General features: G+C 70.7%; 55 protein-coding genes (2 of these 55 only partly in view). 26 read left to right on the top strand and 29 right to left on the bottom strand.

The features are described from left to right. The 4 genes from ACE3Q8_RS05895 to ACE3Q8_RS05880 form a co-directional block, all read left to right on the top strand. Window positions 1-2,182: the 3' portion of a YdbH domain-containing protein gene (locus tag ACE3Q8_RS05895; RefSeq protein WP_374469320.1), read on the top strand. The gene continues 815 nt to the left of window position 1, outside the view; 2,182 of the gene's 2,997 nt are visible here — the last part of the coding sequence; its start codon lies off the left edge, out of view; the stop codon is at window positions 2,180-2,182. Between the two features lie 37 nt (window positions 2,183-2,219). Then, window positions 2,220-2,417: a YnbE family lipoprotein gene (locus ACE3Q8_RS05890; protein ID WP_374469319.1), complete on the top strand. Its 198-nt coding sequence runs from the start codon at window positions 2,220-2,222 to the stop codon at window positions 2,415-2,417. Between the two features lie 20 nt (window positions 2,418-2,437). Continuing rightward, window positions 2,438-2,800, top strand: coding sequence for a DUF1318 domain-containing protein (locus tag ACE3Q8_RS05885; RefSeq protein WP_374469329.1), 363 nt, complete (start codon window positions 2,438-2,440; stop codon window positions 2,798-2,800). Between the two features lie 156 nt (window positions 2,801-2,956). Further along, a complete protein-coding gene (locus ACE3Q8_RS05880) occupies window positions 2,957-4,951 on the top strand; it encodes a methyl-accepting chemotaxis protein (protein ID WP_374469318.1) in 1,995 nt (664 codons plus the stop codon). A 97-nt stretch (window positions 4,952-5,048) separates the two neighbouring features. On the opposite strand, the gene aceB is transcribed toward ACE3Q8_RS05880, so the two are convergent. Then, complete coding sequence (gene aceB / locus ACE3Q8_RS05875; protein WP_374469317.1) at window positions 5,049-6,647, bottom strand: malate synthase A; 1,599 nt, start codon at window positions 6,645-6,647, stop codon at window positions 5,049-5,051. A 160-nt stretch (window positions 6,648-6,807) separates the two neighbouring features. Continuing rightward, window positions 6,808-8,406 (bottom strand): isocitrate lyase, encoded by a 1,599-nt coding sequence (locus tag ACE3Q8_RS05870; RefSeq protein WP_374469316.1) that lies wholly within the window; start codon window positions 8,404-8,406, stop codon window positions 6,808-6,810. 155 nt (window positions 8,407-8,561) lie between these two features. Here ACE3Q8_RS05870 and ACE3Q8_RS05865 point away from each other — a divergent pair, with 155 nt between their 5' ends. Both ACE3Q8_RS05865 and ACE3Q8_RS05860 read left to right on the top strand, forming a co-directional pair. Continuing rightward, complete coding sequence (locus ACE3Q8_RS05865) at window positions 8,562-10,001, top strand: short-chain fatty acyl-CoA regulator family protein (RefSeq protein WP_374469315.1); 1,440 nt, start codon at window positions 8,562-8,564, stop codon at window positions 9,999-10,001. 67 nt (window positions 10,002-10,068) lie between these two features. Further along, the gene (locus ACE3Q8_RS05860) at window positions 10,069-11,298 is read left to right on the top strand and encodes a TetR/AcrR family transcriptional regulator (RefSeq protein WP_374469314.1); all 1,230 of its coding nucleotides are present in this window, start codon (window positions 10,069-10,071) and stop codon (window positions 11,296-11,298) included. Between the two features lie 3 nt (window positions 11,299-11,301). Here ACE3Q8_RS05860 and ACE3Q8_RS05855 read toward each other — a convergent pair whose 3' ends face one another. The 5 genes from ACE3Q8_RS05855 to ACE3Q8_RS05835 all read right to left on the bottom strand — a co-directional run bounded on the left by ACE3Q8_RS05855 (window position 11,302) and on the right by ACE3Q8_RS05835 (window position 18,605). Then, window positions 11,302-11,631, bottom strand: coding sequence for a low affinity iron permease family protein (locus ACE3Q8_RS05855; RefSeq protein ID WP_374469313.1), 330 nt, complete (start codon window positions 11,629-11,631; stop codon window positions 11,302-11,304). 33 nt (window positions 11,632-11,664) lie between these two features. Continuing rightward, window positions 11,665-13,143, bottom strand: coding sequence for an MFS transporter (locus ACE3Q8_RS05850; protein ID WP_374469312.1), 1,479 nt, complete (start codon window positions 13,141-13,143; stop codon window positions 11,665-11,667). 68 nt (window positions 13,144-13,211) lie between these two features. Next, the gene (locus ACE3Q8_RS05845; protein WP_374469311.1) at window positions 13,212-14,723 is read right to left on the bottom strand and encodes an MFS transporter; all 1,512 of its coding nucleotides are present in this window, start codon (window positions 14,721-14,723) and stop codon (window positions 13,212-13,214) included. A gap of 185 nt (window positions 14,724-14,908) precedes the next feature. Then, window positions 14,909-17,440, bottom strand: coding sequence for a TonB-dependent receptor (locus ACE3Q8_RS05840; RefSeq protein WP_374469310.1), 2,532 nt, complete (start codon window positions 17,438-17,440; stop codon window positions 14,909-14,911). A gap of 178 nt (window positions 17,441-17,618) precedes the next feature. Then, on the bottom strand, window positions 17,619-18,605 hold the full coding sequence (locus tag ACE3Q8_RS05835; RefSeq protein WP_374469309.1) for an NAD(P)H-quinone oxidoreductase: 987 nt from the start codon (window positions 18,603-18,605) through the stop codon (window positions 17,619-17,621). A 90-nt stretch (window positions 18,606-18,695) separates the two neighbouring features. Between ACE3Q8_RS05835 and ACE3Q8_RS05830 the strand changes: the two genes are divergently transcribed. Both ACE3Q8_RS05830 and ACE3Q8_RS05825 read left to right on the top strand, forming a co-directional pair. After that, window positions 18,696-18,902: a DUF1192 family protein gene (locus ACE3Q8_RS05830; RefSeq protein WP_374469308.1), complete on the top strand. Its 207-nt coding sequence runs from the start codon at window positions 18,696-18,698 to the stop codon at window positions 18,900-18,902. A 100-nt stretch (window positions 18,903-19,002) separates the two neighbouring features. Then, on the top strand, window positions 19,003-19,512 hold the full coding sequence (locus tag ACE3Q8_RS05825) for a DUF1465 family protein (RefSeq protein WP_374469307.1): 510 nt from the start codon (window positions 19,003-19,005) through the stop codon (window positions 19,510-19,512). A gap of 112 nt (window positions 19,513-19,624) precedes the next feature. Here the strand turns inward: ACE3Q8_RS05825 and rpmE are convergent, their stop codons facing one another. Next, window positions 19,625-19,849: a 50S ribosomal protein L31 gene (rpmE, locus tag ACE3Q8_RS05820; RefSeq protein WP_374469306.1), complete on the bottom strand. Its 225-nt coding sequence runs from the start codon at window positions 19,847-19,849 to the stop codon at window positions 19,625-19,627. Window positions 19,850-19,970: 121 nt separating this feature from the next. Between rpmE and ACE3Q8_RS05815 the strand changes: the two genes are divergently transcribed. Next, window positions 19,971-21,815 (top strand): ABC transporter transmembrane domain-containing protein, encoded by a 1,845-nt coding sequence (locus ACE3Q8_RS05815; protein WP_374469305.1) that lies wholly within the window; start codon window positions 19,971-19,973, stop codon window positions 21,813-21,815. Here ACE3Q8_RS05815 and ACE3Q8_RS05810 read toward each other — a convergent pair. The 6 genes from ACE3Q8_RS05810 to ACE3Q8_RS05785 form a co-directional block, all read right to left on the bottom strand. Continuing rightward, window positions 21,812-22,834 (bottom strand): glycerophosphodiester phosphodiesterase, encoded by a 1,023-nt coding sequence (locus ACE3Q8_RS05810; RefSeq protein WP_374469304.1) that lies wholly within the window; start codon window positions 22,832-22,834, stop codon window positions 21,812-21,814. The two genes, ACE3Q8_RS05815 and ACE3Q8_RS05810, sit on opposite strands and share 4 nt — an antisense overlap. Window positions 22,835-22,868: 34 nt before the next feature. After that, window positions 22,869-23,666: an inositol monophosphatase family protein gene (locus ACE3Q8_RS05805; protein ID WP_374469303.1), complete on the bottom strand. Its 798-nt coding sequence runs from the start codon at window positions 23,664-23,666 to the stop codon at window positions 22,869-22,871. Between the two features lie 56 nt (window positions 23,667-23,722). Continuing rightward, window positions 23,723-24,379, bottom strand: a complete 657-nt coding sequence (thiE, locus tag ACE3Q8_RS05800) for a thiamine phosphate synthase (protein WP_374469302.1) — start codon at window positions 24,377-24,379, stop codon at window positions 23,723-23,725. An 81-nt stretch (window positions 24,380-24,460) separates the two neighbouring features. Next, window positions 24,461-24,607 carry a hypothetical protein gene (locus ACE3Q8_RS05795; RefSeq protein ID WP_374469301.1) on the bottom strand — a complete coding sequence of 49 codons (147 nt, stop codon included), beginning with the start codon at window positions 24,605-24,607 and terminating at the stop codon, window positions 24,461-24,463. Further along, window positions 24,591-25,616, bottom strand: coding sequence for a cytochrome d ubiquinol oxidase subunit II (gene cydB / locus ACE3Q8_RS05790; protein ID WP_374469300.1), 1,026 nt, complete (start codon window positions 25,614-25,616; stop codon window positions 24,591-24,593). Before cydB ends, ACE3Q8_RS05795 begins: the two co-directional genes overlap by 17 nt. Beyond that, entirely contained in the window at window positions 25,613-27,022 is a 1,410-nt protein-coding gene (locus ACE3Q8_RS05785) for a cytochrome ubiquinol oxidase subunit I (protein ID WP_374469299.1), read from the bottom strand. Before ACE3Q8_RS05785 ends, cydB begins: the two co-directional genes overlap by 4 nt. A 190-nt stretch (window positions 27,023-27,212) precedes the next feature. On the opposite strand from ACE3Q8_RS05785, the gene ACE3Q8_RS05780 reads away from it, so the two are divergent. The 3 genes from ACE3Q8_RS05780 to ACE3Q8_RS05770 all read left to right on the top strand — a co-directional run bounded on the left by ACE3Q8_RS05780 (window position 27,213) and on the right by ACE3Q8_RS05770 (window position 28,526). Next, window positions 27,213-27,398, top strand: a complete 186-nt coding sequence (locus tag ACE3Q8_RS05780) for a bacterioferritin-associated ferredoxin (protein WP_374469298.1) — start codon at window positions 27,213-27,215, stop codon at window positions 27,396-27,398. 113 nt (window positions 27,399-27,511) lie between these two features. Further along, a complete protein-coding gene (gene bfr / locus ACE3Q8_RS05775; RefSeq protein WP_374469297.1) occupies window positions 27,512-27,994 on the top strand; it encodes a bacterioferritin in 483 nt (160 codons plus the stop codon). A gap of 61 nt (window positions 27,995-28,055) precedes the next feature. Further along, the gene (locus tag ACE3Q8_RS05770; RefSeq protein WP_374469296.1) at window positions 28,056-28,526 is read left to right on the top strand and encodes a tryptophan-rich sensory protein; all 471 of its coding nucleotides are present in this window, start codon (window positions 28,056-28,058) and stop codon (window positions 28,524-28,526) included. A gap of 22 nt (window positions 28,527-28,548) precedes the next feature. Here ACE3Q8_RS05770 and ACE3Q8_RS05765 read toward each other — a convergent pair whose 3' ends face one another. The 8 genes from ACE3Q8_RS05765 to tkt form a co-directional block, all read right to left on the bottom strand. Next, the gene (locus ACE3Q8_RS05765; RefSeq protein ID WP_374469295.1) at window positions 28,549-28,794 is read right to left on the bottom strand and encodes a hypothetical protein; all 246 of its coding nucleotides are present in this window, start codon (window positions 28,792-28,794) and stop codon (window positions 28,549-28,551) included. Window positions 28,795-28,847: 53 nt separating this feature from the next. Then, window positions 28,848-29,933: a class II fructose-bisphosphate aldolase gene (fba, locus tag ACE3Q8_RS05760; protein WP_374469294.1), complete on the bottom strand. Its 1,086-nt coding sequence runs from the start codon at window positions 29,931-29,933 to the stop codon at window positions 28,848-28,850. Window positions 29,934-29,952: 19 nt separating this feature from the next. Further along, window positions 29,953-31,152 carry a phosphoglycerate kinase gene (gene pgk, locus ACE3Q8_RS05755; protein ID WP_374469293.1) on the bottom strand — a complete coding sequence of 400 codons (1,200 nt, stop codon included), beginning with the start codon at window positions 31,150-31,152 and terminating at the stop codon, window positions 29,953-29,955. Then, on the bottom strand, window positions 31,149-31,448 hold the full coding sequence (locus ACE3Q8_RS05750; RefSeq protein WP_374469292.1) for a hypothetical protein: 300 nt from the start codon (window positions 31,446-31,448) through the stop codon (window positions 31,149-31,151). Before ACE3Q8_RS05750 ends, pgk begins: the two co-directional genes overlap by 4 nt. A 41-nt stretch (window positions 31,449-31,489) precedes the next feature. Further along, complete coding sequence (gene gap, locus ACE3Q8_RS05745) at window positions 31,490-32,500, bottom strand: type I glyceraldehyde-3-phosphate dehydrogenase (RefSeq protein ID WP_374469291.1); 1,011 nt, start codon at window positions 32,498-32,500, stop codon at window positions 31,490-31,492. 193 nt (window positions 32,501-32,693) lie between these two features. Beyond that, the gene (locus ACE3Q8_RS05740) at window positions 32,694-34,739 is read right to left on the bottom strand and encodes an alpha/beta fold hydrolase (RefSeq protein WP_374469290.1); all 2,046 of its coding nucleotides are present in this window, start codon (window positions 34,737-34,739) and stop codon (window positions 32,694-32,696) included. 79 nt (window positions 34,740-34,818) lie between these two features. After that, window positions 34,819-36,036, bottom strand: a complete 1,218-nt coding sequence (purT, locus tag ACE3Q8_RS05735) for a formate-dependent phosphoribosylglycinamide formyltransferase (protein WP_374469289.1) — start codon at window positions 36,034-36,036, stop codon at window positions 34,819-34,821. 24 nt (window positions 36,037-36,060) lie between these two features. Next, the gene (tkt, locus tag ACE3Q8_RS05730) at window positions 36,061-38,031 is read right to left on the bottom strand and encodes a transketolase (protein ID WP_374469288.1); all 1,971 of its coding nucleotides are present in this window, start codon (window positions 38,029-38,031) and stop codon (window positions 36,061-36,063) included. 173 nt (window positions 38,032-38,204) lie between these two features. Here tkt and ACE3Q8_RS05725 point away from each other — a divergent pair, with 173 nt between their 5' ends. Further along, window positions 38,205-38,498 carry a DUF4164 family protein gene (locus ACE3Q8_RS05725; RefSeq protein ID WP_374469287.1) on the top strand — a complete coding sequence of 98 codons (294 nt, stop codon included), beginning with the start codon at window positions 38,205-38,207 and terminating at the stop codon, window positions 38,496-38,498. A gap of 1 nt (window position 38,499) precedes the next feature. Then, a complete protein-coding gene (locus ACE3Q8_RS05720; protein WP_374469286.1) occupies window positions 38,500-38,838 on the top strand; it encodes a cell division protein ZapA in 339 nt (112 codons plus the stop codon). Here the strand turns inward: ACE3Q8_RS05720 and ACE3Q8_RS05715 are convergent. Continuing rightward, window positions 38,835-39,875 (bottom strand): fatty acid desaturase, encoded by a 1,041-nt coding sequence (locus tag ACE3Q8_RS05715; RefSeq protein ID WP_374469285.1) that lies wholly within the window; start codon window positions 39,873-39,875, stop codon window positions 38,835-38,837. The genes ACE3Q8_RS05720 and ACE3Q8_RS05715 overlap by 4 nt on opposite strands. Before the next feature lie 321 nt (window positions 39,876-40,196). Between ACE3Q8_RS05715 and ACE3Q8_RS05710 the strand changes: the two genes are divergently transcribed. Both ACE3Q8_RS05710 and ACE3Q8_RS05705 read left to right on the top strand, forming a co-directional pair. Continuing rightward, window positions 40,197-40,766, top strand: a complete 570-nt coding sequence (locus ACE3Q8_RS05710) for a 5-formyltetrahydrofolate cyclo-ligase (RefSeq protein WP_374469284.1) — start codon at window positions 40,197-40,199, stop codon at window positions 40,764-40,766. A 9-nt stretch (window positions 40,767-40,775) separates the two neighbouring features. Beyond that, entirely contained in the window at window positions 40,776-41,612 is an 837-nt protein-coding gene (locus ACE3Q8_RS05705; protein WP_374469283.1) for a YmdB family metallophosphoesterase, read from the top strand. Here ACE3Q8_RS05705 and ACE3Q8_RS05700 read toward each other — a convergent pair. Further along, window positions 41,609-42,166 carry a hypothetical protein gene (locus tag ACE3Q8_RS05700; RefSeq protein WP_374469282.1) on the bottom strand — a complete coding sequence of 186 codons (558 nt, stop codon included), beginning with the start codon at window positions 42,164-42,166 and terminating at the stop codon, window positions 41,609-41,611. The two genes, ACE3Q8_RS05705 and ACE3Q8_RS05700, sit on opposite strands and share 4 nt — an antisense overlap. A 124-nt stretch (window positions 42,167-42,290) precedes the next feature. Here ACE3Q8_RS05700 and ACE3Q8_RS05695 point away from each other — a divergent pair, with 124 nt between their 5' ends. Further along, window positions 42,291-42,644 (top strand): phage holin family protein, encoded by a 354-nt coding sequence (locus ACE3Q8_RS05695; protein WP_374469281.1) that lies wholly within the window; start codon window positions 42,291-42,293, stop codon window positions 42,642-42,644. A gap of 176 nt (window positions 42,645-42,820) precedes the next feature. Here the strand turns inward: ACE3Q8_RS05695 and groL are convergent, their stop codons facing one another. Both groL and groES read right to left on the bottom strand, forming a co-directional pair. Continuing rightward, the gene (gene groL / locus ACE3Q8_RS05690) at window positions 42,821-44,464 is read right to left on the bottom strand and encodes a chaperonin GroEL (protein ID WP_374469280.1); all 1,644 of its coding nucleotides are present in this window, start codon (window positions 44,462-44,464) and stop codon (window positions 42,821-42,823) included. Window positions 44,465-44,504: 40 nt separating this feature from the next. After that, window positions 44,505-44,816: a co-chaperone GroES gene (groES, locus tag ACE3Q8_RS05685; protein ID WP_374469279.1), complete on the bottom strand. Its 312-nt coding sequence runs from the start codon at window positions 44,814-44,816 to the stop codon at window positions 44,505-44,507. Window positions 44,817-45,054: 238 nt separating this feature from the next. Here groES and ACE3Q8_RS05680 point away from each other — a divergent pair, with 238 nt between their 5' ends. The 4 genes from ACE3Q8_RS05680 to ACE3Q8_RS05665 all read left to right on the top strand — a co-directional run bounded on the left by ACE3Q8_RS05680 (window position 45,055) and on the right by ACE3Q8_RS05665 (window position 47,774). Next, entirely contained in the window at window positions 45,055-46,278 is a 1,224-nt protein-coding gene (locus ACE3Q8_RS05680) for a class I SAM-dependent methyltransferase (protein WP_374469278.1), read from the top strand. An 81-nt stretch (window positions 46,279-46,359) separates the two neighbouring features. After that, a complete protein-coding gene (locus ACE3Q8_RS05675) occupies window positions 46,360-46,770 on the top strand; it encodes a hypothetical protein (RefSeq protein WP_374469277.1) in 411 nt (136 codons plus the stop codon). 20 nt (window positions 46,771-46,790) lie between these two features. After that, complete coding sequence (locus ACE3Q8_RS05670) at window positions 46,791-47,153, top strand: VOC family protein (RefSeq protein ID WP_374469276.1); 363 nt, start codon at window positions 46,791-46,793, stop codon at window positions 47,151-47,153. 225 nt (window positions 47,154-47,378) lie between these two features. Beyond that, a complete protein-coding gene (locus ACE3Q8_RS05665) occupies window positions 47,379-47,774 on the top strand; it encodes a hypothetical protein (protein WP_374469275.1) in 396 nt (131 codons plus the stop codon). Between the two features lie 3 nt (window positions 47,775-47,777). On the opposite strand, the gene ACE3Q8_RS05660 is transcribed toward ACE3Q8_RS05665, so the two are convergent. After that, window positions 47,778-48,293 (bottom strand): DUF6265 family protein, encoded by a 516-nt coding sequence (locus ACE3Q8_RS05660; RefSeq protein ID WP_374469274.1) that lies wholly within the window; start codon window positions 48,291-48,293, stop codon window positions 47,778-47,780. Between the two features lie 165 nt (window positions 48,294-48,458). On the opposite strand from ACE3Q8_RS05660, the gene ACE3Q8_RS05655 reads away from it, so the two are divergent. The 3 genes from ACE3Q8_RS05655 to ACE3Q8_RS05645 all read left to right on the top strand — a co-directional run bounded on the left by ACE3Q8_RS05655 (window position 48,459) and on the right by ACE3Q8_RS05645 (window position 51,505). Beyond that, window positions 48,459-49,781 carry an acyl-CoA dehydrogenase family protein gene (locus tag ACE3Q8_RS05655; RefSeq protein ID WP_374469273.1) on the top strand — a complete coding sequence of 441 codons (1,323 nt, stop codon included), beginning with the start codon at window positions 48,459-48,461 and terminating at the stop codon, window positions 49,779-49,781. 245 nt (window positions 49,782-50,026) lie between these two features. Next, a complete protein-coding gene (locus tag ACE3Q8_RS05650; RefSeq protein ID WP_374469272.1) occupies window positions 50,027-50,779 on the top strand; it encodes a TSUP family transporter in 753 nt (250 codons plus the stop codon). A gap of 141 nt (window positions 50,780-50,920) precedes the next feature. Continuing rightward, window positions 50,921-51,505, top strand: a complete 585-nt coding sequence (locus ACE3Q8_RS05645) for a GNAT family N-acetyltransferase (protein ID WP_374469271.1) — start codon at window positions 50,921-50,923, stop codon at window positions 51,503-51,505. On the opposite strand, the gene tadA is transcribed toward ACE3Q8_RS05645, so the two are convergent. After that, window positions 51,502-51,951: a tRNA adenosine(34) deaminase TadA gene (gene tadA / locus ACE3Q8_RS05640; RefSeq protein WP_374469328.1), complete on the bottom strand. Its 450-nt coding sequence runs from the start codon at window positions 51,949-51,951 to the stop codon at window positions 51,502-51,504. The genes ACE3Q8_RS05645 and tadA overlap by 4 nt on opposite strands. 12 nt (window positions 51,952-51,963) lie before the next feature. Between tadA and ACE3Q8_RS05635 the strand changes: the two genes are divergently transcribed. Beyond that, window positions 51,964-53,109, top strand: coding sequence for a pseudouridine synthase (locus tag ACE3Q8_RS05635; protein ID WP_374469270.1), 1,146 nt, complete (start codon window positions 51,964-51,966; stop codon window positions 53,107-53,109). 8 nt (window positions 53,110-53,117) lie between these two features. After that, window positions 53,118-53,687, top strand: coding sequence for a 16S rRNA (guanine(966)-N(2))-methyltransferase RsmD (gene rsmD, locus ACE3Q8_RS05630; RefSeq protein ID WP_374469269.1), 570 nt, complete (start codon window positions 53,118-53,120; stop codon window positions 53,685-53,687). Here the strand turns inward: rsmD and ACE3Q8_RS05625 are convergent. Next, window positions 53,674-53,849, bottom strand: the 3' portion of a protein-coding gene (locus tag ACE3Q8_RS05625; protein WP_374469268.1) for a VOC family protein. The gene runs 238 nt beyond the window's last position; the window shows 176 of its 414 coding nt (coding positions 239-414); its start codon lies beyond the right edge, outside the window; it ends in the stop codon at window positions 53,674-53,676. The genes rsmD and ACE3Q8_RS05625 overlap by 14 nt on opposite strands.

Genomic DNA, 53,849 nt, shown 5'->3' with positions numbered 1-53,849 from the left:
CCTGTCGGCGAGCTTCACGGGCGAGAGCCGCGGCTGGATCCCGGACCTGGCGGTGCGCGGCCAGGGCGCGGCCGAGTTGCGGGCTGGAGGCGCCGAGGTGGCCGGCGGACGGGCGGGGGCGATCCGCGCGGCGGTGACGGCCCCGGACCTCGCCTGGACGCGCCGCGGCGGGGACGCGGTGAGCGGCACGCTCGGCCTGCGGGCTGCGGTGGACGAACTGGCGGCGGGCGAGCTGCGGCTGCGCGCGGCCTCGGTGACCGCCGACGGGGCGGCGGCCTGGCGCGGCGGCCGGCCCGAGCTGCGGCTGACGGCGGCGGCGCAGGGCCGCGGCGGCTGGCTCGGCCTGGGCGGGCCGGTGGCGGAGGACTCCCGGGACATCGCCGCGGTGAAGCGGGCGGTGCGCGACTTCGGCTTCTCGGCGCCCGGCGTGGCGCTCGCCCTGCAGGACGGCGCGCTGGCGGCCAGGCTGACCCAGGGCGCGCGGATCGCGCCGGCCAGCGGCGGCGAGGCGCGGCTGACGCCTCAGGGCGCGGGCTGGCGGCTGGCGGTGGCCGGCGGCGGCCTGCCGCGCGTGGACGCCGACATTCGCCGCTTCGCCCTGGTGGACGGCGGGGCGACGGCCTCCGGCCGGGTGAAGGCGGCGCTCTCCATCGGCCCGATCGAGGGCGGGGTGTTCGACGCCGCCGGGACGCTGCGGATGGGCGAGGCGGTGCGCTTCACCGCCGAGCGCTGCGCCGAGGTCCAGGCCGCGCGGCTGGAGCTCGGCGAGAACGACGTGGAGGCCCTGTCCGGCCGCCTCTGCCCCACGGGCGAGCCGCTGCTGACCCTGGCCGGCGGGGGCTGGCGGATCGCCGGGCGCGCGGAAGCCGTCGCCGCCCGGGCGCCGTTCCTGCAGGCGCGGGTGAGCGACGGCCGCGGCCGGGTGGTCATGGCCCTGACGGGCGAGCGCCTGACCGCGGACGCCACGATCGAGGGGGCGACGGTGAGCGACGCCGCGCCGGAGACGCGCTTCAATCCGCTGCGCATGAGCGGCCCGGCGCAGTTGGCGCGCGATACCTGGACGGGCGCGCTGGCCATCGCGACGCCGGGCGGCCGGTCGCTCGCCACAGCCACCCTGCGCCACAACGGGCTGAGCGGCGTGGGCGGGGTGGAGATCGACACCGGCCTGATCGCGTTCGCCGAAGGCGGGCTGCAGCCGGCGGAGCTCTCGCCGCTGGCCGCGGCGGTGGGATCGCCGGCGGTGGGCTCCGCCCGGTTCGCCGGCGGCTTCCGGTGGACGCCCGAGGCCGCGACCAGCCAGGGCGTGCTGAGCGTGCCGAGGCTGGACTTCGTGAGCCCGGCCGGCCGGGTGAGCGGGCTGTCGGGGGAGGTGGTCTTCACCAGCCTCGCGCCGCTGATCGCCGCGCCGGGCCAGACGCTGCGGGCCGACAGCGTGGACGGGCCGTTCCCGCTGACCGGCGTGACCGCCACCTTCGGGCTGGAGGAGGCCGCGGTGGTGATCTCCGGCGGGGAGGCGGCGGTCGGCGGCGGACGGGTGACCGTGGAGGAGGTGCGCGTTCCCCTGACCCCCGGCGAGCCCACCAAGGGCGTGCTGAACTTCGAGGGCGTGCAGCTCCACGACATCGTCGAGGCCTCGCCGTTCGGCGACAAGGTGGAGTTCGACGCCAAGGTCAGCGGCCGCATCCCCTTCGAGGTGCAGGCGCAGCGGGTGCGAATCCTCGGCGGGTCGCTGAAGGCCATCGCCCCCGGCCGGATCTCCATCCAGCGCGAGGCGCTCACCGGCGAGGTGGAGGTCCCCGGCGCCCAGCTCGCGGCGGGCGAGGCGGGGGCGCCCCTGGTCGCCGGCCTGACGCCGCCCGGCAGCGACACCATCACCGACTTCGCCTACCAGGCCATGGAGAACCTGGCCTTCGACACCCTGGAGGCGACGGTCGCCAGCCGCGAGGACGGGCGCCTGGGCGTGCTGTTCCATATCGTCGGCCGGCACGACCCGCCGCAGCACCAGGAGATCCGGCTGGGGATCGTCGACCTGATCCGCCGCAACTTCATGAACCGCAAGCTGCCGCTGCCCTCGGACACGGGGGTCAATCTCACCCTGGACACGACGCTGAACCTGGACGATCTGCTGAAGGACTACGCCGACTACCAGCGGCTGCGCAGTTCACCCCCGGTTCAGCCGTGAGGCCGCAAGAGGAGCCGCAAGAGTTGGAGACGACCATATGATCGAGACGCGCCGATCGCTGGCCGCCGCCGCAGGGGCCCTGGCCCTCGCGGGCCTGGGGCTCGCCGCCTGCACGCCCACCGTGAGGGTGCAGGTCGAGCCGATCACCATCTACGCCAAGCTGGACGCCGACGTCCGGCTGCGGCTGGACGAGGAAGTGAAAGCCTTGATCCAGCAGAACCCGAACCTCTTCTAAGGACGGGGCTTGTGAGAGACATGCAGGGACGAGAACTCATTGGGATCGGCGCCGCCGTGCTGGCGGCCCTGGCCCTCCCCTCCGCCGCCGTGGCGCAGTCCGCCCAGGCCAAGGCGGCCGTCGACCGGGCCAAGGCGGCCGGGATCGTCGGCGAACAGGCCGACGGCTTCCTGGGCTTCGTGACCGAGCCCGCCGACCCGGCGATCCGCCAGGCGGTGGCCGAGATCAACGCCGGCCGGGCGCAGGTCTACCGCGAGGCGGCCGAGCGCGCCGGCACGACGCCGGCCGCGGCCGGCGCCTCGGCCTTCACCCAGGTGGTGCAGGGCCGGCTGAAGCCGGGCGAATTCTACCGCCCGACCGGCGGCGGGTGGGTGCGCAAGTAGGCGGCGCCAGAGGCGCGGCGCGGAGCATTCCGGGCCGCGCGCAGCCCTCGGGCTGCGACAAAATGTCCCCATCGGGCATTGTTTAGCTCCGGTTAGCCATAACGCCGGTCAATCAGCTCCGCGCGCGCCGACGGCGGCGCGCCCGGAGAGCGCCCGATGTCGTTGCCGAACCCCTTCCGTCTCGTGGACGTGGTCAACAGCCGCTGGTCGTTCGGCGCGCGGCTGATGCTGATCTGCGCCGTGTTCTGCGCGCCGATCGCCATCCTGCTCTGGCTGCTGGTGCAGGCCGAGCTGACCCAGATCGCCTTCTCGTCCAAGGAGCTGCAGGGGGCGCAGTACCTGGAGAAGGTCTGGCCCGCGGCGCGTCTGAAAGGCCCGCCGCCGGCGCCCGACGGACGGTTCAACGAGGCCGAGGCGATCAAGGCGCTGGACAAGAGCGGCGACCCGCTGGCGCGGGCCAACGCGGGGGTGGCGGCGATCGCCGCCGTCTCCGACGGCTCGAACCTGACGCTCGATCCCGACCTCGACAGCTACTACCTGATGGACGCCGTGGCCTTCGCGCTGCCGCTGGTGAACCAGGCGGCCCGGGAGCTGGAGGTGGCCATGGCGCTGGGCGACCACGACGCCATGGTGGTGGCCGCCGAGCACCTGTCGCTGGCCACGGCGCGGTCGCGCGCCTCGCTGGACGCGGGCATGAAGAACAACGCGGCCGGCCTGACCCGCAAGGCCCTGGCCGAGCGGGCCGAGGCCTTCACCCGCGCCGCCGACACCCTGGCCGACGAGACCCGCACCTACGTCGCCGGCCAGGCCGGTCCCCCGCCGACGCCGGCCGCCCTCGACGCCGAGGCCGACAAGGCGTGGCGGGCGACCAACGCCGAGCTGATGCGCCTGCTGGAGGTGCGGATCGCCGGCTTCGAGCGGCGCCTCTACATCGACCTGGCCATCGTCGCCGTGGCCCTGCTGCTGGCCGGGGCGCTGGCGTTCGGGGTGGCGCGCGGGCTGTCGGACCGGCTGCGGGCGCAGGTGGCGGCCATGGGCCGGCTGAGCGCCGGAGAGACCGAGGTGGAGATCCCCTGCCGCGGCGACCGCAACGAGACCGGCGAGATCGCCGCCGCGCTCGACGTCTTCCGGGACGGCATCGTCGAGCGCAACCGGCTGCAGTCGCAGGCGTCGGTGGCGCACGAGGAGAACGCGGCCAAGCTGCGCGAGGTGGAGCGGGCGTTCGAGGCGTCGGGCCGCGAGCAGGCGCTGGTGGTCGCCGAGCTGACCCGCGGCCTCGCCCGGGTGGCGGAGGGCGACCTCACCGCCCGCATCGAGGCGGAGGTGGCCGACGACTACCGGCAGCTCAAGGACGACTTCAACAGCGCCGTGGCCGGGATGCAGGAGACCCTGTCGCTGATCGTCAACAACGCCAGCGGGGTGATGACCAACACCCACGAGATCGCGGAAGCCTCCAACGACCTGTCGGCCCGCACCGAGCGGCAGGCGGCGAGCCTGGAGCAGACCGCCGCGGCCCTGGAGCAGATCGCCGCCACGGTGAACAAGAGCGCCACCGGGGCCCAGCAGGTCTCGGACATCGTGCTGGCGGCGCGCAGCGAGGCCGAGGCCGGCAGCCAGGTGATGAACCGGGCGCGCACGGCCATGGACGGCATCCAGGCCTCGTCGGTGCAGATCGGCCAGATCATCGGGGTGATCGACGAGATCGCCTTCCAGACCAACCTGCTGGCGCTGAACGCCGGCGTCGAGGCCGCGCGCGCGGGCGAGGCCGGCAAGGGCTTCGCCGTGGTGGCCTCGGAGGTGCGGGGCCTGGCCCAGCGCTCGGCGGACGCGGCCAAGGAGATCAAGGGGCTGATCTCGACCTCCACCGAGCAGGTGGACCAGGGCGTCACCCTGGTGGGCGAGACGGCCGACGCCCTGGAGCGGATCGTCGGCCGGGTGGCCGAGGTGGAGGCCCTGCTGGGCGAGATGGTGTCGGCGGCCCGGGAGCAGGCGCTGGGCGTCGGAGAGGTGAACACCGCCGTCGGCCACATGGACCAGGTGACCCAGCAGAACGCCGCCATGGTGCAGCAGGCCACGGCGGCGGCCCAGTCGCTGCGCACCGAGATGGACGGGCTGATGGACCTGGTCGGCCGCTTCCGGCTGGCCGCCTAGGTCGCGGAAACGAAACGGGGTGGGGAGCGGCGACGGCCCCCCACCCCTTCTCGCAAACGGTCCGCCCGTCCTCCCCTCGACGGCGGGCGGTGGCCGTTCAGAGCGCGCGATAAGCCGGAAGGGTCAGGAACTCCTCGAAGGAGTCCGACAGGCTCATGTCGGTGAAGATCTGCACGGCCTCGGCGAAGCGGCCGCCGTCGAAAGCCTGCGCCGGCAGGGTCTGGCGGAGCGCCGCCATCTCCTCGTCCAGCACCTGGCGGAACAGCTCAGGCGTCACCTCGCGGCCGTCGGCGAGCGTCGCCTTGTGGCGGATCCACTGCCAGATCTGCGCGCGGCTGATCTCGGCCGTGGCGGCGTCCTCCATCAGGTTGTAGAGCGGCACCGCGCCCCGGCCCCGCAGCCAGGCCTCGATGTACTGGACCCCGACGCGGATGTTCTCGCGCAGGCCGTTCTCGGTGCGCTGGCCCTCGTGGACGCGCAGCAGGTCCTCGCGGGTGACGGTGACGTCCTCGCGCAGCTTGCCGAGCTGGTTGGGCGTCGGCATCAGCCGGTCGAACACCTCCATGGCCACGGGGACGAGGTCCGGGTGGGCCACCCAGGTGCCGTCGTGGCCGTTGCCGGCCTCCCGCTCCTTGTCGGCGCGGACCTTGGCGAAGGCGGCCTCGTTGGCGGCCGGATCGCCCTTCACCGGGATCTGGGCCGCCATGCCGCCCATGGCGAAGGCGCCGCGGCGGTGGCAGGTCTGGATGAGCTTCAGGGAGTAGGCGTTCAGGAAGGCGCTGCCCATGGTCATCACCCCCCGGTCGGGGGTCAGCGCGTCCGGCTGGGCCTTCAGTCGCTTGATGAACGAGAAGATGTAGTCCCAGCGGCCGCAGTTGAGGCCCGCCATGTGGTCGCGCAGCTCGTAGAGGATCTCGTCCATCTCGAAGGCGGCGGGGAGGGTCTCGATCAGCACCGTGGCCTTGATCGTGCCGTTCGGGACGCCGAGCTCGGCCTGGGCGTGGACGAACACCTCGTTCCACAGCCGCGCCTCCAGATGGCTCTCCATCTTCGGCAGGTAGAAGTAGGGGCCGGTCCCCTGGGCGAGCGTCGCCTTGGCGTTGTGGAAGAAGTAGAGGCCGAAGTCGAAGAGCGAGCCGCTCATCTCCTCGCCGTCCACCAGGGCGTGGGCCTCGGGCAGGTGCCAGCCGCGCGGACGGACGATCAGCGTCGCCACCTTGTCCTTCAGCGCATAGCTCTTGCCGGACGTCGGATCGGTGAAGCCGAGCTTGCCGGCCCAGCGGTCCTTCAGGTTGACCTGGCCCTCCAGCATGTTCTGCCAGGTGGGCGAGGAGGCGTCCTCGAAGTCGGCCATGAACACCCGCGCGCCGGAGTTGAGCGCGTTGATGATCATCTTGCGGTCGACCGGACCGGTGATCTCCACGCGGCGGTCCTGCAGGTCGGCGGGGATCGGCGCGACCTTCCAGTCGCCGTCGCGGACCGACTTGGTCTCGGGCAGGAAGTCGGGCTTCAGGCCGCTGTCGAAGCGGGTCTGCCGCTCCTCGCGCAGCGCCAGCAGCTCGAGCCGGCGGTCGTTGAAGCGGCGGTGCAGGCCGGCCAGGAACTCCAGCGCCTCGGGGGTGAGCACCTCGGCGGCGCGGCCCTCGACGGGCCCCTTGAGCTGGACGGCGGGGCGGGCGGCGACATCGACGGACATGGGCAGGCTCCAGGGAGGGGGCTGGGGGCCGAGAACAGGAACGGGGAAGGCCGGTCAGGCCTCCCGAAAAACAACCCCCCGCCAAGGGTCACGGAGAAAACGCGGCGGGGGGCTTTTGGAGTAGCGGGGCGGCGGCCGGGCGACCCGGCCGCCGCGATCCTCAGACGTTCGCGAACTGGTTCATCGTGTTGTGGACGCCGCCGGCCTTCAGGGCGGCTTCGCCCGCGAAGTACTCCTTGTGGTCGTCGCCGATGTCCGAGCCGGACATGTTCTGGTGCTTCACCGCCGGCAGGCCCTTGCGGATTTCCTGCCGCTGGACGCCCAGGACGTAGCCCAGCATGCCCGCGTCGCCGAAGTACTCCTTGGCCAGGTTGTCGGTGGACAGGGCCGCGGTGTGGTAGGTCGGCAGCGTGATCAGGTGGTGGAAGATGCCCGCGCGCTTGGCCGCGTCCGCCTGGAAGCTGCGGATCTTCTGGTCCGCCTCGACGCCCAGCGGGGTCTCGTCGTACTCAGCGCTCATCAGCCGGGCCTTGTCGTAGGCGGAGACGTCCTTGCCGTCCTTCTCCCAGGCCTCGAACACCTGCTCGCGGAACTTCAGGGTCCAGTTGAAGGACGGGCTGTTGTTGTAGGCGAGCTTGGCGGTCGGCACGACCTCGCGGATGCGGTCGACCATGCCGGCGATCTGCTCCACGTGCGGCTTCTCGGTCTCGATCCACAGCAGGTCGGCGCCGTTCTGCAGCGAGGTGATGCAGTCGAGGACCACACGGTCGACGCCGGTGCCTTCGCGGAACTGGAACAGGTTGGAGGGCAGGCGCTTCGGACGCAGCAGCTTGCCGTTGCGGGTGATCACCACGTCGCCGTTGCCGACCTGGGTCGCGTCGATCTCCTCGCAGTCGAGGAAGCTGTTGTACTGGTCGCCCAGGTCGCCCGGCTCCTTGGAGAAGGCGATCTGCTTGGTCAGGCCGGCGCCCAGGCTGTCGGTGCGCGCGACGATGATGCCGTTGTCGACGCCGAGCTCGAGGAAGGCGTAGCGGACGGCGCGCAGCTTCTGGATGAAGTCCTCGTGCGGGACGGTGACCTTGCCGTCCTGGTGGCCGCACTGCTTCTCGTCGGAGACCTGGTTCTCGATCTGGATGGCGCAGGCGCCCGCCTCGATCATCTTCTTGGCCAGCAGGTAGGTCGCTTCGGCGTTGCCGAAGCCCGCGTCGATGTCGGCGATGATCGGGACCACGTGGGTCTCGAAGTTGTCGATCTTGTCCTGCACCTGCTGCTCCTTGGCCGCGTCGCCGGCCTTGCGGGCGGCGTCGAGGTCGCGGAACAGGCCGCCGAGCTCACGGGCGTCGGCCTGCTTCAGGAAGGTGTAGATCTCCTCGATCAGCGCCGGCACCGAGGTCTTCTCGTGCATGGACTGGTCGGGCAGCGGGCCGAATTCGGAGCGCAGGGCGGCGATCATCCAGCCCGACAGGTAGATGTAGCGGCGCTTGGTGGAGCCGAAGTGGCGCTTCACCGCGATCATCTTCTGCTGGGCGACGAAGCCGTGCCAGCAGCCCAGCGACTGGGTGTACTGCGTCGGATCGGCGTCGTAGGCCGCCATGTCCTTGCGCATGATGTCGGCGGTGTACTTGGCGATCTCCAGGCCGGTCTTGAACCGGTTCTGCAGGCGCATGCGGGCCACGGCTTCCGGGTCGATCCCGTCCCACGTGCCGTTCTTCGACTGGACGAGCTGGCTCATCTCGATGATGTGGTCCTGGTACGCCATGTGCCTCTTCCGAATGATCAGGCCGTTGCCTGTGACAAGCTTCGAGCCACTTAACGCTTGAAAACAAAGGGGCGAAGCGGCGCCTTGGAGGCAAAAGGCGTACGTGTCACACTCGATCCTTGTAAAACTTGTAAATCTGTGACAATCACACAGCCATGGCGCTCGCCCCCACCGACCGGAAGCTGTTCCTGGGCGCCCGCCTCAAACGGCTGCGGCGCGAACTCGGCCTGACCCAGACGCGGATGGCCGAGGACCTCGGGGTCTCGCCGAGCTACCTGAACCTCCTGGAGCGCAATCAACGCCCGGTCACCGCCCAGGTTCTGCTACGGCTGGCCGAGGCCTACGACCTCGACCTCAAGAGCCTGTCGTCCGACCCGGAGAGCGCGAGCGCCACGGGCCTGTCGGAGGTGTTCTCCGACCAGATGTTCCGCGACCTGGCGGTGGCCCGCCACGAGATCGCCGAGGTGGCCGACAGCGCCCCCGGCGTCTCCGAGGCGATCGTGCGGCTGTACCGGGCCTATCTCGACCAGCGGCGGATGGCCGACCTGGGCGGCGTCGGCCGGCCCGAGGACGGGACCCTCGTCCAGCCGGTGGTCACCCCGTCGGACTGGGTGCGAGACTACATCCAGGCGCAGAAGAACTATTTCGCCGACCTCGAGGAGGCCGCCGACGTCCTGTCCGGCGAGCTGAAGGCGGCCGGCGAGGACTTCGCCGGCGCGGCGCGCGAGCGGCTGTTCAAGCGCTACGGCGTGCAGGTGCGGGTGGTGCCGGTGGACGTGCTGCCGGAAAGCGTCCGCAGGTTCGACCATCACCGCAAGCGGCTGTTCCTGTCGGAAGTGCTGACCGGCGCCGGGCGGAACTTCAGCCTGGCCTACCAGCTCGCCCTCCTGGAGCGCCGTGACCTCCTGGAGGCGCTGGCCGACCGCGCCGCGCCGCCGGACCGGCCGACCCGAAACCTGCTGAAGGTCAGCCTCGCCAACTACCTGGCCGCCGCCATCCTGATGCCCTACGGCGCCTTCTACGAGGCGGCCGAACGCACGTCCTACGACATCGAGCTGGTCCGGGCCCGCTTCGGCGTCTCGTTCGAGCAGGCCTGCCACCGGCTGACGACGCTCGCCCGGCCAGGCCAGCGGGGCGTGCCGTTCTTCATGGTGCGGGTGGATTCCGCCGGGAACATCTCCAAGCGGTTCGCCGGCTCGGCCTTCCCGTTCTCGCGGTTCGGTGGCGCCTGCCCGCGCTGGAACATCCACTCGAGCTTCCGCACGCCCGGCCGGATCATCACCCAGATCATCGAGACCCCGGACGGACAGCGCTACTTCACCATCGCCCGCACGGTGGCGCGGGTGGCCCGGCCGTTCGCCTCGGAGGAATCCGACCTCGCCATCGGCATGGGCTGCGAGCTGAAGTACGCCGAGCGGCTCGTCTATTCGCGGGGCCTCGACCTGCGCGACCCGGCGGCCACCGGCATCGGCCCGGCCTGCCGGATCTGCGAGCGCCCGGCCTGTCCCCAGCGCGCCGCGGAGCCGATCAGCCGGACCCTGACCGTCGACGACTTCACCAAGTCGATCACCCCGTACCCCTTCGCCTCCACCTGACGCGGCGTACCCCCTGGCGTGCGCGTGTTTCACATGCGCAAAATGAGACCGCTAGCAGGGAGTCCTCATGGTTCAGCGTAGCGCGGTCCGGTCCACCGACCGTTTCGAGCGTAAGCGCGAGGCGATCCTCGACGCCGCCACCGAGATCCTGAACCGCAAGGGGGTGAAGGGGCTGACGCTGGGCGTCGCCGCGGCCGCGGTGGACCTCTCGACCACCAGCGTCACCTACTACTTCAAGCGCAAGGACGACCTCGCCGCCGCCTGTCTGATGCGCGGCATCGAGGCCCTGCAGTGGATGATGGAGCAGGCGCTGCTCGAGCCGACCCGCGAGGCGCGGCTGAAGCGGCTGCTCACCCTGCATCTGGACCGCCTGCGGATGGCGGCCGTCGGCGAGGCCCCGCCGCTGCCGGTGCTGTCCGACGTGCGCGCCCTGAACGAGCCGCGCCGCAGCGAGGTGCGCAAGGCCTACGGGCGCATGTGGCGCAAGCTGCGCGAGATCTTCGAGACGCCGGACCTGGAGTGGCTGACGCGCGGCCGCCGCTCGGCGCGGGCGCACATGCTGCTGGAGCAGCTCCTGTGGGCGCCGGGCTGGATCGGCAAGTACGACCCGGAGGACTACGGCCGGGTGCGCGACCGGATGTACGACATCCTGGTCAACGGCATGGCCGGCGAGGGCTCGGCCTGGGGCCCGGCGCCGATCCCGGTCTCGGAGCTCGCGCCGCGCGACCGCCAGGAGATGAGCCGCGAGACCTTCCTGCTGGCGGCCACACGGCTGATCAATTCGCGGGGCTACAAGGGCGCCTCGGTGGACAAGATCTCCGCCGAGCTGAACGTCACCAAGGGCAGCTTCTACCACCACAACGACGCCAAGGACGACCTGGTGGTCGCCTGCTTCGAGCGGACCTTCGAGGTGATGACCCGGGTCCAGCGGCTGGCCATGGCCCTGCCCGGCGACCAGTGGATGCGGCTGTCGAGCGCGGCGGCGGCGCTCGCCGAGTACCAGCTCTCCGAACACGGCCCGCTGCTGCGCATCGCGGCGCTGACCGCGCTGCCGGAGCCGATCCGCCGCCAGATGGTGCAGCACTCCGACCGCGTCTCGGACCGGTTCGCCTCGATGATCTCGGACGGCATCGCGGAGGGCTCGATCCGCCCGGTGGACCCGTTCATCGCCGCCCAGATGCTGAACGCCACCCTGAACGCGGGCGCCGAGCTCGGCTACTGGGTGCCGGGCGTCAGCCAGAAGGCGGCGCCGGCGGTGTTCGCGCGGCCGCTGCTGATGGGCATCTTCGGAAAATAGGGCTCAGCCCGGCGTCTGCCGGGAGGCCTCGCGGTGCGCCTCGATATCCTCGGCGGTCTCCTCGTCGATGGCGGCCAGGTCGCCGCGCGCCCCGCCGGTGGCGCGCAGGAGCTCGTCCAGCTTGGCGTGGAGGGCTTCGGTGTCGCGGTGCTCGGCGCGCTGGATGAACAGGGTCATCAGCCAGGTGAAGATCGTCGCCCAGCCGTGGAAGTCGAGGGTGTGACGCTCGAACACCCACCAGCCGGCCACGTAGGCGATCAGGATCAGGAAGGCGATGGGATGGCCGGTGAGGACGCCGAGGTGCGTCAGGTTCTTCTGCAGGAACTTGGCCATGCGCCGCCAACGCGGGGCGGCGAACGCCGTTCCTCAGGAAAGCTTCGCCTGTGAGCTGGCGGGCTCGCCGGCCTCTGCCAGTTCGGTCGCGGCGGCGAGGCGGGCCAGCGACTCCTCATGGCTGCGTCGGCTGATGCGGTAGCCGGTGAGGAAGCTCAGCGCCGCCACATAGAGCACCGCCAGCACCGGCACGTAGGTGGCGCCCAGGCGGTGGATGATCTCCGGGGCGACGGCGCCCGGCTGGGCGCCCTGCGGGAACTGCACGAAGCCCAGCAACAGGCCCGACGCGAAGATGCCGACCCCGCTGACCGCCTTCTGGATGAAGGCGGCGGCGGCGAAGAACAGGCCCTCCTGCCGGCGGCCGGTGCGCAGCTCGGAGTCCTCCACCACGTCGGCGATCATGGAGTTCATCAGGATCGCGCCGGCCGTGCCCATGGCGGTGGACAGGATGTTCTGCACAAAGATCAGCGGGTAGAGGGCGGGCCAGTCGTTGCCGGGCAGCAGGCCGAGCAGGCGCAGCACCACGGGCGCGGCGCCGACCAGCAGCGAGACGACGATCATGGCGATGGCGGAGGGGCGCTTGTTGAAGCGCCGGGAGACCGCGGGCGCCAGCGCCGCGGCGATCACCGCCGCCGTCAGGCTGGAGAAGGCGAAGAAGCCGATCTGGCGGGTGGAGAACTCCCAGAAGTAGGTCGACATGTAGGTGGAGATCGAGAACACCAGCCCGACCGCCATGGAGAAGAACAGGTAGGCGCCGAGGAGCGCGAGGAACGAGCGGTTGGCCAGCGTGCCGAACATCTCGCGCACCAGCACGCCGAGCGTGGCCTCGCGGTGCGGCGCGACCCGCAGGCGCGGGATCTGCCGGTGGGTGCCGATCGCCGAGACCAGGATCGCCACGAACATCAGCGCCGCCGCGGCGATGCCGTAGGTGTGGTAGCCGGCGGGGTTGAGCTGGCCCACCGGGTGCTCGGGCGTCGGGCGCAGGAACACCGTCCAGGCGGCGAAGAAGACCACCAGGCCGCCGATCCAGGAGAACAGCATCCGCCAGCTCAGCAGGCGGGTGCGCTCGTCGTAGTCGGCGGTGAGCTCGGCCGCGAGCGCCTGCGAGGGGATCTCGTAGAGGGTGATGAAGCTGCGGATCAGGACGGCGGTGACGATCAGGTAGAGGAAGAGCCGGCCGTGGTCCCAGCCGGCCGGCGGATTCCAGATCAGCAGGTAGCTGACCGCCGCGGGGATCGCCGCGGCGTACATGAAGGGATGGCGCCGGCCCCAGCGGGAGCGCCAGTTGTCCGACACCTGGCCGACGATGGGGTCGATGAAGGCGTCGACCACCAGGGCGATCATGATGGCCAGGCCGACGGTCTGGGCCGGCAGGCCCATGACCTGATTGTAGAAGATCAGCAGGAAGTAGCTGAAGCCGTTGTCCTTCACCCCGAAGGCGATGGTCCCGGATCCGTAGAAGAGCTGAGTCGTCAGGCTCAGGCGCTGCGCCGCAGGCTTCGTCTCGCTCAAGCGCCCCTCCCGCCACTCGTCCGGACGAGCGTGGGCTCGCCCCGGGCCACCGTCAATCGGACGCCACGTCAGGGTTTGAGCGGCAGCGGGGCGTCCGGCGTGGCGGCGGGCGCATCGGCGGCGTCCGCCGGCAGCGCCTCGCCCGCCTGGCGCGCGGCCAGGGTGCGAAGGTTCTCCTCATGCTGATGGCGGCCGATGTTGTAGGCCAGCAGGCACAGGATCGCCGTTCCGTAGAGGCCAAGGATGGTCGGGATGTAGGCGAGGCCGAGGCTGTGCAGCACCTCGGGCGGGACCTGGGCCCGCTCGGCCTTCTCGGGGAAGTCGATGACGGTGAGCACGGTGGTGGCGATGAAGACGCCGAGGCCGGAGATCGCCTTGCGGAACAGGTTCTGGGCCGACAGCAGCAGGCCCTCCGACCGCCGGCCGGTCTTCACCTCCGCGTCCTCGACCACGTCGGCCAGGATGGCGAACAGCAGCACCGCGGTGGCGGCGGCCAGAGTCGCGTTGATGATCTCCTCGCCGTAGAGCAGGGCCAGCAGTTCGGGCGTGCCGTTCTCGGGCGCCAGGCCCAGGAGCCTCAGCGACACGGGCGTGACGTGCACCAGCACGGCCGAGCCGAAGACGGCGATCACGCCCCACTTCTTGCCCATGGTGCGGCCGACCACGGGGGCGAGGAAGACGCCCAGGAAGCCGCCGATGACGCTGGTGGTGGCGAGGGTGGCGAGCTGGGCCTGGGTGAGCTCCCAGAAGTAGAGGCCGAAGTAGATCTCGAGGCCGTTGCGCGCGCCCACGGCCACGGCGATCAGCAGGGCGGCGAGGGTGGAGACCAGGAAGGCCCGGTTGTTCAGGGTGGCCGCCATCTCGCGGAGCATGGCCGGCAGGGTGATCCGGCGGACCGGCGCCTGATGCAGGTGCGGGATGCAGCGCAGGGTGCCGAGCGCCGAGACCAGGATCGCCCCCAGGATGATCAGGGCGCCGGTGAGCGAGTAGCTGAAGTAGCCGTCGCGGGCGAGCACGCCGCCGGTCCCGTCCGGCCGCTCGCGCAGGAACACCTGGTAGGCCAGCACGGTCATGCCCAGGCCGCCGGCGACCATGAAGAAGTGGCGCATGGAGAGCAGGTTGGTCCGCTCGTCGTAGCCGCGCGCCAGTTCGGGCGCGAGGGCCTGGTGCGGCAGCTCGAAGAAGGTGTCGAACACCCGCACGGCGATGACGCAGACGGCGAGATAGACGGCGAGCGCCTGGTCGCTCCAGCCGGTGGGCGGGTTCCAGAGGGCGAAGAAGGCGATGGCGTAGGGCAGGGCCGCGGCCAGCATGAACGGGTGGCGCCGCCCCCAGTTGGAGCGGAAGTTGTCGGAGATCTGCCCGACCAGCGGGTCGACGACCGCGTCCACCACGAGCGCGATCATGAGGATCAGGCCCACGGTGTGCGGCGGCAGCCCCACCACCTGGTTGTAGAAGATCACCAGGAAGGTGGAGAGGGCGCGGACCTTCAGGTTGGTGGCCGTGGCGCCGACCGCGTAGGCCAGCTTGACCCCGAGCCCGAGGCGCGGCCCGTCGGGGGCGGCCGGAGTGGCGAGCATCGATGTCCTCCCGCCGCGGAAAGACGCGGCAAATCTCGTCGGCGGCTCTGACGGCCACCCTGGAAATGCCGGTACGGTGCGGGCCGGATCGGCGGGCGTCAACGCCAACCCGGTTTCAGTCCTGACAAGAAAAAGGGGCGCGCCGCGGACGACGCGCCCCGAGATGAGAGGATGCTTCCGGAGTCCTAGAAGCGGTACTGAAGCTCGATCCCGTAGGTGCGCGGGGCCACGTAGGAGACGGTCTGGTTCACGAACGCGCCGCCGGGCCGGCCGAGGCCGTTCGGACCGGTGTCGATCCGCTCGCCGTCGATGCCGGTCACGCCCTCGGCCTTGAACAGGTTCTTCACCCACGCGATGGCGGTGAAGCGGTCGTCGGCGTCGTTGAAGATCAGGCGGGCGTCGACCTGCTCCCAGGCCTTGGCGCGGTTATAGTACTCGTTGAAGATCGAGTAGTAGGTGTCGTCCCGCCAGACATAGGTCGCCGAGGCGGTCAGGTCGCCCGCGCCGAGCATCCAGGTATAGTTGGCGTTGACCGTCACCCGGTGAGGCGTGGACGAGGGCAGCGTGGCGCCCTTGAGGTCCTGCGCCCGGGAGGGCGCGCTGCCCAGCGGATCGTCAGGATCCAGGAAGCAGCAGGCCTCGCGGAGCTCCGCGTTCAGGTAGGAGTAGTTGGCCAGGATCTGCAGGTGGTCGATCGGCTGCCAGATGGTCTCGGCCTCGAAACCGACGATCCGCGCCTTCGGCATGTTGTAGAACTGGGTGACGTTCAGGCCGGTGTCGGGATTGCGGCCCGTGATCGGGATCTGGATGTCCTGGTAGTTGTACAGGAAGGCCGAGAGGTTGGCCTGCAGCTTGCCGCCGAAGGTCCGCTTGTAGCCGACCTCGTAGGCGTCGATGGTCTCCTCCTGGGTCGTGACGGACGGCGTGAGCGTGGTGGTCCCGGAGTTGAAGCCGCCCGCCTTGTAGCCGCGCGTGTACTTGGCGTACGCCAGAGTGTCCGGGTCCGGCTGCCAGTCGACGCCCAGGGTCCCCGTGATGCCGCTCCAGTCGTACTTGAGGCCGCGATGGCGCAGCCCCGTGGTGGCGTCGGTGTACGGCAGCAGATAGACCGCCGGATCGTAGACGCGCCGGCCGTTCTCCACGGTGTAGCCCGGCGCCGCGGCGTCGGTGATGTCCACCGGGCGCCCGGTGACCCGGCTGACCGGGCAGCTGGTGGCGCTGTAGAAGCACATCAGCCGCGCGCTCTCGAACGAGCGCTTCCGGTCGTAGGTGTAGCGGAGGCCGGCGGTGACCTTGAACTCGTCGGTCGCCTGCCAGTCGACCTGGCCGAAGGTGGCGTAGGATTCGCTGACGTTCGAGGAGCTGCCATAGCCGTACTGGCGGCCCGGGTTCGGCGCCACGGACACCCCGCTCTGGTTGGTCGGGCGTTCGAAGCGCGGATCGTCGACGTAGCTCGCGTTGGAGAGCGTGTAGTTCGACCCTTCGCGGAACTGGTAGAGCCCGAGAATGAACTGCACCGGACCCTCATAGGTCGAGGCGAGGTTCAGCTCGTTCGAGAACCACCACACCTCTTCCTGGTACTGGTTGTTCCGGCGCGGGTAGTAGAGCAGGTTCTGCGCCGGCAGGGGCAGCGGGGCCGCGCTGGCCGGCAGCGGCAGCAGGAACGGCGTGGAGCGCGACGTGCCGTCGAGGTCCGTCTGCAGACGATAGTCGTAGTAGTTGTAGCCCCCGATGTACTTCACGTCGAAGCTGTCGAGGTGCAGCGTGGCCTGGAAGTTGTAGCCGTTGTTCTCCAGGCTGATGTAGTTGCCGTCGTCAGAGTCGAAGCAGAACTGGCATTGGCTTCCGGGGGTGGCGATCGGCAGGCCGAACGTGGCGGCGTTGGGGGTGAGCGTCGCCTGGAAGGGCGAGGTCACGTCGCGGATCCCGTAGGTGGCGGTGGTCCGGCCGCCCGGGCCGCGGCCGAGATTGTGCCACTCGGCCGTGTCGACCTTCAGGAACCACTCGAACTTCTCGTCCGCCAGGCTCCCGTCCAGCTGGCCTTCGATCTGCCACTGGTCACCGATGCCGCCCTCATCCTTGCCGTTCGGGTTGAGGTTCTTGAAGTAGCCCTCGCCCTGCGAGCTGTAGGAGCCGGCGAGGCGGCCGCGGATGTTCCCCACCAGCGGGCCCGAGATGGCGCCTTCGGTGAACCAGCTGTCGTAGTTGCCGACGCCGCCGCGCACCTCGGCGTAGAAGTCGTCCGTGGGACGCTTCGAGATGATGTTCAGCGCGCCGCCGATGGAGTTGCGGCCGTAGAGCGTGCCCTGCGGCCCGCGGAGAGCCTCGGTGCGCTCGATGAACAGGGTGGAGCGGGCGAAGGCCGTCACCGACGAGGTGTAGACACCGTCGTTGTACATGGCCACGCCTCCCTCGGAGGAGCGGTTGTTGGTGAAGCGCCCGATGCCGCGCATGGCGATGCGGTCGTTGTTGGTGGCGTAGGCCAGACCCGGCGTGAAGTTCGTAAGGTCCTGCACCGAGTTGATGCCGATCGTCTCGCGGCGCTCGTCGGTGAAGGCCGAGACGGCGACCGGCACGTCCTGCAGCGACTGCTCGCGCTTCTCGGCGGTGACGACCAGCTCCTCGATCAGGTTGGTGTCCTGCGCGAAGGCATGGGTGGCTGCGAGCGACACACCGGCGAGCGCGGTCGCCGCCAGAAGCTGGCGTTTGAGAAGCATGTGGGATCCTCCCCCCAGTGATTTTTGATGGCGCTATTGGTTGCGCTCGGGGGGGACGGTGCGGCTGGTTGACGCCCGCGTCAACACGCGAGCGCCATTTTTTCATACCTCGTGTTCGAATTTGTTTCCGAGAGCGCCTACAGGCGACCTTTTTCGTTGGGACGGTATGTCGCTGGTCTCAGACGGTGAGGACCACCTTGCCGACGTGGCCGCCCGCCTCGAGGTGGGCGTGGGCCGCGGCGGCCTCGACCAGAGGGAAGGTGCGGTCGACCGGCGGGCGTAGGAGGCCCTTGGCGATCCACGGCCAGACCACCCGCTCAACCTCGGCCGCAAGCCTCGCCTTTTCGTCGGCGTCGCGGGGGCGGAGCGTCGAGCCGGTGACCACGCCGCGCTTCTGCATCAGCCGGAAGATCGGCAGGGAGACCTCCCCGCCGCCCTGGGCGGCGATGAACACGATCCGGCCGCCGGTGTTCAGGGCGTCCAGGTCCTTGGCGAAGTAGTCGCCGCCGACCATGTCGAGGATCACGTCGGCGCCCCCGGCCGCGCGGGCCGCCTGGGCGAAGTCCTCGCCGGTCGCGTCCACGGCGACGTCGGCGCCGAGCTCGCGGGCGGTGCGGGCCTTGTCGGCGCCGCGGGCGGTGGCGATCACCCTGGCGCCCGCCGCCTTGGCCATCTGGATGGCGGTGACGCCGATGCCGGAGGTGGCGCCGTGCACCATCAGGGTCTCGCCGGCCTTCAGCGCGCCGTGCTCGAAGACGTTGGCGTAGACGGTGAACACCGTCTCCGGCAGGCCCGCCGCCTGCACGAAGTCGAGGCCGTCGGGGATCGGCAAGGCGTGCCGGGCGTCGACCACGGCATATTCCGCATAGCCGCCGCCGCCCAGCAGGGCGCAGACCCGATCGCCGGCCTGCCAGCGCCCGGCGCCCGCGACCACCTCGCCGGCCACCTCGAGGCCCAGCGTCTCGGGCGCGCCGGGCGGCGGCGGATAGGCCCCCAGGCGCTGGACGATGTCGGGGCGGTTCACGCCGGCGGCGCGCACCCGGATCAGAATCTGGCCGGGCCCGGGATCGGGACGCGCGATGCGCACCGGCTTCAGCGCCTCGGCGGGGCCGCGGCCGCCCTCCACCGCGATGGCGGCCATGGTCTCGCCGTTCGTTTCTGACATGGGTGTGTCTCCGCCGATCTTGCGCCCGCGCGCTTCGCACGGTTGGATAGCGCCGAGTGCGGGGGCCGGCAAAGGAGGCTCGCGAGGCAGATGGAAGAACCGGCGGAAATCCGGGTCGGGCGCGGTCAGCGGCTGGCCGAGGCGGTCCGGGAGGACCTGGACCTCTATGGCATGGTCGAACTGGAAGAGCGGATCGAGCTGCTCGAAGCCGAGATCGCCCGGGTCCGGGCGCACATCGACCGCAAGCGGGCCGGCCGGGCCGCGGCCGATGCGCTCTTTTCGTCGCGTCCCGCTTGAGCCCGACCTGGGCTAGGATGGCTGGCACAGCGGTTGCACGCCGACCGCACGGCCGCCGGGACCGTCCTGCGGCAGGACTTTCGAGGGCGAATAGGAAGAGATGAGCGAGTTCACCGCCCCCTGGCGCGCCGACGTGATCCAGGACTTCGCCCGTTCCGAGCTGTTCGAGCGGACCTTCCAGGAGGGCATGGACCTCGTGGAGGAGACCGCCACCTACCTGGACGGGGCCGGGCGGCAGGAATCCAAGCTGCTGTCGCGCAATGCGGCGCTGGCCTACGCCTCGGAGAGCATGCGGCTGACCACCCGGCTGATGCAGGTGGCCTCCTGGCTGCTGGTGCAGCGGGCGGTGCGCGAGGGCGACATGGAGCCCGGTGCGGCCTGCGAGGATCGCTATCGGCTGGCCGCCGAGGAGGTCTGCCGCGGCGGCGAGGAGCAGGCGGCCGAGGACCTTCCGGGTGGCCTGCTCACCCTGCTGGACCGCTCCGAGCGGCTGTACGAGCGGGTCCGCCACCTGGACCGCCGGATGTACGTGGAGGCGCCGGCCGACCAGGAGCCGCACCCGGTGCTCTCGCAGCTCGACCGGCTGAAGACGGCGCTCGGCGCCTTCTAGCCGCGAGCGCCGATGTCCCAAAGAGAAACGCCGCGGAGGGAGACCTCCGCGGCGTTTTCGCGTCTGCAGTCCGTGGGTCCGGCCGTCGCCAGGACCGATGCGCCTGCGCGGCTTACTTGCGCGTGAAGGCGCCGAACTTGGCGTTGAAGCGCGACACGCGGCCGCCACGGTCGAGGAGCTGGTGACCGCCGCCGGTCCACGCCGGGTGGGTCTTCGGATCGATGTCCAGCTGCAGCGTCGCGCCTTCCTTCCCGTAGGTGGAGCGGGTCTGGTAGCTGGTGCCGTCCGTCATCACGACCGTGATGAAGTGGTAGTCCGGGTGAGTGTCTTGTTTCATCGCGCGGGCGCCTGACGTAAAGGAGCGGCCAAAGTGAAGAGGCCGCCGGCGAAGGCGGCCTTTGAAAACGAAGCCGGGCGTATACCCGAAAGCCCGGGTCGATTGCAAGGTGTGAGCGCGTATGAGCGATCCGTCGTCCGAGGCCCAGCCGGAGGGCCGGCCCAGCGTCGGCGCCGAACTGGTCCAGAGCCTCGCGACGGAAGGCCAGAAGCGGCCCCGCAGCCGCAATGTGAAGGCGCTCGCCCGGCTGGTTCCCTTCGCCGCGGCGCACCGCTCGGACGCCGTGCTCGCCGGCGTCTTCCTGGTGTTCACGGCGGCCGCCACCCTGGGGATCTCCGGGGCCCTTCGGCTGCTGATCGACCACCTGACCGCCACCCGGCCGACGCCGGCCTCGGTGACGCCGTGGTTCCTGCTGCTGGGCGGGGTGGCGGTGGCCCTCGCGATCGGCAGCGCGCTCCGCTACTTCTTCGTCACCAAGCTCGGCGAACGGATCGTCGCGGACCTGCGCAAGGCCGTCTACGGCCACATCCTGACGCTCGACCCGGCCTTCTTCCTGCAGACGCGAGTGGGCGAGGTGCTGTCGCGCCTGACCACCGACATCCAGATCGTCGAGAGCCTGCTGGCGACCTCGATCTCCTTCGCGCTGCGCAACCTGCTGACCCTGGTGGGCGCGCTGATCCTGCTGGTGGTGGTGAGCCCGCAGCTCACCGGCCTGGTGCTGCTGGTCTTCCCGGTGGTGCTGGCGCCGCTGTTCCTGTTCGGGCGCGAGGTGCGCAAGCTGACCACCAGCACCCAGGACAAGTTCGCCGCCGCCATCGGGCTGGCCGGCGAGAGCCTGGACGCGCTGGAGACCGTGCAGGCGTTCGGCCGCGAGCGCACGGCGGCGGCCCGGTTCGGGGCGGCGGTGGAGGACAGCTTCGCCACCTCCCTGATCCGGATGCGCGCCCGCGCGCTGATGACCGCCCTGGTGATCGGCCTGATCTTCGGCGGCATCGTCTTCATCTTCTGGCTGGCGGTGCGCGCCGGCCTGCGCGGCGAGATGAGCTGGGGCCAGCTCTTCCAGTTCGCCTTCCTGGCGGTCACCGCCGGCAGCTCGGTCGGCGCCCTAGGCGAGGTCTGGGGCGAGGTGCAGAAGGCGGCCGGCGCCATGGAGCGCATCGCCGGCCTGCTGGACGCCAGGCCCGGCATCGCCGCCCCGGCCAAGCCCTTCCCCCTGCCGCGGCCGCGCGGCGAGGTGGCGTTCGAAGGCGTGACCTTCGCCTATCCGGGCCGCGCGGACCTGCCGGCGCTGAAGGGCTTCTCCCTGCACGTGCGGCCGGGCGAGCGGGTGGCGCTGGTCGGCCCGTCGGGCTCGGGCAAGAGCACCGTCTTCCGCCTGCTGCTCCGCTTCTACGACCCGCAGCAGGGCCGGGTGGTGCTGGACGGCGTCGACCTCCGCGACGCCGATCCGGCCGAGGTGCGCGCCAGGCTGGCCCTGGTCGCCCAGGACTCGGCGCTGTTCTCCGGCTCGGCCCGCGACAACGTGCGTTTCGGCCGCGAGGACGCGAGCCCCGAGGCGATCCTGGCGGCGGTCCGCGCGGCCCAGGCCGAGGGGTTCCTGGAGGCCCTGCCCGAGGGCATCGACACTCCGGTGGGCGAACGCGCCCGCAGCCTGTCGGGCGGTCAGCGGCAGCGGCTGGCGATCGCCCGGGCCCTGGTGCGCGAGGCGCCCGTCCTGCTGCTGGACGAAGCCACCAGCGCGCTGGACGCGGAGAATGAGCGGCTGGTGCAGGAGGCGCTGGACCGGGCCATGGAGGGCCGCACGACCCTGGTCATCGCCCACCGCCTGGCCACCGTGCTCAAGGCCGACCGCATCGTGGTCATGGAGGAAGGCCGGGCGGTCGAGGAGGGCAGCCACGCCGAGCTGGTGGCCCGGGGCGGACTCTACGCCCGGCTCGCCGCCCTGCAGTTCGGGGAAGCCGCCTAGCGCGCCTGGACGGCGAGGCCGGGGAAGTCGCTGAACACGCCGTCGACACCCGCCGCGTAGAGCGCCTTCAGCACCGCCGTGGCGTCGCCGTGGCCGGCCGGGCCGCCGGCGCGGCGGAGGCTGGCCGGCAGGAAGTGGTTCTCGGCCCGCACCGTCCAGGGATGCACCGCCAGGCCGGCGGCGTGCGCGTCGCGGACCAGCGGGGTGGGGACGCCGAGCGCGCCGTCGACCACCGGGACCACCAGGGGCCACTCGGGGCCAAGGCCTTCGGCGAAGGCGGCGATCGCCTTCAGGCCCTCCGGCGTCTTCACGTCCACCGGCGCCGGGCCGTCCGAGACCAGCATCACCCGACGCGCGCGCGATAGTTCGCCGAACCGCTTCAGCGGCTCCACTTCGAAGCACTGGACGAAGACAGCCGCCGTCGGGCTGTCGAGGCCGTTGGCCTTCAGCGCGTCGGCGACCCGGCCCTCGAGGGGCAGGCCGAGGCCGCGGAAGTAGGCCGGGTGCTTCATCTCGGGATAGACGCCGATGGTCCGGCCGGTGCGGCGGCTCTCCGCCTTCGCCAGGTCCACCACCTCCTGGAAGGTGGGGATGGTCTCCTGGCCGTCGAAGCGGGCGCTCGCGGGGCGAAGCTGCGGCAGCCGCTCGCGGGCCCTCAGGGTCTTCAGCTCGGCGAGCGTGAAGTCCTCGGTGAACCAGCCGGTCACCGGCTCGCCGTCGATGGTCTTGGTGGCCTTGCGGGCGGCGAACTCCGGACGCGAGGCCACGTCGGTCGTTCCGCCGATCTCGTTCTCGTGCCGGGCGACGAGGTGGCCATCTCGGGTCGGTACGAGGTCGGGCTCGATGAAGTCGCAGCCCTGGGCGACCGCCAGCCGATAGGCCATCAGGGTGTGCTCGGGGCGCTCGCCGCTCGCGCCGCGGTGGGCGATGACGACCGGCCGGCCGCGGGGCTGGGCGAGCGCCGGGGCGGCGGCGAGCGCGGCGGCGGACAGGGCGAAGGCGCGGCGGGTCAGGAGCATGGCCGCCACCTTAGCTATTCGTGTGACGGTTTTCCTACTTCCCCGCCGCCTGCAGCCGCTCGAGCAGCAGGGGGTGGATGTCGAGGTTGCCGCAGCAGATCGAGCCGGACTTCAGCATGTCCTCGCCGCCGTCGGCGTCGGTGACCTTGCCCCCCGCCTCGGTGACCATGAGCACGCCCGCGGCGATGTCCCAGGGTTTCAGGTCCCGCTCCCAGTAGCCGTCGTAGCGGCCGGCGGCGACCCAGGCGAGGTCGAGGGCGGCGGAGCCGAAGCGGCGGACGCCGGCGACCCGCTGGCTGATCTGGTGCAGCTCCTTCAGGAACCGGGCGTGCTGGCCGTGGCCGAGGAAGGGGATGCCGGTGGCCAGGACGGACTCGTCCAGCCGCTGGCGGGCGGCGACGCGCAGGCGCTTGTCGTTGACGTAGCAGCCCTTGCCCTTCTCGGCCCAGAAGAGCTCGTTGGTGGCCGGGTTGTAGGTGACCGCCGCCACGACGACGCCCTCGCGCTCCAGCGCGATGTTGATGGCGAAGTGCGGGATGGCGTGCAGGAAGTTGGTGGTGCCGTCGAGCGGGTCGACGATCCAGGTGTGGGTCTTGTCCGTGCCCTCGATCATGCCGCGCTCCTCGCCGAGGAAGCCGTAGCCGGGACGGGCCTTGGTGAGCGCCTCGAACAGGGTCTGCTCGGCGCGCAGGTCGGCGGCGGAGACGAAGTCGGCGGGCGCCTTGCGCGAGACCTGCAGCTCGGCCAGCTCGCCGAAGTCGCGGTTGAGGCCGCGGGCCGCCTTGCGCGCGGCGTCGCTCATGACCTTCAGAAGGGCCGATTGGGAAATCACGGTGTGAAAGATCTCGGAGGCGGATAGAGGGCGCGGAACCTAGTGGTCCCACCCCTCTAAGGCAAGGCGCGCTCGGCGAGCCCCGCGGCGATCTCGGCGTTGAGCGCCTTCACCGCCGCGGACGGGCCGTCGCCGTGGCTCCAGACGCCGGCCGAGACCGCGAGGAAGTCGGCGCCGGCCGCGGCGAGGACGCGGGCGTTCTCCGGCTTGATGCCGCCGATGGCGACGCAGGGCGTCTCCATGGTCTCCTGCCAGATGGTCAGGATCTCGGGTTCGGGCCGGCCGATGGCCTCCTTGGTCGTGGTCGGGAAGAAGGCCCCGAAGGCGACGTAGTCGGCGCCGGCCTCGGCCGCCTCCATGGCCAGGTGCCGGCTGTCGTGGCAGGTGACGCCGACCATCCGGTCCTTGCCGACGATCCGCCGGGCCTCGGCGTAGGGCGCGTCCTCCTGGCCGATGTGGACGCCGTCGCAGCCGAAGCGGGCGGCCAGGTCGGGGCGGTCGTTCAGGATCACGGCCACGTCGCGGGCGTGCGCGATGGGCATCAGCACGTCGCAGGCCGCGCCGACCACCTCGTCCGGCTGATCCTTCAGGCGGATCTGCAGGGCGGCCACGTCGCCGGCGTCGAGCGCCTGGCCGAGCACATGGCCGAAGGCGGCGAGGTCGTCGAGCCGGGGCGGGGTGATCAGATAGAGGCGGCAGAGCGGCGCGGGCATGGGGCCTACATACACCAGTCTCCGCGGCCGTCATGGGCGGGCTTGCGCCCGCCCGGCACGGATGCGGAGCCCAGCCGCCGCCTAGAGCAGGACGGCGCGCAGGGCGTAGGCCACCGCCGCGGTGGCCCCGGCGCCGGCGACCGCAAGGCCGACGAACCAGGCCAGCCGCTTCCAGAGCGGAGACGCGGCGTGGCCGGGTGCGGGCGGGGGCTCAATGATATCCGGCATCGGCCGAGACCTTGCCGCGGAACACCCAGTAGACCCAGGCCGTGTAGCCGAGGATCGCCGGCAGGAGGATCAGCACGCCCACCAGCATGAAGCCCAGCGCGTTGTCCGCCGAGGCGGCCTGCCGGAAGGTCATGTCGTAGGGCACGATGTTCGGGAAGAAGCCGACCGCGAGGCCCAGGTAGCCGGAGAGGAACACCAGGAAGGCGCCCAGGAACGGCCAGCCGTGCGAGCGGCGTCGAAGCCCGATCACCAGCAGGGCCAGGCCAGCGAGGCCGACCACCGGGATCGGCGACAGCAAGAAAAGTCGTTCGAGATCGAACGACCCGCCGTCGAAGCCCCAGCGGCTGGCCACGCGGGGATGGACGAACAGGGTCGCGAGGCTGACCGCCGCCAGCAGGCCGGCCGTGGCGGCCGCCGAGATCCACGCCCAACGGCGGGCTCGGCCATGCAACTCGTCCTCGGTCTTCCAGATCAGCCAGCAGGCGCCGAGCAGGGCGTAGCCGGCGACCAGGCCCACCGCCACGAGCAGGGTGTAGGGCGTCAGCCAGTCGAACCGCCCGCCGGCGAAGCGGCCGTCTGCGAGGGTGATGCCCTGGATGAAGCCGCCCAGCACGAAACCCTGGGCCACGGTGGCGGCGATGGAGCCGGCGGCGAAGGCGGCGGTCCAGAAGCGCTTGCCCCGCCGCCGGCCGCGCAGACGGAACTCGAACGCCACGCCCCGCAGGATCAGGGCCATCAGCATCAGCAGAACGGGAATGTAGAGCGCCGGCATCAGGGCGGCGTAGGCGAAGGGGAAGGCGGCCAGCAGGCCGCCGCCGCCCAGCACCAGCCAGGTCTCGTTGCCGTCCCAGACGGGGGCCACCGAGTCCATCATGATGTCCCGCTCCTGGGGCGAGCCGGCGAACGGGAAGAGGATGCCCACGCCCAGGTCGAAGCCGTCGAGCATCACGTACATCAGCACGGCGACCGCGATGATGCCGGCCCAGATCAGCGGCAGGTCGAGGGTCATCGGCCGGTCTCCTCGGGCGCGTCGGGCGCGGCGCCGAGCGCATAGCCCGGCGGGCGGGGCTTGAGCGGCGGCTGGGTGTCGTGCTCCGGCACGGGCTTGGGGCCCTCGGCGATCAGCCGCAGGATGTAGAGCGCGCCGACGCTGAACACGATGGCGTAGACCACCATGAAGGCGAGCAGGGAGGCCGAGACCTCTCCCGCGCCCACCGGCGAGACGGCGTCGCGGGTGCGCAGCACGCCGTAGACCACCCAGGGCTGGCGGCCGACCTCGGCGACGATCCAGCCGGAGATCACGGCCACGAAGCCGGTGGGGGCCATCAGGATCGAGGCCTTGAGGAACAGCGGGTGCTTCTCGGGCCCGCCGCCCTTCCAGATCAGCCAGGCCCCCCAGGCGCCCAGCAGGATCATGGCGATCCCCAGCCCGACCATCACCCGGAACGCCCAGAAGACGATGGCCACCGGCGGCCGGTCCTCCGGGGCGAACGACTTCAGGCCCTTGATCTCGGCGTCGGAGCGGCCGGCGACGATCCAACTGCCGACCTTGGGGATCGAGATCTCCCAGTGGTTCTTCTCGGCGGCGCGGTCCGGCCAGGCGGCGATGTGGAAGGCCTGATCGGTGCGGGTCTCCCAGAAGGCCTCGATGGCCGCGAGCTTGGCGGGCTGGACCTCCAGCACCTCCTTGCCCGACAGGTCGCCGACCACGAGCTGCAGCGGGGCGACGACGGCGAACATGCCGATGGCCATGCGCAGCGCGATGTTGGATTCCGGGTCCGCGCGGTTCTTCAGCAGGCGCCACGCCGAGGCGCCGCCGACCACGAGGGCGGTGGTGAGGAAGGCGGCCAGCAGCATGTGCGCCAGGCGTTCGGGGAAGGTGTCGGTGAACACCACGTCCCAGAAGTTGGTGGCCCGCAGGGTGCCGTCGGCGAGCTGGGTGAAGCCGTCCGGCGCCTGCATCCAGCTATTGGCCGAGATGATCCAGAAGGCGGAGATGATGGTGCCGATCGCCACCAGGGTGGTGGCGGTGAAGTGCAGGCCCGGGCCCACCTTCTTCCAGCCGAACAGCATCACGCCCAGGAAGCTCGCCTCCAGGAAGAAGGCGGTGAGCACCTCGAAAGCGAGGAGCGGGCCGATGACCGGCGAGGCCACCTCGGTGAAGACGCTCCAGTTGGTGCCGAACTGGTAGCTCATCACCACCCCGGACACGACGCCCATGCCGAAGGAGAGGGCGAAGATCTTGATCCAGAAGAGGTAGAGCGTCTTGAACGCCTCATTCTTCGTGGCCAGCCACAGGCCCTCGAGCACCGCCAGGTAACTGGCCAAGCCGATGGTGAAGCTCGGGAAGATGATGTGGAAGGCGATCGTGAACGCGAACTGCAGGCGCGACAGCAGTAGGGCGTCAAAGTCCATGCTGGCCTCGTAGGGGCCGCGCCGGCCTCATTCCCGAAGGCGGCCCTCGCCCATCATAGCAAATCATCAACCGATGAAAAACGCCGAAAGTGAACCGATCGGCCTCCGTAGCGCTACGTAGATGCGAATGACTTGCAAACGCGTTCGCATGTCGGTTAAATCGCCGTCGTCGAGAGGAGCCGCCGGCCCCATGTACGTGTGCAACTGCAACGGCATCCGTGAGCGCGAGGTCCGCGCCGCCATCGCCGCGGGCGCCAGCCGGCCGGCCCAGATCTTCAAGGCGTGCGACAGCCAGCCCCAGTGCGCGCGCTGCGTCTGCGACATGCGCGAGATGATCCAGGAAGAGCGCGAGGCGCTGCGGTTCGCCGCCGAATAGACCCGCCGCCGCGCCTGCGAATACGAGCGCAAATCACTCGCAAACATAGGCTTTGACTTCGTCCGCCCACCCGACGAGGGTCCGCCCGTTCACGACTTCTCTGGGAGGCCACCGTGCAGGGCGACAAGGCGATCATCCGGCTGCTGAACCAGGTGCTCACCAACGAGCTGACCGCGGTCAACCAGTACTTCCTGCATGCCCGGATCTACGAGAACTGGGGTCTCGCCCGGCTGGGGAAGGTGACCTACGACGAGTCGATCGGCGAGATGAAACACGCCGACAAGCTCATCAAGCGCATCCTGTTCCTCGACGGCCTCCCCAACCTGCAGGACCTGCACAAGCTGAAGATCGGCGAGACGATCGGCGAGACGCTGGCGGCGGACCTCGCCGTGGAGGTGGGCGGCCGGGCGCTGCTGGTGGACGGCGTGAAGCAGTGCGAGCTGGCGCAGGACTACGTCTCGCGCGAGCTGCTGGTGGAGATCCTCTCCGACACCGAGGAGCACATCGACTTCCTGGAAACCCAGCTCAACCTCTTGAAGAACCTCGGCGAGCAGAATTACCTGCAGAGCGCGATGGGGGAGCTCGGCGAGAGCTGAGCCGGAACCAAGCGGCGCCCCTGCTGTTTGGACCATCGGGAAGTCAGGGAGGCCCTCCGGCATGAGTCGTGACGCCAGCATCGAGCCGCGGACGTCGTTGACGCACGATGTGCTCACGGGACTGGCGCTGACCGCCGGCGTGGTGGCCGTCTCGGCCGTGCTGGCCAAGGCCTTCGAGCCGCGCCAGGAGACGCCGGAGGTCTATTCCGACTACGACGATCCCAACGCCCCGGCCGCCCCCGCCGCGCCGCCGCCGCGCCGGCTCTTCGCCGTGCTGTGGCCGCCGCTGTTCCTGGGCCTGACGCTGTCGGGCCTGCGGATCTGGAACGGCCCGCGCGGCAAGGCGCGGACCCAGGCGCTGGCGCTGTGGGGCCTGGCCCAGGCGCTGAACACCGTCTGGATGGCGTTCGGCCCGCAGCGGCTGGGCGGCCGCGTGGCCACCACGGTCGCCTCGGTGGGCACGGCCGGCGCCTATGCCTGGCGGGCGCGCAGGGCGCAGATCGCCAAGGCGATCCAGAACACCCTGCACTAGGCGGTCCGCTCGCCTTCGGGCCTCAGGGATCGTGGCGATCGATGCGGTCGTCGTAGCCGTGGTTGGCGGAATAGAAGGCCAGCCACATGAGGAAGCCGGCGAGCGCGGCGACCACCACCACGCCGCCCACGACATAGGGCCAGATGGGGCCGAGGCTCGCCCAGCCGCCGCCGATCTGCGCGCCCTCGTAGAACGCCCAGCCCGCAAAGATCGCGAAGGCGGCGAGGCCCAGGAAGGTGAGGCCGAGGACGGCGGCGTGCTTGCGCATGCCGAACCAAGCTGCGGGCGCGGCCGGTTGTTCCGGCCGCGCCGCCGAAACGGCTATTCGGCCGCGACGCGGGTGATGCCGATCTGCGGGGCCAGCTCGCCCGAGGCGTAGCGCTTGGCCATGGCCGAGAGCGGCAGCGGCTTGATCTTCGAGGCGTGGCCGGCGGTGCCGAACTCCTCGAAGCGCTGGACGCAGACCTTGCGCATGGCTTCCTTGGCCGGCTTCAGGTAGCTGCGCGGGTCGAACTCGCCCGGCTTCTCGGCGAACACCTTGCGGATGGCGCCGGTGATGGCCATGCGGTTGTCGGTGTCGATGTTGATCTTGCGCACGCCGTGCTTGATGCCGCGCTGGATCTCTTCCACCGGCACGCCCCAGGTCTGGGGCATCTCGCCGCCGTACTTGTTGATGATCTCCTGCAGCTCCTGCGGCACGGACGAGGAGCCGTGCATCACCAAGTGGGTGTTGGGCAGGCGGCGGTGGATCTCCTCGATCACGTGCATGGCCAGCACGTCGCCGTCGGGCTTGCGGGTGAACTTGTAGGCGCCGTGGCTGGTGCCCATGGCGATGGCGAGCGCGTCGACCTCGGTGGCCTTCACGAACTCGACGGCCTGGTCGGGATCGGTGAGGAGCTGGTCGTGGCCGAGCTTGCCCTCGAAGCCGTGGCCGTCCTCCTTCTCGCCCATGCCGGTCTCGAGGCTGCCCAGCACGCCGAGTTCGCCTTCCACCGAGGCGCCGACCCAATGGGCCATGTCGACGACATTGCGGGTGACGCGGACGTTGTACTCATAGTCGGCCGGCGTCTTGCCGTCGGCCATCAGCGAGCCGTCCATCATCACCGAGGTGAAGCCGTACTGGATCGCGGTGGCGCAGGTGGCTTCGTTGTTGCCGTGGTCCTGGTGCATGCAGATCGGGATGTCGGGATACATCTCGGCCATCGCGTCGATCAGGTGCTTCAGCACGATGTCGTTGGCGTAGGAGCGGGCCCCGCGGGAGGCCTGCATGATCACCGGCGAGTCGGTGGCCTCGGCGGCCTCCATGATCGCCAGCGCCTGCTCCATGTTGTTGATGTTGAAGGCCGGCACGCCGTAGCCGTTCTCGGCGGCGTGGTCGAGGAGCTGTCGAAGAGTGATCCGGGCCATCTGAAATACGCCTTTGTTCTTATCGGGCCAGGGCCGCCACCCCGGGCAGCTCCTTGCCTTCCATCCATTCCAAAAATGCGCCGCCGGCCGTGGAGACGAAGGTGAAGTCGTCGGCCACGCCCGCCGCGTTGAGGGCTGCTACCGTATCACCCCCGCCGGCCACCGCCACCAACTGGCCCGATCTGGCCAGGCGAGCAGCTTCCTGCGCAGCTTCAACGGTCGCCTTCTCAAAGGGTTGCACCTCGAAAACGCCGAGCGGGCCATTCCAAATGAGGGTCTTGGCCTGACGCATGGCGGCGAGGATCTCGGCGACCGTCTCGGGGCCGGCGTCGAAGATCTTCTTCGCCTCGCCCAGCGGCGCGTCCTTGGAGAGCTTCACCGTCTCGGTGGCGACGCCCGGCTTCAGGTCCTCGGCCACCACCACGTCGGCCGGCAGGATGATCCGGCAGCCCGAGGTCTCGGCCTTCTTCAGGATCTCGCGGGCCGTGTCGGCCATGTCCTTCTCGCAGAGCGAGCCGCCCACGTCGTAGCCCTGGGCGTACTGGAAGGTGTTGGCCATGCCGCCGCCGATGGCGAGGAAGTCCAGCTTGCCCACCAGGTTGTTCAGCAGGTCGAGCTTGGTGGAGACCTTGGCCCCGCCGACGATGCCCATCACCGGCCGCGCCGGATTGCCCAGCGCCTTGTCCAGGGCCTCGAGCTCGCGCCGCATCTGCTCGCCGGCGTAGGCGGGCAGCACCCGGGCCAGGCCCTCGGTGGAGGCGTGGGCCCGGTGGGCGGCGGAGAAGGCGTCGTTCACATAGAGGTCGCCGTTGGCGGCCAGCGCCTTGGCGAACTCCGGATCGTTCTTCTCCTCGCCCGCTTCGTAGCGGACGTTCTCCAGCAGGACGACGTCACCCGGCTGCATGGCGTCGATCGCCGCCTTGGCGGCGGGGCCGGCGCAGTCGTCGGCGAAACCCACCGGCGCGCCCACGAGCTTCGCCAGCGGCTCGACCACGGGCTTCAGGCTCATCTCCGGGACGCGCTTGCCCTTCGGCCGGTCGAAGTGGGCGAGCAGGACGACTTTGGCCCCGCCCTTCCGCAGCTTCTCGATGGTCGGCAGCGCCGCGCGCAGGCGGGTGTCGTCGGTCACCCGGCCATCGGCCATGGGAACGTTGAAGTCCACGCGCACCAGGGCGCGCTTGCCGTTCAGGTCCGCGTCGTCGAGGGTCTTGAAGGTCATTTCGATTTCCCGGGGAGCACCTGCGACACGCTCACATCATCGACGTCGTCGCCCGCGCTCGAAATGTACGAAGCTGCGAGGGCCGTGACGGCGAGCGTCGCGCAACCTCCCAGGTAGACGCCGCGCAGCCTGCCGGACAGCAGGCGCGCGACGGCCCAGATCAGCAGGAGCCACATGACGACCGCGTAGACCGCCATCAGGGCGGCAGGGGCGAGTTCGTCATAGCCGGTCAGCGTCGTGAAGATCGCGACACCGAGCGCGGCGAGGCCGGCGAGAGGAGCGAAGAGCCAGGTCACCGCCCATCCAATCCTCATGAACACCGGCCCGCTCCGCCGTCCTAGATCAGCTTGCCCATGGCGACGGCGGTGTCGCTCATCCGCGTCGAGAAGCCCCACTCGTTGTCGTACCAGGAGAGCACGCGGCCGAGCTGGCCTTCGATGACCTGGGTCTGCGGGAGGGCCGCGCAGGACGAGAAGGCGACGTGGTTGAAATCCGAGGAAACCAGCGGCTCGTCCGTGACGCCGAGGATGCCCTTCAGCGGGCCGTTGGAGGCGGCGGCGCGCAGGGCCTCGTTGATCTCGTCCTTCTTCACCTCGCGGCCGGGCACGAACTTCAGGTCGACCACCGAGACGTTGGGGGTGGGGACGCGCACGGACGAGCCGTCCAGCTTGCCGGTCAGCGCCGGGATCACCAGGCCCAGCGCCTTGGCCGCGCCGGTGGAGGTGGGGATCATCGACATGGCCGCGGCGCGGGCGCGGTAGAGGTCCTTGTGCATGGTGTCCAGGGTCGGCTGGTCACCGGTGTAGGAGTGGATGGTGGTCATGTAGCCGCGCTCGATGCCGCACAGGTCCATGAGGACCTTGGCCACCGGCGCGAGGCAGTTGGTGGTGCACGAGCCGTTGGAGACCACCAGGTCGTCGGCCGTCAGGGTGTCGTCGTTCACGCCGAAGACGATGGTCTTGTCGGCGTTGTCGGCCGGGGCGGAGACCAGCACGCGCTTGGCGCCGGCTTCCAGGTGGGCCGAGGCCTTGTCCTTCGAGGTGAACAGGCCGGTGCACTCGAGCGCGATGTCGACGCCGAGCTCCTTGTGCGGCAGCTCCGCCGGGTTGCGGATGGCGGTGACCTTGATCTTGCCGCGGCCCACGTCGATGGAGTCCCCGTCGACCGTCACATTGGCCGGGAACCGGCCGTGGACGCTGTCGTAGCGGAGCAGGTGGGCGTTGGTCTCCACCGGGCCCAGGTCGTTGATGGCCACGACCTCGATGTCCGTGCGCGCATGCTCGATGATCGAACGCAGGACCAGGCGGCCGATGCGACCGAAACCGTTGATGGCGACGCGAACGGGCATGGGCGGAAATCTCCTTGTGACGACCTGACGCAGCTTTGCGGGGCGTTCTTGAGGGCGGGAACCCGCAAGTCAACCCCTGCAAAGCTCAAGTCTGGCAATGGATTGTGACGGCGAAGCCCCCGGCTCCGCCGCCTGTCCATCCTCAATCCACGAGACCGCCTAAAGTGCCCCCGGTGTCATCTGCGGGGCCGCGTCATCGCCCGGAGGCCGGCTGCGCCTCGATGGCCGCCTTGAGGCCCGGCGAGAATTCCGCCCCGTGGATCACCTGCATGGACGAGCCCTGCAGCGCCTGGCCGAACGGCTCGGCGCGGCCGTTCAGGCACCGCTCCAGAAAGTGCTCGCTGGCGGCGAAGAAGGCGAGGTTGTTCTCCGGCCGGGCGAAGCCGTGGCCCTCGTCCGGGAACAGGACGTAGGTCACCGGGATCCCCTTGGCCTTCATGGCGTCGACGATCTGGTCGCTCTCGGCCTTATTGACCCGGGGGTCGTTGGCGCCCTGGCCGATCAGCAGCGGGCGCTTGATCTGGTCGGCCTTGTAGAGCGGCGAGCGCGCCTTCAGCAGGGCCTGGCCCTCGGGCGTCGTGGGATTGCCGATGGCCCGGTAGAACTGCGCCTTGCCCGCCTCCCAATAGGGCGGGATCGTCTTCAGCAGGGTGTCCAGGTTGGAGGGGCCGACGATGTCCACGCCGCAGGCGAAGGCCTCGGGGGTGAACGTCAGGCCGACCAGGGTGGCGTAGCCGCCGTAGGAGCCGCCGAGGATGGCCACCTTGTCCTTGGTGGTGACGCCGGATTTCACGGCCCAGTCGACGGCGTCGAGCAGGTCGTCGTGCATCTTGGCGCCCCACTCGCGGTCGCCGGCGTTGATCCAGGCCTTCCCGAAGCCGGTGGAGGCCCGGAAGTTGGGCGACAGGACGGCGTAGCCGCGGTTGGCCAGCCACTGGTGCAGGGCGTTGTAGCCGTAGGCGTCCCGGCCCCAGGGCCCGCCGTGGACCACCAGCACCATGGGGACCGGCTTCTCGGGCCGGCCGTCGCCGTTGGCGTCGGACCCCGGCGGCAGGGTGAGGTAGGAGACCTGGGTGAAGCCGTCGCGGGTCTTGATCTCCTGCGGGTGCATCGGCTGCAGCGGCGCGCCCTCCAGCTCGGGCCGGGTGGTGTAGAGCTTGGTCAGGCGCCGCGCCTTGCGGTCGTAGAGCCACATGGCGGTGGGCTCGGTCACCCGGTCCTCGCCGACGGTCCAGAGGCTGTCATCGTCGGTGCGCGAGGTGACCGCGAACTGGCCCTTCAGCTGGCTCTTCAGGAAGTCGAGATCGGCCTTGATGGCCGGGTCGATCGGCCGCCACTCGTTCTTCAGGTAGTTCACGGCGTAGGCCTGCACCTTGCCTGTGCGGGGATCGGCCAGGGCGCCGCCCACGTCGGCGCGGGCGTCCTCGCCGAGCACGGTGGTCCTGCCGGTCTTCAGATCCTGGGCCAGCAGGGCGGCGGTGTTCCGGCCCCGGCTGTCCAGCCAGTAGAGCGTGGAGCCGTCGCGGGTGAAGCCGGCCGGGGCGGTGGTGAGCGCGTCCGCGGGCTCGATCACCGAGACCGGCGCCGCCGATACGGTCTGGCCGTCGATGGCATAGACCTCCTGACCGCCGTCAGGCCGGGGCTTCATGGCCAGCCGGACGTTCAGCTTCTCGTCGGCCACGAAGCCGCCGAACCCGGGGTTCTGGAAGACCAGGGTCAGCTTACCGGTCTTGAGGTCCAGGCTGTGGACGTCGTGCCAGCGCGGGTCGCGGTTGTTCAGCCCCACGAGGACGCGGTCCTTCACCTCGCGGCTGACCGCGATGATCATCGCGCGGGTCTTGTCGAACGGCGTCAGCGCCGTCTGCACGCCGGTCGTGACGTCGACGCCGTAGACCCTGTAGTTCTCGTCGCCGCCGTTGTCGGTGACGAACAGGATCGAGCCGGAATCCGGCGCCCAGAAGTAGCCGGCGACGGGGCGCTTCTTCTCGGCGGTCATCGGCCGGGCCTTGGACGGGTCCGAGACCGGCGCCACCCAGACGTTCATCACTCCATCCCGCGGCGCCGTCCAGGACAGCCACCTGCCGTCGGGGCTGAGGCGCCCGGCGGCCTTCTGCGGATTGCCGAACAGCTTGGCGCGCGCGATCAGCGGCGCGCCGCCGCCTTCCTGCGGCTGCGCGGCGGCCGGCGCGGCGGACAGCGCCAGGGCGGCGCAGGCGGAGATCAGGGCGAGCTTCTTCATGACGTCCCCCACAGGCTGAAGCACAGCTCGGGATGGTGCCTCAGGCGGGACGCCGCGTACAGGTTGTCCGGGCGGGGGATCAGCCGCGGACGGGCTTCACCTTGCCGGCCGCCTCGCGGGCGCGCTCGCGGGCCTGGTCGACGTTGGCGCCGGAGGCCACCGCCACGCCCATGCGCCGGCGCTCGAAGCTCTCGGGCTTGCCGAACAGCCGAAGGTCGGCGCCGGGGACGCTCAGCGCCTCGGCCACGCCTTCGAAGGCGATCCCCTTCGCTTCCAGGCCGCCGTAGATCACCGCGCTGGCGCCCGGCTCCTTCAGCCGGGTGTCGACCGGCAGGCCGAGGATCGCCCGGGCGTGGAGCTTGAACTCGCTCATGTGCTGGCTGACGAGCGTCACGAGGCCGGTGTCGTGCGGCCGGGGCGAGACCTCGCTGAACCAGACCTCGCCGCCCTTGACGAACAGCTCGACGCCGAAGATGCCGAGCCCGCCGAGGGACTCGGTGACGGCGCGGGCGATCTCGCGGGCCTTCTTCAGCGCCGGCGGGCTCATGCCCTGGGGCTGCCAGCTCTCCACGTAGTCGCCCTTCACCTGGCGGTGGCCGACCGGATCGCAGAAGCTGGTGACCACCTCGCCGCGCACCAGGCTGCGGACGGTGAGCAGGGTGATCTCGAAGTCGAAGTCGACCTTGCCCTCGACGATCACACGCGGCTGCTCGACCCGGCCGCCCTCCAGGGCGTAGCGCCAGGCCTCGGCGATCTGCTCGGGCCCCTCGACGAAGGACTGGCCCTTGCCCGACGAGCTCATCACCGGCTTCACGAAGCAGGGGAAGCCGGTCACCTCGGCCGCGGCCTTGGCCAGCTCCGCCTCGGTAGAGGCGAAGGCGTAGGGGCTGGTGGGCAGGCCGAGCTCCTCGGCGGCCAGGCGGCGGATGCCCTCGCGGTTCATGGTGAGCTGGGCGGCGCGGGCGGTGGGGATCACCGTCGCCAGGCCCTCGGCCTCGATGCGGACCAGCTCGTCCGTGGCGATGGCCTCGATCTCCGGGACGATCAGGTGCGGGCGCTCCTGCTCGACCAGGGCCCGGAGCGCCGGGGCGTCGGTCATGGCGATAACGTGACTGCGGGTCGCCACCTGCTGGGCGGGCGCGTTCGCATAGCGGTCCACGGCGATCACCTCGCAGCCCAGCCGCTGCAGCTCGATGGCCACCTCCTTGCCGAGCTCGCCCGAGCCCAGGAGCATCACGCGCACGGCGGTGTCGGACATCGGCGTGCCGAGGCGTGCCGGATGCTTGGGGGTCGTCATCGATCGTTTCCCGTCGGGAGGGGCTTAGTCCAGCTTCGCCTTGGCCGCCTCGGCCACGGCTTCCGCGGTGATGCCGAAGTGCTGGTAGAGCTTCTCGTAGGGACCGCTGGCGCCGAAGCCGTCGAGGCCGACGAAGACGCCGTCCTGGCCGATGAAGCGGTCCCAGCCCATGCGCACGCCGGCCTCCACCGCCACCCGCACCGGCGTCTCCCCGATCAGCAGCTCCTGGTAGTCGCGCGGCTGCGCCTCGAACAGCTCGAAGCAGGGGACGGAGACCACGCGGGCGCCGATCCCCTCGGCCTCCAGCAACTCGCGGGCCTTCAGCGCCACCGGCACCTCGGTGCCCGAGGCGAACAGGGTGACCTGCGCCGGATGGCCGGCGGCGGCGAGCTGGTAGGCGCCGCGCGCCGACAGGTTCTCGCCGGCCTGGTCGCGGACCGCGGCGGTCTTCTGGCGGGACAGCGCCATCACCGAGGGGGTGCGCCGGGCGTCGAGCGCCAGCTTCCAGCACTCGGCGGTCTCGATGAGGTCGGCGGGGCGGAAGACGTTGAGGTTCGGCATCGCCCGCAGGCTGGCCAGGTGCTCCACCGGCTGGTGGGTGGGGCCGTCTTCGCCGAGGCCGATGGAGTCGTGGGTGCCCACGTGGATCACCCGCACGCCCATCAGCGCCGCCAGCCGGATCGCCGGACGGCTGTAGTCGGTGAACACCAGGAAGGTCCCGCCGTAGGGGATCACCCCGCCGTGCAGAGCCATGCCGTTCATGGCGGCGGCCATGCCGAACTCGCGCACGCCGTAGTTCACGTAGCGCCCGGCGTAGTCGGGGCCGTCGAAGATCGCGGTGTTCTTGACGAAGGTGTTGTTGGAGCCGGTGAGGTCGGCCGAGCCGCCCACCAGCTCGGGGATGTCGCCGAAGATCTTCTCCAGAACCGCGCCCGAGTGCTGGCGGGTGGCGGAGGCGGGCTTGGAGCCCGCGGCCTCGGTCATGAGCTGGTCCAGGCGCTCGAAGGCGTGCGCCGGCAGGTCGCCGGCGACGGCGCGCTCGAACTCGGTCCGCTGGGGCGAGGCGGCGAGGCGGGCCTCCCAGGCCTTGACCTCCTTGCGGCCGCGGCGGCCGGCGGCGCGCCAGGGCCTGTAGACCTCGTCGGGGACCACGAAGGGCTGGTGCGGCCAGCCCAGGTTGTCGCGGGTCTTCACGACCTCGTCCTTGCCGAGCGCCTTGCCGTGGACGTCGTGGGTGCCCTGGAAGGTGGGCGAGCCCTTGCCGATGACGGTCTTGCAGGCGATCAGCGTCGGCCGGTCCTGCTTGGTCGCCCAGGCGAGCGCGCGGCGGATCTGGCCCTCGTCATGGCCGTCGATCCGCTTCACCGCCCAGCCGGCGGCCTTGAAGCGGGCGAGCTGGTCGGTGCCGTCGGACAGGCCCACGTGGCCGTCGATGGTGATGTCGTTGTCGTCCCACAGGACGGTGAGCTTGGCGAGCTTCAGCCGGCCGGCGAGGCTGATCGCCTCGTGGCTGACGCCCTCCATCAGGCAGCCGTCGCCGGCCACCACCCAGGTACGGTGGTCGACCAGGTCGTCGCCGAAGCGCGCGGCGAGCTTGCGCTCGGCCATGGCCATGCCGACGGCGGTGGCGAGCCCCTGGCCCAGCGGGCCGGTGGTGGTCTCGACGCCCGGCGTGTGGCCCCACTCCGGATGGCCCGGGGTGTTGGAGCCGATCTGGCGGAAGTTCCTGATCTGCTCCAGGGTCACCGCCTTCACGCCGGTGAGGTGCAGCAGGCTGTAGAGCAGCATCGAGCCGTGGCCGGCGGAGAGTACGAAGCGGTCGCGGTCCGGCCAGTCCGGGCGGGCGGCGTCGTACTTCATGAAACGGGTCCACAGCACCGTCGCCACGTCGGCCATGCCCATCGGCATTCCGGGGTGGCCGGAGTTGGCCTGCTCGACGGCGTCCATGGAAAGCACGCGGATGGCGTCGGCCATGAGTTTGGTGGGCGCAGGCATGGGATCCGGATTCGTTAACGGGCGGCTCGAATGGCGCGCGGGGTCGCACGCGAGGGGCGCAGGGTCAAGGCGAGCGCTCGCCGCGCCACGTTCCCGCCCGAAATCCCGTGGATTCACAAGGAACCCGACGCGGGTCTATAGATTGGGTGGCCACACCTTCCCGGGAGACGTGGATGAACGCGGGCGAGAGCGCGCTCGACCTTGCCGCACGGCGCCTGGAGCGCGCGGTGGAGACGCTGGAGCAGCGCCTGGCCGAGCGATCGAGCGGGGCCGCGGGCGGCGACCTGTTCCAGGACGACCGGGCGCAGCTCGCCGCCGAGCTCGACCGGGCGCGGGCCCGGGAGAAGGCCCTGGAGGCCGCGGGGGCCGAGGCCTCGGAGGCGCTCGGCCGGGCGATCCTGGAGATCCGCACGGCGCTGAACGGGCAGGCCGCGGACGCGCCGGCCGCCTTCGAACGGGAGCACTGACATGGCCCAGATCCAGATCGAGGTGAACGGCCGGCCCTACGCCGTCGGCTGCGAGGACGGGCAGGAAGCCCACCTGCATGAGCTCGCGCGGATGTTCGACCGCCAGGTCCGGCACGTCAGCGCCGACATGGGCCAGCTCGGCGACACCCGGCTGTTCCTGATGGGCGCCCTGCTGCTGGCCGACGAGCTGGCCGACGCGAAGGCCCGGCTGAACAGCCTGCAGGCCGAGGTGGCCCGCCTGCAGGCCGAGCGCGCGCGGTTCGAGAGCCGCGCGGTGGCGGCCCTGGAGAGCGCCGCCAAGCGCATCGAGAAGCTGGCCTCCGACGACCTCGCGGCCTAGCCGCGCACCGGGCTCTTCAGCAGGCGGGCGAAGGCGTCGGCGAGGCCGCGGCGCTCCGCCTGGCGGTAGGTGGCCGAACCCGAGGCGACCAGCCGGCGGTGGGCCTCGCCCATGTTGTGGTAGGGCAGCCGCGGCAGCAGGTGGTGCAGGGCGTGGTAGCGGAGGCCCACGGGCGCCCACAGCATCGGCAGGGCGCCGGGCGGGGGCACGTTCACGCTGTCGAGGAACTGACCCTCGAACGTCATCTTCGACCCGTCGTTCTCCCAGGCGTGGGCCACGGCGGTGCGGACCTGGTTCACGAAGGTCATGGCCGCGAAGACGCCGGCGCCGATCAGCACCGCCCGCAGCGGGATGACGCCGACGGCCGTGAGGCCGATCAGGGTCCAGCTCCACAGCCAGCAGCCGATCTCCTGGGCCAGCCACGCCGGGCTGCTGGCCCGGTCGAAGTCCTCGCGGGAGAACTTCGTATTGATGGTCATGGCCGAGGCCTTGGCGACCGAGAACCGGCGCACCGCCGGCACGAGGAAGCCCAGCGGGGCCAGCACGGCGAAGCGCAGCACCGTGCCCACCGGTGCGAGCAGGGCGATGCCCAGGAAGCCCAGCAGGCTGGTCGCCGGCATGCGCGCCAGCGGCATGTACTCCGGGTCGCGCTCGGTGCCGTAGCGGTCCTTGGCGTGGTGCAGCATGTGCACGCCCTCGTAGAGCAGGGAGGGCGTCAGGAAGGGAACGCCGATCAGCAGGTTCCAGCCGGTGTGGAAGCCCGGGACCTCGCCGGGACGCAGGTGGGTGAGCTCGTGGATGAAGCTGATCGCCCGGTAGAGCGCGAGCACGGCGACGGCCGCGGCCGCCAGCGCCAGCCAGCCCCGCGCGCCGATCGCGACGGCGAGCGCGCCGTAGGTGACGCCCGCCGTGAGGAGCAGGTCGGTCCAGTAGATGCGGGGCTCGGCGCGCAGCAGGTCGCGGGCGAGGTCGTTCGCCTGCCGCGACAGGCTGGGCTCGCGCGCGAGGGTTTCCGTGGAGACGGCGAGGTTGTTCACGGCAGGAGAAGTAAGCCTTCCGGGCCCCGGACTGAACTCCGATCGGAGTCGCAGGCCGAAAAAAGCCCGTTCGTGTGGGGATGGCGCCGCTTGAGAGGGCGGCCCCGGCGCACTACCTTGGACGTCCGGCGGGTCTGCTGCGGCTCGCGTCGAAGGCGACAATATTCCAGCGACCTTAATTCACTCATAGGGAGCTGTCCCTGCCGAGGACCGTGGTCTTCGGCACTACGGCGCCCACCTGGTCTATCCAGGTCGAGGGAATTGAACTGACCTTCACGGCTCTCGCGGCGCCGCCACCCTTTTCCCTGTATAAGCGGGCGGGTGACCGAACCCACCGACAAGACGGCGCTGCGCCGCCGGCTGCGCGCGATCCGCCGCGAGCTGGCGCAGGCGGGCCCCGAGGCCGCCGTGCGCGCCGCCGCGCGCCTGCCCATCGAGCGCCTGCCGCCGTTCCGGAGCTTCAGCGGCTATCACCCCATGGGCTCGGAGATCGATCCCGGACCGCTGATGCGCCGGCTGGCGGAGACGGGCGCGACGCCCGCCCTGCCGGTGGCCGAGAGCCGCGACCAGCCCCTGGAGTTCCGCGAGTGGGACCCGCGCGAGGGCCTTGAGCCCGACGCCTTCGGGATCGCCGCGCCGCCGCTCTGGGCCGCCGCCGTCCAGCCCGAGCTGGTCATCGCGCCCCTGCTCGCCTTCGACCGCCGCGGACACCGGCTGGGCCAGGGCGCGGGGCATTACGATCGCACGATCGCGAACCTTCGGGCCACTCAGCCGGTTTTCGTCCTCGGCCTCGCCTACGCGGGCCAGGAGGTGGAGGAACTGCCCGCCGAACCCCACGACGAGCGGCTCGACGCGATCCTGACCGAGACGGACTACATCGAGGTCGGCTAAGGACGCGCCATGAGATTTGCCTTTTTCGGAGACGTGGTGGGACGCTCGGGCCGCGAGGGCCTGGCCGAACACCTTCCGGCGCTGCGCCGCCGTCTCGACCTCGAGTTCGTGATCGTCAACGCCGAGAACGCCGCGGCCGGCTTCGGCATCACGGAAGCCACGGCCCGCGAGCTGTTCGACGCCGGCGCCGACTGCCTGACCCTGGGCAACCACTCGTGGGACCAGAAGGAGGCGCTGACCTACATCGTCCGCGAGCCGCGGCTGATCCGGCCGCTGAACTATCCGGCCCTGGCCGAGGCGCCCGGCCGGGGCGCACAGATGTTCGAGACCCACTCGGGCAAGCGCATCCTGGTGGTGAACCTGCTGGGCCGAGTGTTCATGGACGCGCTCGACGATCCCTTCGCCGCCGTCGACAAGGAGCTGGAGGCCTGCCCGCTCGGCGCGGTCGCCGACGCCGTGGTGGTGGACATGCACGCGGAGGCCACGTCCGAGAAGATGGCCATGGGCCACTTCTGCGACGGCCGCGCCACCCTGGTGGTCGGCACCCACAGCCACGTGCCCACCGCCGACGCCCAGGTGCTGCCGGGCGGGACGGCCTACCAGACGGACGCCGGGGCCTGCGCCGACTACGACAGCGTCATCGGCAACCAGAAGGAAGAGCCGCTGCGCCGGTTCACGACGCGGATCTCGGGCGGCCGCTACAAGCCGGCCGAAGGCCCGGCCACGGTCTGCGGGGTCTATGTGGAGACCGACCCGGCCACCGGGCTCGCCCGCCGGATCGAGCCGATCCGCATCGGCGGGCGGCTGAAGGAGACGGTGCCGAGCCTCGAGGCCGTGCAGGCCTAGCGCCGGCGGCCCTGCGGCGGCCGCAGGGTGTCCAAGGTGAGCTGGCCGGCCTTGGCCTTGTCCAGCAGGTCGAAGCGGCGGGCGGCGGCGCGGCTCCACTCGGCCTCGGTCACCCGGCCGTCCAGGTCGAGGTCGCCCGCGCGCACCGGATGCGGCGTGTTCAGCAGGCCGAACCGGGCGGCGCCCTGGCGGCCCATCTCCACCCCGCCGCGGCGGCCGGCCCTGAGCCCCTCGATGGCCAGGCTGGTGATTTCGGGCGCGATCTCGGCCTCGTAGCGCTGCACCTCGAAGCCGTCGACGACACCGTCGCCGCTGGCGTCCACCACCTTGAAGAAGCGCTGGGCGTCGGCGCGGAGCTCGGCCAGCGTCAGCGCGCCGTCCTTGTCCGCGTCGGCGCCGGCGAACCAGGCGGCGAGCCCGTCGCCGCCGCGGAACGGCTCGCCCGAGGGACTGACGAACAGCCTGCCCATGGGCGGCCCGTCCTCGCCCGGCTGGGCGGCCGCCGCGGTGGCGGCGCTGGCGAGGAGGAGGCTGAGCAGCAGGCCTGGACGCATGGCAATCCCTTCCGGAAACACGACAGCTTGGCCGTGGCGTCCGGTGCGATCCGCGTGGGGGCGCTTCCCTTGCGGCGGCCGAGACGCTCTAGTGGCCGAGCTTCAAGTGGGGAGGGGACCTCTCATGGCCAAGTTCATCGTCCGCGCGATTTTCGCCGCCCTGGGCCTGTGGCTCGCCTCGCGGATCGTCCCGGGTGTCCGGGTGGACGACACCGGCAGCCTGATCCTGGCCGCGGTCCTGCTGGGGATCGTCAACGCGGTGGTCCGGCCCGTAGTGTTCGTGCTCACCTTCCCGATCACGATCCTGACGCTCGGCCTGTTCCTGCTGGTGGTGAACGCCGCGATGATCGGCCTCGTCGCGGTTCTGCTCTCCGGCTTCCATGTGAACGGCCTGGTCCCCGGCGTGCTGGCGGCGATCGTCACCGGGGTGACGAGCTGGATCGCCGGCATGGTGATCGGCGACGCCAAGCGGGGCTGAACTGGCGCCGGGCTCACCGGCAAGGCCGTCTCAACGCCCTGTGCGCCTCTGCGAACCCACCGATGCGCGCAAAGAAAAAGGGCGGAGCCTCGCGGCCCCGCCCTCCATCTTTCGCTCCCGGCTCGGCCATTGCGGCTGGCGCCGCACCCTCGCCGGGATAACGGGCTTCTAAGGTCTTAGAAGTCCATGTCGCCCATGCCGCCGGGCATGCCGCCCGGGGCGCCGCCGGCGCCGCCCTTCTTCGGGGCTTCGACGATCGCGGCTTCCGTGGTGATCAGCAGGCCGGCCACCGAGGCGGCGTCCTGCAGAGCCGTACGGACGACCTTCGCCGGGTCGATTACGCCGGCCTGCACGAGGTCGACGTACTCTTCCGTCTGGGCGTTGAAGCCGAAGGTCGGGGAGGCGTTCTCCAGGACCTTGCCGACCACGATCGAGCCTTCGACCCCGGCGTTTTCCGAGATCTGACGGATCGGGGCCTGCAGGGCGCGGCGCACGATGGCGATGCCGGCTTCCTGGTCGTCGTTGTCACCCTTGAAGCCGTCCAGAACCTTGGAGGCCTTCAGCAGGGCGACGCCGCCGCCGGGGACGATGCCTTCTTCCACGGCCGCGCGGGTCGCGTTCAGGGCGTCGTCGACGCGGTCCTTCTTTTCCTTCACTTCGACTTCGGTGGCCCCGCCGACGCGGATCACCGCAACGCCGCCGGCGAGCTTCGCCAGACGCTCTTGCAGCTTTTCCTTGTCGTAGTCCGAGGTGGTGTCCTCGATCTGCTTCTTGATCTGGGCGACGCGGCCCTCGATGCCGGACTTATCGCCCGAGCCGTCGACGATCGTGGTGTCGTCCTTGGTGATCGAGACCTTCTTGGCGCGGCCGAGCATGTCGAGGCTGACGTTCTCGAGCTTGATGCCGAGGTCTTCGCTGATCAGTTGGCCGCCGGTGAGGATCGCGATGTCCTCCAGCATGGCCTTGCGGCGGTCGCCGAAGCCCGGAGCCTTCACGGCCGCGACGCGCAGGCCGCCGCGCAGCTTGTTGACCACGAGGGTCGCCAGCGCTTCGCCTTCCACGTCTTCCGCGATGATCAGCAGCGGGCGGCCCGACTGGACCACCGCTTCCAGCACCGGCAGCAGGGGCTGCAGCGAGGAGAGCTTCTTTTCGAAGAGCAGGATCAGCGGCTCTTCGAGTTCGGCCTCCATCTTCTCCGCGTTCGTGATGAAGTACGGGGAGAGGTAGCCGCGGTCGAACTGCATGCCCTCGACGACGTCGAGTTCGGTCTCGGCGGTCTTGGCTTCTTCGACGGTGATGACGCCTTCGTTGCCGACCTTTTCCATGGCGCGGGCGATCATCTCGCCCACTTCCAGGTCGCCGTTGGCGGAGATGGTGCCGACCTGGGCGATCTCGCTGTTGGCGGAGACCTTCTTGGCGTTGGCCTTGATCTCTTCGATGACCTTGGCGACCGCCTTGTCGACGCCGCGCTTCAGGTCCATCGGGTTCATGCCGGCGGCGACCGACTTCAGGCCTTCCACGACGATGGCCTGGGCCAGCACGGTGGCGGTGGTGGTGCCGTCACCGGCCTTGTCGTTGGTCTTAGAGGCGACTTCGCGGATCAGCTGGGCGCCGAGGTTCTCGAACTTGTCGGACAGTTCGATTTCCTTCGCCACCGACACGCCGTCCTTGGTCGAGCGCGGGGCGCCGAAGGACTTCTCGATGACGACGTTGCGGCCCTTCGGGCCGAGGGTCACCTTCACCGCGTTGGCGAGGGTGTTGACGCCGCGGAGCATGCGGTCACGGGCGTCGGAGGAGAAATAAACGTCTTTGGCAGCCATGGTGCTGTCCCTCTTCTAGATGACTGGAGTGCGAGCTGGCTTAGGCCGCGGCGCGCGCGGTTTCGGGCTCGAGCACGCCCAGGATGTCGCTTTCCTTCATGATCAGCAGGTCTTGGCCTTCGAGCTTGACCTCGGTGCCCGACCACTTGCCGAACAGGATCCGGTCGCCGGGCTTCACGTCGAGAGCCTGGACCTTGCCGTTCTCGTCACGCGCGCCGGGGCCGACGGCGATCACTTCGCCTTCCTGCGGCTTCTCCTTCGCGGTGTCGGGGATGATGATCCCGCCCCGGGTCTTCTCTTCTTCCTCGACACGCCGGACGAGGACCCGGTCACCCAGAGGACGAAACGCCATGTGATTTTCTCCGTTCGAGACGGTTGGAATTGCAATTGCGGAAAGCACTGAGGGGGCGCTGTTAGCAGTCGCGGCCCTAGAGTGCTAACGCGGCAGGGGACGTAAGAAAACGGCGGTCCGGAGTCAAGACGGCGGCCAAAAAAGCCGGCGGGAGGGGCCCGCCCGCGCCCGGCCGGGAACCTTGGCCTTGGGCGGCGGATTTCTACCTGGAAGGGTAGGTCCCGAGAGGGTGCGGGTGATGGCTCTGCAATCCATCCTGCGCAAGACCATCCATGAAGGCGACCTCCAGGTCCGGCTGCCGGGCGGTTCGGTCCTGGAGCTGGGCGACGGCACGGGGCCGCCGGTGACGGTGGCGATCACGTCGCGCCGCTGGGCCCTGCGCATCGCGGTCGATCCCGCGCTCGCGGTGGGCGAGGCCTACATGGAGGGCGGCCTCGTCCTCGAACGGGGAAGCCTGCACGACTTCGTCGACCTGATCGGGCGCAACGCCAAGCACCGGCCGCTGAAGCGCGCCGGGCCGCTCGCCCGCTGGTGGCTCGACCGCCGGCTGCAGGCCAACGCCCGCGCGGCGGCGCGGCGGAACGTGGCCCACCACTACGACCTGTCGGTGGACCTCTACCGCCGGTTCCTCGACCCGGACCTGCAGTACTCCTGCGCCTACTTCCCTGCTCCGGGCGTGAGCCTCGAGGCGGCGCAGCTCGCCAAGAAGCGACACCTGGCGGCCAAGCTCCTGCTGCGCCCGGACCAGCGGGTGCTCGACATCGGCTGCGGCTGGGGCGGGCTGGCCCTGACGCTCGCCCAGGAGGCGGGCGTGCAGGTGGACGGCGTCACGCTCTCCACCGAGCAATTGGCCACGGCGCGCGAGCGGGCGGAGGCAGCCGGCGTCGGGGATCGCGCCCGGTTCTCGCTCACCGATTACCGTGACGTGGCGGGGCCCTACGACCGCATCGTCTCGGTCGGCATGTTCGAGCACGTAGGGCGGCCAAACTTCCAGGCCTACTTCGACCAGGTGGCGCGCCTGCTGAAGGACGACGGGGTGGCGGTGATCCATTCGATCGGCCGCGCGGAAGGCCCGGCCTTCACCCAGCCGTGGATCGCCAAGTACATCTTCCCAGGCGGCTACATCCCGGCGCTGTCTGAGACGCTGGCGGCGGTGGAGCGCTCGGGCCTGATCGTCGCCGACGTGGAGATCCTTCGCCTGCACTACGCCGAGACCCTGAGGGGCTGGCGCGAGCGCTTCGAGGCCAACCGCGCCGAGATCGCCGCGATGTACGACGAGCGCTTCTGCCGGATGTGGGCGTTCTACCTGTCGATCAGCGAGATCGCCTTCCGCTATCGCGGCCACATGGTCTTCCAGCTCCAGCTCGCCAAGCGCGTGGACGCCGTGCCGCTGACCCGCGACTACATCGGCGAGGCCGAGGCCTGGTTCTCGCGCCGCGGCGGCCGCCGGCGCGCCGCCTGAGCGCGGCGGAATGCGGATGACAAAAACGGAAGGCGCGGTACGCTCGCGGCGGGATCGGAAACGCTTTCGGAGTAAACCGCCATGCGCCGCGTCATCGCGCTCGCCGCCGTCTTCGCCTTCGCGGCCACCGCGGCCTCCGCCGAGAAATGGACCAAGTTCGTGGACGGGCAGAACGGCACGGAGTGGTCCTACGACAGCGACTACACCTACAAGGACCAGGCGTCGGGCCGGGTCGTGGTCATGCAGGCGGTTTCGAAGCCGGCCTCGAAGCTGGGTCCGTCGGGCCCGGGCAAGCCGGACGGGGTGGGCCACGTCTACGCCATCGACTGCGCGAAGAAGAACCTGATCACCGTGGCGTCCTACAAGCCCTCGGTCGGGCTCGAGATTCCGGCGGGCTGGCGGGAGGCGACGCCGCGCAAGGCGAGCGGGCCCGAGAACGAGGCCCTGCTGGCCGCGATCTGCCCGCACGAGGCGCACGTCCCGGTGCGCTAGACCGGAGGGAGGCCAGGGCCATGCTCGACCACGTCTCGCTGAACGTCAGCGACTATGCCGCCGCCCAGGCCTTCTACGACGCCGCGCTGAAGCCGCTGGGCCTCGCGCGGATGGCCGGCGACGGCGCGCACTATGCGGGCTACGGCGACAGCCGCCCGTTCTTCTGGATCGGTCAGGGGCGCGGCGGGGCCGCCGCGCACGTGGCGTTCGGGGCGGCGGAGCGCGCGACGGTGGACGCCTTCCACGCGGCCGCCATGGCGGCCGGCGGACGGGACAACGGCGCACCGGGGCTGCGCGCGCAGTACCATCCCGATTATTACGGCGCCTTCGTCCTCGATCCGGACGGCAACAACATCGAGGCCGTGTGCCACCGGCCGGCCTGACGGCGGAGATGTCCAAAGCTTAACTGGAAAGCCTGGCTACGCCTTCCTACCTGAGGTGGCATGGGATGGTGGCTCAAGCTCCTGCCGGCGCTCCTGGCCCTCGGGCTCGCGCTCGCGCTCGTCGCGACCGCGAAGGCGCCGCCGCTGTATTCATGACCTGACGGGTAATCGACCCGCGTCGTCCCGGGCGGGATGCTCCCTCGTCACCTGACGAAGGAGCTTCCCATGACCCACGTCCGCTCGCCGCTGCTGCGCGGCCTCATCGCCATCGACGCCGTCGCCTGCGCGGCCTCGGGCGCCCTTCTGGCCTTCGCGGCCGAACCGCTGGCGACGATCACCGGCCTTGCGCCCGACCTCACCCGGCCGGCCGGTGTCTTCCTGCTCGCCTGGACCCTGGTGCTGGCGACGGCCGCCAGCCGGCCGACGCTGTCCCGCGCGGCGGTCTGGACGCTCATCGCCGTGAACGTGATCTGGGTGGTCGAGAGCGCGCTCGTCCTGCTGCTGGGCTGGGCCCAGCCGACGGCAGCGGGCTACGGCTTCGTCATCGCCCAGGCGGTGGCCGTGGCGGCGATCGCCGAGCTGCAGTTCGTCGCCCTGCGCCGCGCCGCCACCGTCGCCTGACGTTCAGGGCGCGCGCCGGAACCGGAAGGTCTCGATCCGGCGCGCGCCCGTCTTGCCGTTGCGCAGGCTGAGGTGGACCAACAGGCGGTCCGCTCCGTCGCGCTCGTAGGTCAGGCCGTCGAAGACGACGCGCCCGTCCTCCACCGCCACCAGCGGGAACTCCGTCCAGCGGTCCTTCTCCTCCCAGGCGGTGGCGTCGGGGTTGAAGTGCTTCACGCCATAGACAAGCGAGCCGCCCCGCTCGCGGATCAGCAGGAACTCATAGAACACCGCCTTGCCATCCTTGGTGTGGCGGAAGTGGCCGATCATCTGGCCATCGGCGGGCGGCGCATAGGTCTCCTCCGCCTCGCCGCCGAGGCCCTCGCCCACCCAGCGGCCGGCGAGCCACGCCACCGCCTGGATCCCGGCGGGCGGCGAGGCCTGGCCATCCGCCAGGGTCCGGACGTCCGGCTGCGCCAGCGCAGGCGCGGCGAGCAGAAGGCCGAGGGCTATCGCCATGACGGCGGGGAAACGTGGCATCGTCGGATCTCCTCTGGACTGGAGACGCCCAGGCGGCGCCGGATTCGACAGACCGGCCGCAGATGATTAAAACGCTTGTTTGATTTCCCTGCAAAAGCCGCCCATGGTGCGGCGACAAGACAAAGCTGTCGATAACCCCCTCAGAGACCGCTGGGAGCGACCAGGATGACCATGACCGCCGAACGGCCGCAGTCGAGCTTCACGCTCAACCCGCAGGACGAACTCAACGACCTGCGCATGTCGGACAAGGCGCTCCCGCTGTTCAATCGGGTGAAGGCGTTTATCCGCGAGGTGGTGGAGCCCGCGAGCGAGGAATTCCACCGGCTGGGCGAAGGCCGCCCCAATGTGTGGGACTACGCCCCGGGCCAGCTCGAGGTCCTCGAAGCCGCCAAGGACAAGGCCAAGGCGGCCGGTCTCTGGAACTTCTTCCTGCCCGACGCGCACACCGGCGAGGGCCTGTCGAACCTCGACTACGCTTATATCGCCGTCGAGCTGGGCAAGAACCGGCTGGCGTCGGAGATCATGAACTGCGCCGCGCCGGACACCGGCAACATGGAGGTGCTGGAGCGCGTCGGCACGCCGGAACAGAAGGAGCGGTGGCTGAAGCCGCTGCTCGAGGGGAAGATCCGCTCGGCCTTCTGCATGACCGAGCTGAACACCGCCTCGTCGGACGCCAAGAACATCGACACCCGCGCCGTGCGCGTGGGCGACGAGTACATCATCAACGGCGAGAAGCACTATATCTCCGGCGCCGGCGACCCGCGCTGCAAGGTGATGATCACCATGGTGCGCACCGGCGGCGAGAACGACCCGCCGCACCTGCAGCAGTCGCAGATCCTGGTGCCGCTGCCCACCGAGGGCGTGGAGATCGTCGGCGGCCAGCAGGTGTTCGGCGACTATGACGCGCCGCACGGCCACATGCACATCCGCTTCAACAACGCGCGCGTGCCGGCCTCCAACATCCTGCTGGGCGAGGGCCGCGGCTTCGAGATCAGCCAGCTCCGCCTGGGCCCCGGCCGGATCCACCACTGCATGCGCGCCATCGGCTCGGCCGAGAAGGCGCTGGACCTGATGGTGACCCGCGGCATGAGCCGGGTGGCGTTCGGCAAGCCGATCATCCAGCTCGGCGGCAACATCGAGAAGGTGAGCCGCGCGCGGATCGAGATCGAGGCCATGCGCCTGATGGTGCTGAAGGCCGCCCGCGCCATGGACGTGCTCGGCAACCGCGAGGCCCGGGTGTGGATCCACATGGTCAAGGCGATGGTGCCCGAGCGGGTCTGCCAGATCATCGACCAGGCGATCCAGATGCACGGCGCGCTGGGCGTGTCGCAGCACACCCCGCTCGCCCGGATGTACGCCAACACCCGCACCCTGCGGATCGCCGACGGCCCGGACGAGGTGCACCACATGGTGGTGGGCCGCAACGAGCTGCAGCAGTTCCGCGAGGGGCCGCACGACAGCTCCATGTCGGCGGTGTTCCGCAACTAGGCGGCGCCTGACCCGCGACGAGACAGCCCTCTCCCGGCGACGGGAGAGGGCTTTTTCGTGGCCGCCCCAAGCTTGGCCGCCGCCGGCGGAGGGTGTAAGCGGACAACCGACCCATGTTCCACGGGACGCTCGCCGGACGGCTCGCAGCGCCCGCCATAGCTCCGCGCACGGTGCGCCGGAGGTTCGCCGCCCGGAGGAGCCTGTGCCTCCGCCGGGGGCGGGCTCCCTGTCCGGAGGACACGAACATGACCCTGCCCCTCGCCGCCTTCGTGGCGGTCGCGGCCTTTCTCACCGCCACCCTGTCCGGCGTCTTCGGCATGGCCGGCGGGCTCGTCCTGATGGGGGCGCTGGCCCTCGTCCTGCCCGTCAGCGCCGCCTTCGTCACCCATGGCGTCCTGCAGCTCGTCGCCAACGGATGGCGCGCGGTGCTGCACCGCCGGCACGTCCGCTGGGACATCGTCGGCTGGTACGCGCTGGCCTCGCTGATCGCCGGCATCGCCGTCTCCATGGTGGCCATGGTCCCGTCGAAGCCGCTGCTGTTCCTGCTGCTCGGACTGATCCCCGGCCTCACCTGGCTGCCGAAGTCGTGGATCCGCCTGGACGCGGCGCGCCCCTCGCAGGCCTTCCTCTCCGGGCTGGTGGTCACCGGCGTGAACCTCACGGCCGGCGTCGCCGGTCCGCTGCTCGACATCTTCTTCGTGCGCACCGAGCTCACGCGCCACACCATCGTGGCGACCAAGGCGGCGACGCAGGTGTTCGCCCACCTCGCCAAGATCGTCGTCTATGGCGCGCCGCTGTTCGGGGTGGCGGGCTCGGGCGTACCGCCAGTCTGGGTGTTCGCCTTGGCCATCCCGCTCTCGATGCTGGGCACCGTGGTCGGCGGCCGGATCCTGGACCGCATGACCGACGTGGACTTCAAGCGCTGGACCCGCTGGATCGTCACCGGCGTGGGCGGGCTCTACCTCGTCCAGGCTGCACAGCTTCTCCTCGCAGCCTGAGGCGCAAAAAAACACCCGGGACCGCGAGGTCCCGGGTGGGGGAAGTCATAGGGAGGAAACGCCCAGGATGGGCGACCCCTCACGTATGATCGGCCCGCCGGCGTACAAGGGGCCGGGCCGAAAAAAAATTGGAGTCGGGGGATGAATCTGGAAGCGCGGGTTCTCGAGGACCGGTTCGTGCGGCTCGAGCCCATGGCCGAGCGCCACAAGGCCGAGCTCCGCGCGGCGGTCGAGGCCGACCTCGACGTCTGGACGCGGCTCTATCCCTATTCCTGGGCCGGCGAGCACTTCGAGCCCACCTGGACCAAGCTGATGGACGACGTGGCCGGGGGCCGGACGCTGGCCTGGGCGGTGGCGGTGGGCGGCGCCTGCCGGGGGCTTTCCACCTACTACGCCATCGACGGCGCGAACGCGGTGCTGGAGATCGGCGGGACCTACTACGAGCCGTCGCTCCGCGGCGGGCCGGTGAACCCGGCCGCCAAACGCCTGCTGCTGGCCCACGCCTTCGACGCCGGCTGCCGCCGCGCGGTGTTCCGGGTGGACGCGAGCAACGCCCGGTCCCGGGCCGCGGTCCTGAAGCTGGGCGCCGTGCAGGAGGGGATCCTCCGCCAGGACCGGGTGACCTGGACGGGCCGCATCCGCGACACGGTGATCTTCTCGATCCTCGACGGCGAATGGCCGGCGGTGCGGGCGCGGCTCGACGCGCGGCTGGCGGCGTTCGGCTAGCCGGCGGCCCGCTTGCGCCGGGCGCGGAAGAAGGCGCGAAGCAGGTCGGAGCTCTCCTGCGCCAGGACGCCGCCGTCGACGGCCGGTCGCCAGTGGCAGGTGGGCTGGTCGAAGAACCGCGGCCCGTGGACGACCGCGCCGCCCTTGGGATCCTCGGCGCCGAACACCACCCGGCCGATGCGGGCGTGGCTGATGGCGCCGGCGCACATCGCGCAGGGCTCCAGGGTGACGACCAGGGTGAGGCCGGTCAGCCGGTAGTTGCCCAGCTTCCGGGCCGCCTCGCGCAGCGCCACCACCTCGGCGTGGGCGGTGGGATCGTGCGATCCGATGGGCTGGTTTGCGCCGGTGGCGATCACCTCGCCGGTCGCCGGATCGACCACGACGGCCCCCACCGGCGTCTCGCCGGCGTCGGCGGCGGCTTGCGCGGCTTCGAGCGCGATGCGCATGTAGGGCTGGTCATGGTCCACGATCCGCAACGAACCGGCGGCCGCTCCTCCGGTCAAGCCCGCGCGTCCGCTCCCTCCGGCGATCGCATCGCCAAGGCCCTCGCCCGGGCCGGCGTCGGCTCGCGCCGGGATGTGGAGCGCTACATCGCCGAGGGCCGCGTGGCGCTGAACGGCCAGGTGCTGACCTCGCCCGCCGTGAAGGTGGAGCCCGGCGACATCCTCACGGTCGACGGCCAAGTGGTGAACGAGGCCGAGCCCACGCGGCTGTTCCGCTACCACAAGCCGGTCGGCCTGCTGACCAGCCACAAGGACCCGCAGGGGCGGCCGACGGTGTTCGGCGCCCTGCCCGAGGGCCTGCCGCGGCTGATCTCGGTGGGACGCCTCGACATCAACTCCGAGGGCCTTCTGCTGCTCACCAACGACGGCGAGCTGGCGCGTGCGCTGGAGCTGCCGCAGGCGAGCGTCGTGCGCCGCTACCGGGCCCGGGCGCACGGCCGCATCACCCAGGAGCGGCTGGACAAGCTGAAGGACGGCATCACCGTCGAGGGTGTCCGCTACGGCTCCATCGACGCCCGGCTCGACAAGGCGAAGGAGGGGCCGCAGGGCTCGAACCTGTGGATCACCGTCACCCTGTCCGAGGGCAAGAACCGCGAGGTCCGCCGCGTGCTGGAGGCGCTCGGGCTCAAGGTGAACCGGCTGATCCGCCTGGCCTATGGGCCCTTCGCGCTTGGAACCCTGGCGGTGGGCGAGATCGAGGAGGTGGGGCCGCGGGTGATCCGCGAGCAGCTCGCCGACCACGTCGCGCCCGAGAACATGCCCAAGGGCGACCGGCCGCAGTTCCAGAAGTCCGCCACGGCGACGCCGCCGCGCCGGCGCCAGCCCACGCCGCCGGAGGGGGCGACCCTGATCGAGCGCGGCCCGCGCCGGCGCGAGGAGCCGCGCGGCGCGGCCGGCCCGTCGGAGCCACGCCGCGGGCGTCCGGGGCGTCCGCCGGTGAAGGCGGAGCGTCCGGCTTCATCGGGCCGCCCGGGTCCCGCCCGGCCGCGTGCGGAGGGTGAAGGGCCGAAGAAGAAGGTGTTCAAGGCGGGTTGGGCCAAGCCGAAGCCGAAGGGCGGCCATCCGCCGAAGAAGCCTGGCGGTCCGAAGCGGCGCGGCTAGAAAGCGCCATGCGCATCGTTTCCGGCGACTTCCGCGGCAAGGCCCTCGTCACGCCGCCCGGCCAGGGCACGCGTCCCACCTCGGACCGGGCCCGCCAGGCCATCTTCAACATCCTCGAGCACGCGCCCTGGTCGGCCGGGGTGCGCGACACCCGCGTCATCGACCTGTTCGCGGGATCGGGCGCGCTGGGCTTCGAGGCGCTGTCGCGCGGGGCGGCCTTCTGCCTGTTCGTGGAGACCGACGAGGACGCCCGCGGCGCGATCCGGGAGAACGTCGACGCCATGGGCCTGTTCGGCCGCACCCGGGTGCACCGCCGCGACGCCACCAACCTCGGCCAGCGGCCCGGCGCCGACGGACCCGCCTTCGACCTCGCCTTCCTCGACCCGCCGTACGCCAAGGGGCTCGGCGAGACCGCCCTGGCCAGGCTGGCGGAAGGTGGCTGGCTCGCGCCGGGCGCCACGGTGGTCTTCGAGCGCGGCGTTTCCGAGCCCGAGTTCACGGTGGAGGGCTTCGAGCAGCTCGACGCCCGCGACTACGGGGCGGCCCGGGTGGTCTTCCTCAGGTTCAGCGGGCGGTGATCGTCACGCTCTCGGCCGAGCGTTCGGCTGGCCCGTGGAACACCGCCTCGATGTTGTTGCCGTCGGGATCGAGGAAGAAGGCCCCGTAGTAGCCCGGGTGGTAGTCCCGCTCGCCCGGCGCGCCGTTGTCGCGGCCGCCCGCGGCCAGCGCCGCGGCATAGG

The sequence above is a fragment of the Phenylobacterium sp. genome (assembly GCF_041913825.1).
Taxonomy (GTDB): domain Bacteria; phylum Pseudomonadota; class Alphaproteobacteria; order Caulobacterales; family Caulobacteraceae; genus Phenylobacterium.
Note: the sequence above shows the minus strand (reverse complement) of the source record. Positions and strands in the feature narration are given on the sequence as shown.

Coding starts and splice junctions, on each gene's coding strand:
- ACE3Q8_RS05890 (WP_374469319.1), top strand. CDS start 2,220: ATGATCGAGACGCGCCGATCGCTGGCCGCCGCCGCAGGGGCCCTGGCC.
- ACE3Q8_RS05885 (WP_374469329.1), top strand. CDS start 2,438: ATGCAGGGACGAGAACTCATTGGGATCGGCGCCGCCGTGCTGGCGGCC.
- ACE3Q8_RS05880 (WP_374469318.1), top strand. CDS start 2,957: ATGTCGTTGCCGAACCCCTTCCGTCTCGTGGACGTGGTCAACAGCCGC.
- aceB (WP_374469317.1), bottom strand. CDS start 6,647: ATGTCCGTCGATGTCGCCGCCCGCCCCGCCGTCCAGCTCAAGGGGCCC.
- ACE3Q8_RS05870 (WP_374469316.1), bottom strand. CDS start 8,406: ATGGCGTACCAGGACCACATCATCGAGATGAGCCAGCTCGTCCAGTCG.
- ACE3Q8_RS05865 (WP_374469315.1), top strand. CDS start 8,562: ATGGCGCTCGCCCCCACCGACCGGAAGCTGTTCCTGGGCGCCCGCCTC.
- ACE3Q8_RS05860 (WP_374469314.1), top strand. CDS start 10,069: ATGGTTCAGCGTAGCGCGGTCCGGTCCACCGACCGTTTCGAGCGTAAG.
- ACE3Q8_RS05855 (WP_374469313.1), bottom strand. CDS start 11,631: ATGGCCAAGTTCCTGCAGAAGAACCTGACGCACCTCGGCGTCCTCACC.
- ACE3Q8_RS05845 (WP_374469311.1), bottom strand. CDS start 14,723: ATGCTCGCCACTCCGGCCGCCCCCGACGGGCCGCGCCTCGGGCTCGGG.
- ACE3Q8_RS05840 (WP_374469310.1), bottom strand. CDS start 17,440: ATGCTTCTCAAACGCCAGCTTCTGGCGGCGACCGCGCTCGCCGGTGTG.
- ACE3Q8_RS05835 (WP_374469309.1), bottom strand. CDS start 18,605: ATGTCAGAAACGAACGGCGAGACCATGGCCGCCATCGCGGTGGAGGGC.
- ACE3Q8_RS05830 (WP_374469308.1), top strand. CDS start 18,696: ATGGAAGAACCGGCGGAAATCCGGGTCGGGCGCGGTCAGCGGCTGGCC.
- ACE3Q8_RS05825 (WP_374469307.1), top strand. CDS start 19,003: ATGAGCGAGTTCACCGCCCCCTGGCGCGCCGACGTGATCCAGGACTTC.
- rpmE (WP_374469306.1), bottom strand. CDS start 19,849: ATGAAACAAGACACTCACCCGGACTACCACTTCATCACGGTCGTGATG.
- ACE3Q8_RS05815 (WP_374469305.1), top strand. CDS start 19,971: ATGAGCGATCCGTCGTCCGAGGCCCAGCCGGAGGGCCGGCCCAGCGTC.
- ACE3Q8_RS05810 (WP_374469304.1), bottom strand. CDS start 22,834: ATGCTCCTGACCCGCCGCGCCTTCGCCCTGTCCGCCGCCGCGCTCGCC.
- thiE (WP_374469302.1), bottom strand. CDS start 24,379: ATGCCCGCGCCGCTCTGCCGCCTCTATCTGATCACCCCGCCCCGGCTC.
- ACE3Q8_RS05795 (WP_374469301.1), bottom strand. CDS start 24,607: ATGCCGGATATCATTGAGCCCCCGCCCGCACCCGGCCACGCCGCGTCT.
- cydB (WP_374469300.1), bottom strand. CDS start 25,616: ATGACCCTCGACCTGCCGCTGATCTGGGCCGGCATCATCGCGGTCGCC.
- ACE3Q8_RS05785 (WP_374469299.1), bottom strand. CDS start 27,022: ATGGACTTTGACGCCCTACTGCTGTCGCGCCTGCAGTTCGCGTTCACG.
- ACE3Q8_RS05780 (WP_374469298.1), top strand. CDS start 27,213: ATGTACGTGTGCAACTGCAACGGCATCCGTGAGCGCGAGGTCCGCGCC.
- ACE3Q8_RS05770 (WP_374469296.1), top strand. CDS start 28,056: ATGAGTCGTGACGCCAGCATCGAGCCGCGGACGTCGTTGACGCACGAT.
- ACE3Q8_RS05765 (WP_374469295.1), bottom strand. CDS start 28,794: ATGCGCAAGCACGCCGCCGTCCTCGGCCTCACCTTCCTGGGCCTCGCC.
- fba (WP_374469294.1), bottom strand. CDS start 29,933: ATGGCCCGGATCACTCTTCGACAGCTCCTCGACCACGCCGCCGAGAAC.
- pgk (WP_374469293.1), bottom strand. CDS start 31,152: ATGACCTTCAAGACCCTCGACGACGCGGACCTGAACGGCAAGCGCGCC.
- gap (WP_374469291.1), bottom strand. CDS start 32,500: ATGCCCGTTCGCGTCGCCATCAACGGTTTCGGTCGCATCGGCCGCCTG.
- ACE3Q8_RS05740 (WP_374469290.1), bottom strand. CDS start 34,739: ATGAAGAAGCTCGCCCTGATCTCCGCCTGCGCCGCCCTGGCGCTGTCC.
- purT (WP_374469289.1), bottom strand. CDS start 36,036: ATGACGACCCCCAAGCATCCGGCACGCCTCGGCACGCCGATGTCCGAC.
- tkt (WP_374469288.1), bottom strand. CDS start 38,031: ATGCCTGCGCCCACCAAACTCATGGCCGACGCCATCCGCGTGCTTTCC.
- ACE3Q8_RS05725 (WP_374469287.1), top strand. CDS start 38,205: ATGAACGCGGGCGAGAGCGCGCTCGACCTTGCCGCACGGCGCCTGGAG.
- ACE3Q8_RS05720 (WP_374469286.1), top strand. CDS start 38,500: ATGGCCCAGATCCAGATCGAGGTGAACGGCCGGCCCTACGCCGTCGGC.
- ACE3Q8_RS05705 (WP_374469283.1), top strand. CDS start 40,776: ATGAGATTTGCCTTTTTCGGAGACGTGGTGGGACGCTCGGGCCGCGAG.
- ACE3Q8_RS05700 (WP_374469282.1), bottom strand. CDS start 42,166: ATGCGTCCAGGCCTGCTGCTCAGCCTCCTCCTCGCCAGCGCCGCCACC.
- ACE3Q8_RS05695 (WP_374469281.1), top strand. CDS start 42,291: ATGGCCAAGTTCATCGTCCGCGCGATTTTCGCCGCCCTGGGCCTGTGG.
- groL (WP_374469280.1), bottom strand. CDS start 44,464: ATGGCTGCCAAAGACGTTTATTTCTCCTCCGACGCCCGTGACCGCATG.
- groES (WP_374469279.1), bottom strand. CDS start 44,816: ATGGCGTTTCGTCCTCTGGGTGACCGGGTCCTCGTCCGGCGTGTCGAG.
- ACE3Q8_RS05680 (WP_374469278.1), top strand. CDS start 45,055: ATGGCTCTGCAATCCATCCTGCGCAAGACCATCCATGAAGGCGACCTC.
- ACE3Q8_RS05675 (WP_374469277.1), top strand. CDS start 46,360: ATGCGCCGCGTCATCGCGCTCGCCGCCGTCTTCGCCTTCGCGGCCACC.
- ACE3Q8_RS05670 (WP_374469276.1), top strand. CDS start 46,791: ATGCTCGACCACGTCTCGCTGAACGTCAGCGACTATGCCGCCGCCCAG.
- ACE3Q8_RS05665 (WP_374469275.1), top strand. CDS start 47,379: ATGACCCACGTCCGCTCGCCGCTGCTGCGCGGCCTCATCGCCATCGAC.
- ACE3Q8_RS05660 (WP_374469274.1), bottom strand. CDS start 48,293: ATGCCACGTTTCCCCGCCGTCATGGCGATAGCCCTCGGCCTTCTGCTC.
- ACE3Q8_RS05655 (WP_374469273.1), top strand. CDS start 48,459: ATGACCATGACCGCCGAACGGCCGCAGTCGAGCTTCACGCTCAACCCG.
- ACE3Q8_RS05650 (WP_374469272.1), top strand. CDS start 50,027: ATGACCCTGCCCCTCGCCGCCTTCGTGGCGGTCGCGGCCTTTCTCACC.
- ACE3Q8_RS05645 (WP_374469271.1), top strand. CDS start 50,921: ATGAATCTGGAAGCGCGGGTTCTCGAGGACCGGTTCGTGCGGCTCGAG.
- tadA (WP_374469328.1), bottom strand. CDS start 51,951: ATGCGCATCGCGCTCGAAGCCGCGCAAGCCGCCGCCGACGCCGGCGAG.
- ACE3Q8_RS05635 (WP_374469270.1), top strand. CDS start 51,964: ATGGTCCACGATCCGCAACGAACCGGCGGCCGCTCCTCCGGTCAAGCC.
- rsmD (WP_374469269.1), top strand. CDS start 53,118: ATGCGCATCGTTTCCGGCGACTTCCGCGGCAAGGCCCTCGTCACGCCG.